Below are 57,671 nucleotides of genomic sequence, written 5' to 3'. Positions count from 1 at the left end.
CAGCGGGGTCTCGGGCGCCGTCGTGCGGCCCCGTTCGGTCTTGTGCTTGGCGTTCGAGGCGGTCCCCATCGGGGCGCGCCGGGCCTGCCTGGAGCCACGTGCTGCCATCGGCCAACTCCGTCGTGAATCGGGTGTCGAAGGACCAGTAATCTGCCCACGCGTACAGGGTCAGACCACCCCGCCCGGCGAAACCCTGACAGTCCCAACGGCTCGCCAGTGGAGCCCGTATCTTGGGGCGATAGCCACCTTCCTCCTCCCACCTCCCTCCTCCATCCTGAAAATGCGCTCCCTGAGGCTCCTGGTCGCTGCCGGCTTCGTCGCCGGCACCGCGACCCTCCACGCCCAGACGATCGACCAGTCGATGATCGACGGTCTTCGCTGGCGCAACATCGGCCCCGCCAACATGTCGGGTCGCATCTCTGACGTCGAAGGCATCCCCGGCAGCGCGACGTTCTTCGTCGCGGCGGCGGGCGGCGGTCTCTGGAAGACCACCAACGGCGGCGTCACCTTCCGTCCGGTCTTCGACGAGTACGGCGTGCCCTCGATGGGCGACCTCGCCATCGCGCCGAGCGACACGAACGTCATCTACCTCGGCACCGGCGAGCCGAACTCGCGCAACTCCATCTCCCCGGGCGGCGGCGTCTACAAGTCCACCGACGGCGGCCTCACCTGGAAGTTCTCGGGCCTCAAGGAGACGGAGCACGTCGGACGCATCGTCGTGCACCCGACCAACCCGAACGTCGCCTGGGTGGCGGCGCTGGGCGCGGCCTGGCGCACGAACCGCGAGCGCGGTCTCTACAAGACCACCGACGGCGGTGCGACCTGGCAGAACAAGAAGTACATCAACGACACCACTGGCTTTGTGGACGTCGCGATCAATCCGCGGAACCCGAACATCCTGTTTGCCGCGAGTTACCACCGGCTGCGCCAGCCGTACTACCTGCAGTCGGGCGGCCGTGGCTCGGCGCTGTGGACGTCCACGGACGGCGGCGAGACCTGGACCGAGGTCAAGGGCGGCGGATTCCCCGAGACGATGAAGGGCCGCATCTCAATCGCCATCTCGGCGTCCAACCCGGACGTGATGTACACGATGGTCGAGGCCGAGCCGGCTGCCGGCTCGACCGAGCGTCTGAGCGGCCTGTATCGTTCAGCGGACGGCGGCAAGACCTGGGAGCGCACGTCCACGGACAACGTCCGGCCGTTCTACTACTCGCAGGTGCGCGTGCACCCGACCAACCCCGACCGCGTGTGGTTCTCGTCCACGCCGGTGAAGGTGTCGGATGAGGGCGGCAAGAATGCCCGCAACGCCACGATCGGCATCCACGTGGATCACCACGCGATGTGGATCGACCCGAAGGACCCGAACCGCCACATCATGGGCAACGACGGCGGCATCGGCATCTCCTTCGACAACGGTGGCAACTACTGGTTCCCGAACACCTTCGCCATCGGCCAGCCGTACAACGTGTCGGTGGACATGGCCGTGCCGTACAACGTCTGCGGTGGCCTGCAGGACAACGGCTCGTGGTGCGGCCCGTCGCGCCGCCGCCAGGGCGACATCACCAACGCGATGTGGTTCACCTACAACGGTGGTGACGGCTTCGGCACGGCGCAGGACCTGACGAACCCGGACATCATCTACGGCACTTCGCAGGGCGGCAACATCGCGCGCTTCATCGTGTCGGCGGGGCAGTCCAACCGACTGCAGAAGCCCGACTACCGTGAGCAGTACATGAAGTGGGAAGACAGCATCATGGTCATCCGCGGCGACACCACGCGGCCCATGAACGCGGCGATGCGCCGGCAGGTCGACGCGCTGCGCGCGCAGCAGAAGAAGGACTCGGTGGACCTCTCGCTGCGCTGGAACTGGAACACGCCGTTCTTCCTCTCCCCGCACAACCAGTCGGTGATGTACCTGGCGGCCAACCGCGTGCTCAAGTCCGTGAAGCGCGGTGACGAGATGTTCCCGATCTCGCCCGACCTCACCTACGCCGACACGATGAAGGTTCGCGTGTCGACGCAGACCACCGGTGGCATCACGACGGACGCCACGGGCGCCGAGACTTTCGGCACCATCGTCTCGCTCAATGAGTCGCCGATCAAGCCGGGCCAGCTCTACGCCGGCACGGACGACGGCCGCGTGTGGATGACGGCCAACGACGGTGGCTCCTGGACGGAGCTCACCAGCCGCATCACGGGCGTGCCGGCTGGCAGCTACGTGTCGCGCATCGAGCCCTCGCACTTCGACGTCGATCGCTTCTACGTCACCTATGACAACCACCGCCGCGGCGACTTCACGCCGTATGTGTTCGTGTCCAATGACGGTGGCCGCAGCTTCAGCAGCATCGCCGGCGGCCTGCCGCGCGGCGCCGCGGACTTCGTGCACGTCGTGCGCGAGGACCTGAAGAACGAGGACCTGCTCTTCGTTGGCACGGACGTCGGGGCCTACGCCTCGGGCGACCGCGGCAAGACCTGGCAGAAGTTCATGACGGGCCTGCCGAACGTGCCGGTGCACGATCTCGTCATCCATCCGCGCGAGGCCGAGCTGGTGGCGGCGACGCACGGGCGCTCCTTCTGGATCGTCGACATCTCGCCGTTGCAGCAGATGAAGGACATCAGCACGACGGTGGCCGCGCACGTCTTCAAGCCGCGCACGGGCTACCAGTTCGGCGACCGCCGCGTCGAGGGCCAGTCCACCGGCAACTCGCTGTTCGCCGGCACGAGCCCGGGCTACGGCGCGGACATCTACTATCGCGTGACGAAGAGCGTGGGCCCGGTGCGCCTGCACATCCTCGACGCGATGGGCGACACGGTGCAGACGCTCACGGGCCAGGGTGGCGTGGGCCTGCACAAGGTGACCTGGAACTTCAACGGTCGCCCCGCCCCGCGTCCGGCGCTCAAGGGTGCCGCGCTGCGCGACTCGATCCTCGGCGCCCGCCGCACGGTGGCCGCGCTCGACTCGATCGAGAAGGAAGGCAAGGTGCCGAAGCCGGCGCTCGATATGATCCGTCGCAACATCGAGGGCGGCGCGCAGGGCATGCAGGCGATGGCCCGCGCGTTCGGCTTCGCTGGAGGCGGCGGTGGTGGTGGTGGCGGCGGCTTCGGCGGTGGCAATCAGGCCCCGCGCTGGGTGGAGCGCCCGGCCGAGCAGGCCGTGCAGCCGCAGCGTCCGGCTGGTGGACGTGGTCCTGGTGGCGCGGGTGGCCCCCCGGGCGGCGCCGGTGCCGGCATGGGAATCGACCAGGGCGAGCTGTTCAGCATCATGCGCGCCATCGGCGTCACGGGTGGCGGCGGCCGCTTCTTCGGCGGCGGCATCCCCACAGCCGAAGCCGGTGATTACCAGGTCGTCACGACGATCGATGGCCAGACCCACCGCCAGACCCTGCGCGTCGAGCGCATGACCGGCGGCGAGGGCTCGGGCTTCCCCTTCGAAGTCGAACTGATGATGAAGGAGTACGAGCGCTGGTTGCGTAGGCAGTAACTACAACTGCTTTGCCACAGAGGCACAGAGACACAGAGGATTTCGTGGCGTAGTACCTGCTGCTCTGTGTCTTCTTGAACGACACTTCTAAGGGGGCTCGGCGGACAGATCTGTCCGCCGAGCCCCCCTAGTGTTTGCCGTTGGTCTAGTCACAGAGGTTTATGTGCGTCCCGACACCTCTGTGTCTCTGTGCCTCTGTGGCAAAGCAGTTAGCAGTTCGAAGATTATCGAACCCGCAACACAATCATCGGCCCTTCAACCGACGCCCGGTCCACGGCACGGATCGCGACACGGTCAGCGCCAGCCGGCACGGAGAGCTCACGCACGCGGCCAGACATCAACGAGCTGTGCCAGGAGCCGTCGGGACGCCGCGTCTGCACCAGCCAGAACTGCGGCGACTCCGTCCCGGCGGGCGAGACCTTGAGCGTCACGCGCGTACCGCTGCGACGCAGCTCAAGTTGTGGCTCTCCCTGCGGCGCGACATCAAGCCACGGCGAGGGCGGCACCAAGGCCGGTGCGCTGTACACGTGGCGACCGAGTCGCGTGGCCAGCGAGTCACGATCCTCGAGGAAGGCCTTCGCCGAGAAGTGCACATTCCCGCTCGCACCGGCCTCGGCGCGCGTGAGCCGGATCTGCGCCTCGATCTCGCTCGTGCGCCAGGCCGTGCGCGACTGCTCGCCCACCTTGCTCGTGTAGTTGCCTGGCCAGAGATGCCGGCCGAAGGCGTTCTGCTCCGCCCACCAGCGCAGCAGCACCGGATATTCCTGCCCACGCTGCGCCACAGGCCAGTAAAGCTGCGGCGAGAAGTAGTCGAGCCAACCCTCGTGCAGCCACTTCCGCGCGTCGGCATAGAGCTCGTTGTAGGCGTCGAAGCCCACCACTGTCTCCGGGAAGCCCGGTCGCCAGATCCCAAACGGACTCACGCCGAACTTCACCCACGGCTTCTCCGCGTGGATGCTGCGGTACAGCTCGCTCACCAACGCATTCACGTTCTCGCGGCGCCAGTCGTCGCGCGCGAGCGTGCCACCACCCATCGAGTAGCGCCGGAACGTGGAGGCATCTGGGAAGTCGACGAGGCGACCGCTGCGATCGCGCTCCTTGTACGGATAGAAGTAATCGTCGATGTGGACGCCATCGATGTCATAGCGCTTCACGACGTCGACAATCACGCGCACCGTATGCGCACGCACCGCCACCTCACCCGGATCCATCCACTGCTGGCGGCCGTAGTTGCGCACCAACGACGGGCGCGCGACGGCCAGGTGCTTCGGCGACAGCGCGCCCTTGGCCGAGGTGTGGCGGGCGCGATAGGGGTTGAACCAGGCGTGCAACTCGAGCCCACGCGCGTGTGCCTCGTCCACTGCGAACTTGAGCGGGTCCCAGTACGGGCGCGGGGCCACGCCCTGCTGCCCGGTGAGGTACTCGCTCCAAGGCTCCAACTCCGAGGCGTACAGCGCGTCACCCGACGGACGCACCTGCAGGATCACTGCGTTCAGTCCGGTCGCCTTGGCCTTGTCGAGCAGTTGCCGCAGCTCCAGCTGCGCGGAGTCCGTGGGAAGCCCGGGCCGCGAGGGCCAATCGATGTTCCCAACAGAGGCGATCCAGAGGCCGCGAAACTCGCGCGCCAGTGGTGGCGGCGAACACGAGACGTCATCCAGCGCGCAGGGCTCCGGTGAAGCGCCGGAGGCAAGCGGTCGCACGACCGTGCCGGCGGCAGGCGGCGTTGATGCGGCGGCGCCACCGGACGTCGGCTGCGCCAATAGCGGCGATCCCGCAGCAAGTGCCGCGAGCGCCAGGATTGTCGAACGGAAGAACGAACGGATCATTGCACCACGTAAACGAGATTGCCGCTGGGGTGTGCGGAACAGGTACCCCCGTAGGTGCCAGGATACGCAATCGTGAAGTCCCGCGTCTCACCGGCCGCCGCCCCGAACAGCGCGAGTTGGTGCCGCAGGGAATCACGGTTCACCACACGCACCACGGTACTGCGACCACGGGCCTGCACATACAACGTTTCCGGCAGGGCGCGCCCAGCCACCGTCGCCACGCCCCCAGGTGCGATCTCGATCACCACCGACGGCCTGGGCCACATCCAGTAGGCGAGCGCCCCCGTGACAAGGACGACCAGTCCCACCGCGAGGCTACGGCCGCCGGACACCGGCCCGCACCTGGACCGTCTGGCCCGAGACGAACGTGAGCGTCGTCACCACCGTGTCGCCGGCCACCAGCGGTCGGCGCAGCCGCGTCAGCATCACGTGCGCGCCTAACGGCTTGAACTGCACGCTGTCGTCCGCCGGCACCGGCAAGGCGGTGACCTCCGACATGTGCATCGTCCGGTTGTGCTGCATCGAGATGTGCATCTGCGTCAGCTCGGCGGCCTCGCTGGCCACTCCCTTCAGAGTATCGGCCACCGAGCCGGCATTCCCCAGCGTGAAGTAGACGGCGGCGTTCGCGCCGCTGTCGGCCGCCCGCGCCCAGGCCTCCCACACACTCAGCTCCGATGTCGGCACCGCCGCGCGCTCCGCGCCGCAGGCCATCAGCACCGCGCTAGAGCAGGCGGCGCAGATCCTCTGCCAGTTCCTCACCACGAACCCCCGGTTCATAGAGCACCCGTAGCCGGCCCTGGCGGTCCACCACGTAGGTGTGTGCCGGGTGTGCCACGGTGTAGTCCCGTTCCCGCGTGTCCCCCTCGGGATACGCAGCGATACTCCACGAGCGCTTGAGCGCCTCGAGCCCTTCGGTGTCCGGCGCCCAACCGACGAACGTCGAGTCAAACTGGCGAGCGTACTTGAGCGCCAACTCCGGCGTGTCGCGATCCGGGTCGACGCTCACGAACACAAATCGCACGTTTGCCGCCCGTTCGCCCAAGGCACGCTTGGCCCGCGCCCAGTCGCTCATCGTCGTCGGACAGACGTCCGGACAGTGCGTGTACCCGAAGTAGAGCAGCACGACCTTGCCGCGTTCGGCGGAGAGATCGAACGCCGTGCCATCGAACGCCGTGAACTGCAACGGCGCCGCCGGCTCGGGATCCTGGATGCGCACGCCGCGCTGCGGCTCGCCGCAGGACGCCAAGCCCACAGTCAGCGCCAGTGCGCCGCCCAACAGGCGCGAAGCCGTTCGCATCAACACTCGCATCTATGGAAGATACCGAGGGGGCCAAGGCACAAAGGCGCTGACTTCCCGCTGATAGCGGCGGTACGCCTCGCCCCGTGAGCGCAGCGCGTGGGCCTCGGTGGCCGCGATGCCCGTCACGCGCGTGAGGAAGTACAGCATCAGCGCGGGCGACAGCAGGCCGATCCAACCCAAGGGTGAGGCCAGGCCGAGCAGCGCGAAGCCGCACCAGACCAGCCAGTCGAAGAAGTAGTTCGGATGGCGCGACCATCCCCAGAGTCCCACCCGGCAGACGGTGCCGCGATTCGCCGCATTGGACTTGAACCAACGCAACTGCGCGTCGGCAAGCGACTCGCCGGCCATGCCCAGCACGGCGAGTACCGCTCCCGCCCACGTCAGCCAATGGATGCTCGGCGTGCGATCGACGCTCACCGCCAGGAATGGCCAGGCCAGGATGACATCCAACACGCCCTGACCGACGAACAAGAGGAAGAACTTGAGGCCGAGGCGCCCGCCCCAGCGCTCCCGCATCTCCGCGTAGCGCGGATCCTCGCCACCATCGCGCAGCAAGCGCAGCGCGAGATGCGTCGACAGCCGAAGGGACCAGAGCCCGACCACGCTGCCGATCAGCAGTCGGCGCGGCGCATATCCCTCAGCCCGCACGGCATACAACGCCGCCAGCAGCCCGAGCGTGAGCGCCCAGCCCACGTCCACCCACGACGCGTTTCGCGTCCGTCGGTGCACGGCCCAGAGCGCCAGCATGACCACGGAGGCGAGCACAGCGCCCTGCCCCAGCAGTCGAAGTGTCTCCTGCGATGCAAATCCCGTTGACATCAGACCTGGGAATATATTACCATTCAGGCATATATGACAGCCCTCGCCGCCGTCCTCGCCCTGCTCATCGGGCTCACCCTGGGGCTCCTGGGCGGTGGCGGGTCCATCCTGACGGTGCCGGTCATCGCCTATTCAATGAATGTGGATCCCAAGCTGGCCGTCGTGATGAGCCTGCCCATCGTGGGCGGAGCGTCGCTGGTCGGCGTGGTCCGCAACCTGCGGATGGGCAACATCGACCTACGTCTGGCGATTCCCTTTGGCCTCGCCGCCATGGTCGGTGCCTTCGGCGGTGCGCGCGCCGCGCGCTTCCTCAGCGGCGAGATGCAGCTCCTGCTCCTCGCCGTCGTGATGCTCGGCGCCTCCGTCTCCATGTTCCGCAACGCCAAGCTGCCGGAGCCGGCGGCCGGCGAGCGGCCGCATCTGGGCGCCGGCGTCCTGGTCATCGGTGCGCTCACCGGCGTCCTGACTGGGCTTGTCGGCGTCGGCGGTGGATTCCTGCTCGTGCCCGCATTCGTACTGCTCGCCGGACTGCCGATGCGCTCGGCCGTCGGCACCTCGCTGTTCGTGATCGTGCTCAACACCACCGCGGGGTACGCCGGCTACCACGGCGTCGTCTCGGTGCCCTGGAATCTCGTGCTCTGGTTTGCCGGTTTCACCGCCGCCGGGCTACTCGGCGGCACCTATCTCGTCCAACACATCAGCCAGTCGCTGCTCAAGCGCGCCTTTGCGGTGCTGCTCGTCGTCGTGGCCGGCTACATCATCTACAAGAACGGCGGTTCGCTGTGATCGGGAGATCCTGATGTTCCTCAAGCGCTTCTATGATGACGGCCTTGCGCAGGCCTCGTACCTGATCGGTTGCGCCGCCACCGGCGAAGCCATCGTGATCGACGCCAATCGCGACATCCAGCAGTATCTCGATGCCGCGGCCGCCGAGAAGCTCGGCATCACGCACGTGACGGAGACGCACATCCACGCGGACTACGTGTCCGGCTCGCGCGAGCTCGCGCAGCGCACCGGTGCCCAGCTGCTCCTCTCGGCCGAGGGCGGGAAGGACTGGCAGTACGCCTTTGCCAAGCAGGATGGCGCCACGCTGCTGCACGACGGTGACGTGATCAAGGTCGGCAACATCAAGATCGACGTGCTGCACACGCCGGGACATACCCCGGAGCACCTGTCCTTCCTCGTCACCGACACTGCCGCCGCGCACGAGCCGATGGGCATCGCCACCGGCGACTTCGTGTTCGTCGGCGATGTTGGGCGCCCGGACCTGCTCGAGCGCGCGGCCAAGGTGGCGAATACGATGGAAGCCGGCGCCCGCACGCTGTTCAAGTCACTCGACCGCTTCCGCGGCCTGCCCGACTACCTGCAGGTCTGGCCCGGTCACGGCGCCGGTTCTGCCTGCGGCAAGTCACTGGGCGCCGTCCCGACCTCGACGGTCGGCTACGAGAAGCGCTTCAACTGGGGCGTGGGCACGACGGACGAATCCACCTTCGTGGACGCCGTGCTCGCCGGCCAGCCGGAGCCACCGCTCTACTTCGCGGAGATGAAGCGCATCAACCGCGACGGCCCGCCGATCCTCGGCGGCTTCAAGGCACCGGCCCGCGGATCGCTCGCCGAGCTTCGCACCGCACTCACCGATGGCGCGGCCGTCCTCGACCTGCGCCCTGCCGCGGAGTTCGCCCGCGGGCACATCCCCGGCACGCTCAACATCCCGCTCAACAAGAGCTTCTCCACCTGGGCCGGCTGGCTGGTGAAGTACGACCAAGCCATCCACCTCATCGCCAACGAGCGCGACGCGCTCAAGGCCGTGCGCGAGCTCGCGATGATCGGTCTGGATGCCGTCGCCGCGAGCTACGAGCCGCGGATCATCACCGAGTTCAAGGACCAGGGCGGCGCGCTCGGCACCGTGGCCAAGACGGAGAGCAAGGCGCTGGCGCCGCGCGTGGCCCGCGAGGAAGTCACGGTGCTCGATGTGCGGAACCGTAGCGAGTTCGATGCCGGCCATCTGCCGGGCGCCCTGCACATCCCCGTCGGCTACCTGCCCGCGCGACTCGGCGAGATCCCGCGCGACAAGCCCATCATCGTACAGTGCCAGACGGGTAGCCGCTCGGCCATCGCCGCTTCGTTGCTGCAGCGCCTTGGCATCGAGCAGGTCTCCGATCTGACGGATGGATACGTCGGGTGGCAGGCCGCCGGCTTCGACATCGTCACCGAAGACGCCCCCGCCGGGGCTGGAGTCTGACCATGGCACGCCAGAACATGACACCCGCATTGGTGGATTCGCTCGCCGAGCGCTTCAAGGCCCTTGGCGAGCCGGCGCGCCTGCAGCTCCTGCTCGCCTTGCGCGGTGGCGAGCGCGCGGTCGGCGACCTCGTCGAGCGCACCGGACTCGGACAGGCCAACGTCTCCAAGCACCTGCAGCAGCTGCATCAGTGCGGATTCATCACGCGGCGCAAGGAAGGGACGTTCGCGTACTACACGATCGCCAACCCCGACGTGTTCATGCTCTGCGACGTGATGTGCGGACACATCGAGGATGAGGCCAAGGAACGCCGCGCGGCGCTTCGTATCGCGCGTTAGGCAACGATCTGCACAAGCCGGAAAAGAGAACGGTGGTAGGGGTTAGCCCCTACCACCGTTTCACCTTCATCCTTCCACCTTCATCCTGTTCCAGAGGCGCCGGTCGGAATCGAACCGACGAATAGCAGATTTGCAGTCTGCCGCCTTACCACTTGGCCACGGCGCCGTAGGGAGGAAGCTAGCCGCGGCACGCGCCCTTCTCAATAGAAAGGAGCGGGCCGCCCCCGAGCCCGGACTCGCGTCCGGGAGTGGTGGCGCTCCGGCGCCCCCGAGCCCGCAGCCCGGGCCCTAAACGTTCCAGGCGGCAGCCGCGTCCAATACTGCGGTTCCCACCCTGTCCATCCCAACAATGCGTCCCGCCCTCCGGTCCGTGGCCCTGCTTGCCGCGGCCCTGTTCGCCCTCCCCGTCCAGTCGGTCGACTCCCAGACCGGCAACGGCACCGAAATCATCGTTGGGCGTGTGCTCGACACCGAAGGAAAGCCCGTTGAGGGGGCACGCGTCGAAGCGACTTCTATAGAAACGCAGACGACGCGCGGTCGCACGACGAACGACAAGGGTCAGTTCACGATCCTCTTTCCCGATGGTTCGGGGCAGTATCGGGTCGTCGCGAGGGCGATTGGCTACGCCCCGGCGACCCAAGTCGTCATCCGGCAATCCGATGAGGATCGCCTCGAGGTCACGCTTCGCCTCCAACGCTCGGCGCAGACACTGCAGCAGTACGTGGTCACCGCCAACCGCGGGCCGCTGCAAAGCAATGCCGACCGACCGACGCCCGGCACGCAGGAGCGCGTGCTCACCGGCGAGCAACTGTATCGGCTGCCAGTGGACGCCACCGATCCCACGGCGCTCGCGGGACTGTCCGCCGGCGTCGTCACGCTCAGTGGCACCGATTCCAGCGCCTCCGCATTCTCCGTGGCCGGCCAGCGCGTCGACCAGAACCAGATTACGCTCGACGGGCTCTCGTTCGGCACGGGCTCGGTCCCCCAGGAAGCCGTGCGCGCGAGTCGCGTGGTGACTTCCACGTATGACGTCGCGCGTGGCCAGTTCACCGGCGGCCAGGTCGCCAGCACCACGCGCAGCGGCACTAACGAGATCCAGGGCTCACTCGGCTACGATCTCCGCACGCCGGAGATGCAGTTCTATGACGAGGAGGCCATCCAGTTCGGGCAGCCGTACACGCAGAACCAGTACTCGTTCGGACTTGGCGGCCCCCTCAAGAAGAACAAGATCTTCTGGTTCGGCTCGGCGCAGTTCCGCGCGCGATCGGACGGCTTGCAGAGCCTGCTTTCCGCCAACGAGGTGATGTTCCAGCGTTTTGGCGTCGCGCCGGACTCGGCGCAGCGATTCCTTGACCTCGTCACGGGCTACGGCCTGCCGCCGCGCGTGGACGGCGTGCCGTCGCGGCGCCTCTCGGAGAACCTCTCCACGCTGGGCCGCCTCGACTGGGTGTTGAGCGACAAGCACACCCTGACGATGCGCGCCGACTGGCGCTTTGGCGTGCAGGACGGCCAACGCATCTCCGCGCTCAGCGTGCCGCACTCGGGCGGTGACCTCAACTCGCTCGGTGGCGGCGTGCTCACGTCGTTGATCTCGCAGTTCGACAACGGTGTGATCAACGAGTTCCGCATCTACGGCGCCCTCGACACGCGGGACACGCGACCCTACCTGCTGACGCCTGCGGGGCGTGTGCAGGTGGTGAGCGACTTCGACGACGGATCGCGCAGCGTCTCGGCACTGAGCTTCGGCGGCAACGGTGCGCTTCCACAGGACATCGAGAACGACCAGCTCGAGGCCACCAACGAGCTGTCGTACATCTCGCAGGACGGCCGGCATCGCGTGAAGCTCGGCACGATGCTCAACGTGAGCCGCTACAACCAGGACTTCGCGACGAACCGCAACGGCACCTTCCTCTACAACTCGTTGGAGGACCTGGAGAACAACACGCCGTCGCAGTTCTCGCGCACCTTGGCCCCGTCCGAGCGCAACGGCGGGATCTGGAACGGTGCCGTGTATCTGGGCGACACCTGGCGGAAGTCGCGCGCCTTCCAGCTGACCTACGGACTGCGGCTGGAACACACCTCGTATTCCGGCGAGCCACGCTACAACCCCGACGTCGAAGCACGATTCGGCCGACGCACGGATGTCTTCCCCAGTGAGACGCACGCGAGCCCGCGCGTTGGCTTCACGTGGACGCTGGGCATTCCGGAGCAAGCGGCAAACGGGCAGGGCGCGCGTCCGGGCGGCGCCGGCGGTTTTGGCGGAGGCGGTGGCGCTGGTGGTGGTGGCGCACGCGGCGGTGGCGGTGGCGGACCGATGGGCGGCATGGGAGGTGGCGGTGCTCGTGGCGGCGGCGCAGGCGGCCCCTTCGCCGGTCTCGCGACAACGATCATCCGCGGTGGCATCGGCGAGTTCCGCGGCCGCGCGCCCAGCGGGCTGCTCACCGGCGCCGTGGATGCCACGGGCCTGCCGGGCGCCGAGACGCAGTTGCTCTGTGTCGGCGATGCGGTGCCCACGCCCGATTGGGCGCTCTACGCCGCGAACCCCGCGGCCGTACCGACTGCCTGCGCCGACGGTGGCGGCGGCACCACACCGTTCACCAACCAGCGGCCGAACGTCACGACCTTCGACTCCGACTTCGGCGCGCCACGCTCCTGGCGCGCATCGCTCGGCGTGCAGCGTCGGCTCTTCGAGCGCCTGAACGTCTCGTTGGACCTCGGCTACGCCCTGGGCATGGACCTGTATGGGGTGCGTGATCTCAACCTTGTGGCCACACCGCAGTTCACGCTCGCCAACGAAGGCAACCGTCCGGTCTATGTGGTGCCGGGCGCAATCGTGCCGAGCACCGGCGTGGTGAACAGCCTGGGCTCGCGTCGTGAGGCGACCTATGGTTCCGTGTACGCCGTGGGCTCCGGGCTTCGGTCGGACACGCGTCAGGTCACGCTCGGGATCAACGGCTTCCTGCGCAACGGCGTGCTGCTCTCGGCGAACTACACGTACGCGCGCAGCCGCGACCAGTCGTCGTTCTCCTGCTGCTCGGCGCAGCAGGCCTTCGCATCCCCGACGACGTCCGGGAATCCGAACGACACACCCTGGGGCACCAGCGACCTTGAGCGCCGGCACGTGATCGTCACCACGGCGACGATGCCCCTGCATCCGTCGGTGGAGTTCACGATGATTGGTCGCGCGACCTCGGGCCAGCCGTTCACGCCACGTGTCGGCAACGACATCAACGGCGACGGCTCGCGCAATGACCGCGCCTATGTCTTCAATCCTGCGACCGCGTCGGATCCTGCGCTCGCAGCGGGAATGCAGTCCGTGCTCGACAACGCCAGCCCGCGAGTGCGCGAGTGCCTTGAGTCGCAGTTCGATCAGGTCGCCGGCCGCAACAGCTGCCGCGCGCCGTGGTTCCCGTCGCTCGACTTCCGGCTCAACTACCGGCCCGACCGCCTCGGACTCAAGCGCAACCTGATGATCTCGCTGCAGCTGGTGAATCCGCTGGCCGGACTCGACCGACTGCTCAATGGCAACGACCAGAAGGGCTGGGGCCAGCCGCGGCGCGTGGACCCGAACCTGTTGTATGTGACCGGCTTCGACTCCGTCGCGCTCACGTATCGCTACACGGTCAACGAACGCTTCGGTGACGCGACCGGATCGGGGAGCGGCGGGCGTGGCGTGGGCCAGCAGCTCAATCCCTTCCAGGTCGCGCTGCAGGCGCGCTACACCATCGGGCCGGACCGCATGCGCCAGGCGATGCTCGCCGCGCAGAACTCGGCGCGCGGCGGTGGCGCAGGCGGCGCCGCGGGCGGCAACCCGATGGCCAACGCTGGCGCGCTGATGCGTCGCATGGCCGCGAACCCGTTCCAGCAGGTGCTCGCCCTGCGTGACACGCTGGCGTTGGACAGCGCACAGGTGCAGCGGCTGACCGCCGAGCAGGAAGCCTACGAGGGTCGCGTCAACACCTTGGCGACCGCCGTGCAGGAGCGCGCGGCGCGGATCGGCAACAACGCCGATCCGCAGGCCGTGCTGCAACTGATGCGTCAGCCGCTGGAGGACATCCAGAAGCTGCGCGGCGAATCCCTCAAGACACTCGAGTCCCTGCTCTCCCCGGAGCAGTGGGCGCGCGTGCCGGCCCGCATCAAGGCGATGCAACCCGGAATGCCGGGCGCTCCCCGTAGGTAAGCCAACGCCAGAGATACTCGAGCGGACCGAAGCGGAAGTGACGGAGCCAGATCGGACTGGTGATCAGCTGGAACAGCCAGATGGAGCCGACCACGTAGTAGAGCTGGTGCCGGCTCAGCTCGCCGTAGAGCCCGAAGCCGAAGCCGTAGAACACGATCGCGCAGATGATTGAGTGCGAGATGTAGTTCGTGAACGCCATCCGCCCCACGGCCGCCAGGCTGCGCTGTAGCCAGGGCAGGATGCCGCTCTTGCAGAAGAGCATGATGCTGCCGAGGTGCCCGACAGTCATCAGCAGGCGGCCGAGGTCGTAGGTGACGCCCGCGCGCCGGAAGGCGATCAATCCGAACTCGCCGTCGAGGATGGTGCGCAGCTCCCAATAGTTCACGGCGAGACCGCCGACGTAGCCCACCAGCATCAGCAGCGCGTAGGTGGACGCAGGCTTGCCACCCGTAATGATGCCGAGCCGCAGCAGCGCGATGCCCAGCAGCATGATGGAGAAGATGTCGAAGAAGTAGCGGTACAGTCCCCACGACTGCCAGCGCGTGAGGCTTGGCGCCTGATGCTTCAGGATCCCCCAGTACCCGCCGTGGTAGACCTCCAGCTCCTTGGCGATCTTCGCCGAGTCGGGCGAGTGGTTCTTGAGCATCCCCTCCCACTTCTTGATTGCGTCGCTCTGTTGCGTGCTGAGCGTGTCCCCTTCGGCAAGCGTCTGCTTCACCGAGTCCGCGGCGACGTAGGCACGGTGCGCGTCGATCGGACCTTTGGCATCAATCAAGTTCCATCCGGCGTTGAACAGCAGCCCACCGAGCGCGATCCCAATCATCGTGCGCGGCGTGGCATTGCGGAGACCGTAGACGAAGACCGCCGTCGCACCGTAGAAGAACAGGATCTCACCCGTCCACAGCAGCAGAAAGCCGTGGACAATCCCGAACACCACGAGCCACAGCGTTCGGCGGAAGAACAGGTCCTGTGCGTGTGGGCGCGTGGACTTGTCGAGTGAGGCCGTCATGATGGCGATGCCCGCGCCGTAGAGCAGCGAGAAGAGGCCGCGTTGCGTGCCCTCGAAGCCCATCTCGGTGATGATCCAGGCCCAGAGATCGGCGCCGGTGGACCCGCCAAAGTTCGCCGGGTTTGAGTACGCGAAGGGCATCCCGAACATCGTGATGTTCATCAGGAGGATGCCGAACAGGGCGATGCCGCGCGCGACGTCGAGCGCGGTGATGCGCACCTCGACCTGCGTCGGACCAGCGGTGGTACCGGCTTCCATCGGACTCTCGGGGGTGGGGGGATGCCAGAACCTGCGACCGCCGGTCCCGTTGTCAACGGCGCGTCGGCTCGCGCAGTACGTTCCGGCACCCCCTCCCACTGCGCTCGACGTGCTGCCCACTCGATCCCGCCTTCCAATCCTGCGCGCCCTCGTGCTGCTGTTGCTTGTCGGCGCGCTCATCGTGCTGGTGAGTGCGGACACGCTGCACGACGCCGTCATTGGCGTGCTGGAGGCCTCGCGCGGCATTATCGCGGCGCATCCGGTGGCCGGCCCGGCGGTCTTCCTGGCCCTCGCGGCGCTCTCGGCGATGGCCGGATTCGTCTCGAGCGCGGTGCTGGTTCCCGCCGCCGTGTTTGCCTGGGGCGCCGTCCCGACCATGGCCATGCTCTGGGTCGGCTGGATGCTCGGCGGCGTCTTTGCGCATCAGCTCGCGACGCACTTCGGGCGACCCATCCTCCGCTGGCTGGTGCCGGATCGCAGTCTTGGACGCTACGAGCGATTGCTCGACCGGCAGCCGCGGTTCAGCAGCGTGCTGCTCTTCCAACTCGCGTTGCCCTCGGAGATTCCGGGTTACTTGCTGGGACTCGTGCGCTATCCCGTGCTTCGTTACCTCGGCGCGATGGCGATCGCCGAGCTGCCCTACGCCGTCGGCACCGTGTTGCTTGGCGTCGGCTTCGTGGAGCGTGACACGACCACGCTCGTCGCCGTGAGCGTGACGGGAATCGTGATGCTCATCGTGTTGGCGCGCGTGCTGCAGCGGCTTCGGCGCGCATAGCCGCCCGCTCAAGCGCAGACCTCGCCCGACACGTGCGCCACTCGCGCACCGCTCTCGCCACTCGCGCCACTCGCGCGCCGTGCCTAGGTCAAAGACGGGTGCTTGAGGTGATGCCCTGATGCCTGTTGGTACGCCTGTGCGACCCGGAGCATCGCCTCCTCGCCGAAGAGCTTTCCGAGGAAGGTGATCGACACCGGCGTCCCGTCCGTCTCACGGAAGCCGTGCGGCAGGATAACCGCCGGGTGTCCCGTCAGGTTCGTTGCCAGCAACTGAGACGAGCTCGTCGGTGCGACGATGACATCGATATCGCGCATCAAGCGATCCCAGTCCTGCATCGCCAGCGTGCGCACACGGTTGGCATTGATGTAGTCCGCCGCGGGAATGAGATGCGCGCGCCGGAACAACGTGGGCCAGGCGTTCGGCGTCTGCTGCGCCATCTCGTGCACCTTGCCACTGCGCGTAAACTCGTCGAAGGCCGCCGCCGCCTCGCAGTCGAGGATGATGCGCATCGCGTCGTACGCAGCCTCCGGAACCTCCACGGGCACGAGCTCCACGCCGAGACCGCGCAGTGCTTCAAGCGCGGCCGTATCGAACGCGCCAATGCCGCCGCGCGCAGCGCTCGCGTCGAATGCGCTCTTCACAAATGCGACGCGAAGGCCGCGGATGCCGGCGTTGCCGTCCCAATTGAACGGCGCCGCGTGTGTCGTGAGATCGCGACCGTCGGGGCCGTGGATCGCCGCGAGCACCAAGGCGCAGTCCTCTACGGAACGCGTGATGGGGCCCAGCTTGTCCATCGACCAACTCAACGCCATCGCGCCCGTGCGGGGCACGCGGCCAAAGGTCGGGCGCAGGCCGGTGGCGCCGCATCGCGTGCTCGGCGACGAGATCGAACCCAGCGTCTCCGAGCCGATCGCAAAGCCGACGCAGCCGGCAGCGGTGGCGGACGCCGAGCCGGCGGACGAGCCGCTGGATCCCTGATCGAGCTTCCAAGGGTTGCGCGTCATCCCACCGTACCAGCGATCGCCCATCGCCAACTCGCCGAGCGTCAGCTTTGCAATCAGCACAGCGCCCGCGGCATCCAGTCGCTGGACAACTGTTGCGTCCTCGGCGAATTGCTGCTCGCGAAATGGCGGCGTGCCCCAGGTCGTCGGCGCACCCCGCACCGCCAGCAGGTCCTTCGCACCCCAGGGGATGCCGTGCAGCGGGCCTCGGTAGTTGCCGCGCGCAATCTCCGCGTCGGCCGCACGCGCCTGCGCCATCGCGCGATCCTCGAGCAGCGTGGTGACGCAGAGCAACTGCGAGTCCAGTCGCTTGAGTCGCCCCAGGTACATCTGCGTGAGCTGAACGCTCGTCACTGCACGTCGCCGCAGCAGCTCGGCCAGCACCGTCACCGGCTCAAACGCCAAGTCCTCCAGGACTGCGGGTGCCCGACGCTCGGCTCGTCGCGAGACAACGATCGGTCGCTGCGGGCCACTCGGCAGCGCCTCAGGCCGCGGCAACGGGTTGAAGTGCAAGGCCGGCGCGGTGGAGTTCGCCAGCGGCACTTGATGCAGCGCCCGGATCTGCGCCGATTGCCGCCGCACGGCAGCGAGCATCTGCTCCCGTTCCTCGTCCGTGAAGGACAGGCCCGCCAGTTCCGCCGCGGCGGCGATGCCGGCTGCCGTGATCTCCTGCCCCTGCGACGCTTGCGCCCAGAGAATGCCGGGAAGGAGGGTCGACCCGACGCCGAGGGCCGAGAACTGACCCAGAAAGGCCCGGCGGGCCGCGGAAAGCGGTGAGGACATGGCTACCACACTGTGACGGAGTGAGAGCCGGGAATGTGTCGCGTTTCGATGCAAAGCGCGATATTCGTACAATGCGCTCCTTGCCGATTCTTCCGATCCGCATCGCGGCGGCAGTGATGCTCGCTGCCCTGCCCGTCAGCGTGGCAAGCCAGGCCGCAGCGCCGCAGGTCGTCACGCGACAGGACCTCGCCGACGCCTACCAGCTTGTCGACAGCTTGGTCTCCGTCCGACCGATACCTGCTGCCCGTCGCAGCGACTGGAACCAGCGCTTCGATCGCACGACGCTCGCGTTCCTCAGCGGCGACCTCGGACGGACGCTGCGTGAGATGCACGGATTGGTCGCCGAGATGATTGGCGACACGGCGGCTGCGGGCCCCACTCGCCAGGTGCTGCCACTACGCATCGAACCCGGCCAGCGCATCCTCGTGACGGGTCGTGACCGCGCGCTCGAGGTCTCGGCGACCGTCCGCTACCTAGTGCCGGGTACGGCCCGTGTGCCGCGCGAACTCACCGTGCGCGTGCGTGACTCCCAGGGCGCCGTCCTGATTCGAGGTACGCTTGTCGTCCCGGCCGCGTTCGGTCCGGGTGCCGCAGCTACGATTACGCTCGACGCCGCACCGATCATCAATGGTGCCGGCCGCTACCGCCTGGAAGCGTCGATGGAAGGCACCACGCTCGCCATCGGCACCGACATCCACGTGCTGGGCGAGTCCGCGGACGACATTCGGGCTCGGCTGCTGCGCCAGATCGCCGCGCTTCCTGCAAGCGTCGACCCGCAGGACCGCGCCACCGTGCGCGCGCGCGCTGAGCTCATCACCGAGTCACCGAACAGCGCGCAGTCCGCACAGTTCCTGGCGAGCCCGACGGCGCTCGCGGCGGAGGTCGGTCGCGAGGTCGCGGCATTGGCTGCGGGCCGGAAGGCCTACGAGTTGCGCACCGGCGACTACTGGCGCGTGATTGGCGGGCCGAGCGGACCGATCCCCGCCCGACTCTTTGCGCCGCGCGCGGTGACGCTTGGTTCGGCGGTGCCGGTGGTCATCGCGCTCCACGGCGCCGGGGCGGACGAGAACATCTTTTTTGAAGGCTACGGCAACGGTCGCCTGCGCGCGCTCGCGGACTCCGTGGGGTTCATCCTGCTCACGCCGCAGACCACACCCTTTGGCGCCGACGCCGCGGCGCTCGACTCAGCACTTACTGCGCTCGAGCGCCTCTACGTGATCGACCGCAACGCGGTGTTCGTGATTGGCCACTCGATGGGCGGCGCCGCGGCGGTGAAGCTCGCCTCGGAACGACGCGCAGCGGTACGCGCGGCCGTGGTCGTTGCTGGCGTGGGTGCCGTGCCGGCGAACGGGCAGATGTCACCGACGCTGTTCATCGGCGCCGGTACCGACCTCGTGATCCCGCCGGCCAGGGTGCGCGCGGCGTACCAGCAGGCGGTCACCGCGGGAGCGCTCGCCGAGTATCAGGAGGCGGAGGGTTGGGGCCATACACTCGTTGTTGGCGCACGAATTGACGACGTGGTGCGTTGGCTCTTCAGTCGCTGAGCGTCGCGGCAACGCGCGCTCCCTTCGCTCCCAAAGTCAGCCCTCTCGATATGAAGCGCTCGTTCTCCATGCTCTTGCTGGTCGCGTTTGTTGGAAGTGTTGGATGCCGTGGCGCCGTCGCCGAGGCGCCTGCGCCAGACGCACTCACCGACGCCAACATCGCGGCCATCGTCGTCACCGCGAACACGGCGGACATCCTCTACGCCGACATGGCGCTGGCCAAGTCGCAGACACCGGCCGTGCGGCAGTTCGCACAGATGGTGAAGACCGATCACCAGTCGGTGAACGAGGCCGCCGGTGCGCTCGTCGCCCGACTCGGCGTGACACCGGTCATGAACACACTGGCGTTCGACCTGCGCGACGATGCGGAGACCAAGCGCCTGACCCTGCGCGACTTCGAGGGCATCGCCTTCGACAGCGCGTACGCGGCCAACGAAATCAGCTACCATCAGACGGTGCTCGACGCGATTGACCAAGCGCTGATCCCGGGCGCGCAGAACGCTGAGCTCAAGGCGCTGCTGGTGCAGGTGCGGCCAGCTGTAGCGGCTCACCTGGAGCACGCGCGTCACCTGTCAGCCCAAGTCGGCAGGCGCTGATCGTGCTCGCGCGGATGTTGCTTGTGGTCGTGGCCGGCGCCGCCTTCGCCGGTGCCACGGCGGCGCGCGACCCCGAGACGCACGTGGTGCGCATGCGCGGCAACTCCTTTGCGCCACGCACGTTGACCGTGACGCTGGGCGACACCGTGGCCTGGCTCAACGTCGACATCGTCCGGCACAACGCCGTGCGCTCCGAACTGTTCGACTCCGGCGACCTGCGGCCGGGCGAGCGCTTTGTCTGGGTCCCCAGCGATACCGGCACAGTCCGCTATGAGTGCACGATTCACTCGCGGATGCGCGGAAGCGTCCGGGTGAGGCCAGCTCAGTAAAGCATTGCAAGTCAACGAGTTATCTGCAACAGGGGGCGCCGACCGGCGCCCCCTTGTTCTTGTATCGTAGCCAAAACGTGGCACTGATTTTGCGATTTCTGCAATCACCACGGCCGTTCTGGTGATTTTGACCGTTGTTTTCTGCAGAATGTACTGTAGATTTTGCGTTTGCTGCACAAACCCACCGCCACCGCCGCCGACATGCCAGCCTCCGAAACGCCACGCGTCGCCGCGCTCCGCGCCATCGCCACGCGCCCCGCCATCCTGCCCGACGTCCCCACCGCCACCGACTCGGGCACGCCCACGTCCGCCTACTTCGGCGTCAACACCTTCGGCGCGCGCCAGATGCGCGACAAGCTCCCGAAGGACGTCTATGCCCGACTCGTCGAGTCCATCAAGCTCGGCAAGAAGCTCGATCGCGACATCGCGCCCGTCGTCGCACAGGTCGTGAAGGAGTGGGCCGTCTCGCGAGGCGTGACGCACTTCTGCCACTGGTTCCAGCCGCAGACCGGTCTCACCGCCGAGAAGCACGACGCCTTTCTCTCGTTCGACGAACACAAGAACGTCGTCGAGTCCTTCTCGGCCGAGCAGCTGATCCAGTCGGAGCCCGATGCCTCGTCGTTCCCGTCGGGCGGCCTGCGCGCGACCTGGGAAGCCCGCGGCTACACCGCGTGGAACCCGGCCTCGCCGCTCTTCATCATGGATGTCGCCGGCACCAAGACGATGTGCATCCCGTCGGTGTTCATCGGCTACAACGGCGAGGCGCTCGACGAGGTCACGCCGCTGCTGCGCTCCTCCGACGTGCTCTCCGAGCAGGCGATGGCGCTGCTCGAGACCATCGGCGACAAGGGCGCGAGCCGCGTCTACACGACGCTAGGCGCCGAGCAGGAGTACTTCATCATTGACCGCACGCACTTCGCGATGCGGCCAGACCTGGTGATGGGTGGCCGCACGCTCGTCGGCGCCCCACCGCCGCGTGGCCAGCAGCTCGAGGACCACTACTTCGGTGGCATCCCCGAGCGCGTGCAGGCCTGCATCGCCGAGGTGGAGTTCGAGCTCTACAAGCTCGGCGTGCCGATCGTCACGCGGCACAACGAGGTCGCGCCTTGCCAGTTCGAGATGGCACCGGTGTTCGAGGAGACGGACATCGCCACGGACCACAACCAGATGGTGATGTCGGTGCTGAAGGACGTCGCGCTCCGCCACGGCCTGCAGGCGCTCTTGCACGAGAAGCCCTTCGCCGGCATCAACGGTTCGGGCAAGCACTGCAACTGGTCGATGGCCATCCACGCGGACAACGCACTGAACGGCATCAACCTGCTCAAGCCGGGCAAGACGCCGCACCAGAACATCCGCTTCCTGCTCTTCCTCGCCGCGGTGCTCAAGGGTGTCTACAAGCACCAGGGCGTGCTGCGCGCCAGCATCGGCACCTCGGGCAACGAGCATCGCCTCGGCGCCAACGAGGCGCCGCCGGCCATCATCTCGGTCTTCATGGGCGCGACGCTCACGAACATGATCGAGGACATCATCGCCGGCCGCGCCGGAAGCTCCGCCGCGCAGGCGATGCTGAAGCTCGGCGTGGCCAAGCTGCCCGAGATCGAGCAGGACAACACGGACCGCAACCGGACGTCGCCGTTCGCATTCACGGGCGCGAAGTTCGAGTTCCGTGCGGTGGGATCCTCGCAGTCGATCGCCTTCCCTGCCACGGTGCTGAACACGGTGGTCGCCGAGGCGATCGGCGAGATCACTGCGGACCTCAAGGCCGAGCTCAAGAAGACCAAGTCCGTGGACGACGCCGCATTGAAGGTCGTGCGCGCCGCCTTCAAGGAGACCTCGGCCATCCGCTTCGAGGGCAACGGTTACAGCGAGGAGTGGGTGAAGGAGGCCAAGAAGCGCGGCCTGCTCAACCTGCGCCGCGCACCCGAGGCGCTCGCGCAGCTCGACACGCCGGCGGCGAAGAAGTTGTTCACGTCCACCGGCATCCTGACCAAGGCTGAGGTGGAGAGCCGCTTCCACATCCGGATGGAGCGCTACATCAAGGACGTGCTCATCGAGATGTACACGATGGCCGAGCTGGTGGACACGATGATCCTCCCAGCCGCCTATGACTACCTCGGCGCACTGGCCAACGGTGCGGCGCGGGCGAAGGAAGCGGGCATCAAGGCGATCCCGCAGAAGGCGGCCGCCGAGAAGACCGGCGCGTTGGTGGCCAAGCTGCAGGGCCAGTCCGAGGCGCTCAAGAAGGCGATCGCCAAGGCCGAGGGCATGCACGAGGATCTTGTGAAGGCCGCGATGTTCCTCACGACGACGGGCACGGATGCGATGGCGGCCTGCCGCGAGTCGTCGGATGCGCTGGAGCTGAGCATCGGCGACCAGTACTGGCCGTTGCCACGGTATCGGGAGATGCTGTTCCCGGTCTAACGGCTGACGAAGGATGAAGGTGGAAGGATGAAGGAAGGGGTGGGCCGGCATCGGCTCACCCCTTTCGCTTCGTCGCGGGCTTCTTGCGTGCGGCCGACTGCTCTCGCTGCGGTGGCGGCTTTGCACCGGCCTTCGTCCTTCGTCCTCCGTCCTTGGTCTTCTTCAAAAGCACCAGCTCCCAGGACTCCGCCACCAGCTGTTCGATCTCCTTCCACGGCGCCCGCTTGTCGAGCCGCACGCCGATCCAGCCCGCCTTTCCCACGTAGGGCGGCACGAAGTAGCGGTCGGGATTGTCGCGGACCATGAGCTGCTGGTTTCCCGCGGCCGCCTTGAGCGACACACTCGGCCGACCGCCAGAATGGATCACGTCGTCGGGCATCCCATAGATCGCGAAGATCTTTCCCTTGCGCCGATACGTGAACGTATCCCAGGCCGGCACCTCCGCACTGTCCGGCAGCGCGAGGCAGATGGTACGCAGGCGTGCGAGGGGGTCCGAGGCCATGCCTTACGTTAGCCCGGCGCAAGCGATTCCGCCCCTTCCGGCGTAGCTTCTGCGGACGATTTCTCCCACCCCGCTGCCGGAGCCCGTATGTCCCCGTTCCGCCCGAAGACTGTGCGCGCGCTGCTCCTCGCCGTCGCGCTCGGCCTTCCGTCGCTCGCTGCCACTCAGCAGCAGCCCATCGACCGCGAGTACACGGCGAAGATCCGTGAATACCTCCAAGACTCGCGCATCAGCACCGAACTCGTCGACCACCTGCCGGCCTCGGCAACGGTGCCCACGCCGCTCAAGTTCTTCGGGCGCATCGTCGGGACGCCTGGTGAGCTCACCTATGCCAAGGACATCCACCGCTACTACGAGGCGCTGGACGCTGCCTCCGACCGCGTGCGCACCTGGAAGATCGGCCAGACGGAGGAGGGGCGCGACATGGTCGTGCTCGCCGTCGCCGACGAGGCCACGATCCGCGACCTCGACCGCTACAAGGGCTACCTGAACGAACTCACCGATCCGCGTCGCACCTCCGAAGCTCGTGCGCGCGAGATCATCGCCATGGGCAAGCCGATCTACTGGGTGACCAGCGGCCTTCACTCCGGCGAGACCGGTGGCCCCGAGATGCTGATGGAGATGGCGTATCGCCTCGCCGTGTCCGACCAGCCGCTCATCAAGAACATCCGCGAGAACGCCATCGTGTTCATCACGCCCGTGCTCGAGGTGGACGGGCGCGAGCGCCAGGTGGACACCTACTACTTCAACAAGAAGCGCCCCGAGGGCGAGGCCCGGCTGCCCCTGATGTACTGGGGCAAGTACGTCGCGCACGACAACAACCGCGACGGCATGGGCCAGTTCCTCGCGCTCACGCGCAACACCAACCGTTTCTTCCTCGAGTGGAAGCCGCAGGTGATGCACGACCTGCACGAGTCAGTGTCCTACCTCTACACCTCCACCGGCACCGGCCCGTACAACGAGTGGCTGGATCCCATCACCGTGACCGAGTGGTGGACGATGGCGCAGGTGGACGTGATGGAGATGACCAAGCGCGGCGTGCCCGGCGTGTGGACCTACGGCTTCTACGATGGCTGGACGCCGAACTACCTGTTCTTCGCCGCCCACGCGCACAACTCGGTCGGCCGCTTCTATGAAGTGCAGCGCTACGGCCCGGACAACGTCGAGAACCTGCGCGTGCCCTCGAATACCACGAGCCGCGAGTGGTTCCGCCCGAACCCGCCGCTGCCCGAGATCAAGTGGGGCCCGCGCAACTCGGTGAACATCGGCCAGTCGGCGCTGCTGTTCTCGCTCGACCACTTCGCCAAGAACCGCCAGCTCTACCTCGAGAACTACTGGCTCAAGAACAAGCGCTCGGTCGAGAAGGGCCGCAGCGGCCCGACCTACGCCTGGGTCGTGCCCGCCGGCCAGCGTCGGCGCGCGGACGCGGTGGACGCCGTCAACGAACTCCAGCGCCAAGGGCTTGAGATCCACGTGGCCGACCAGGCCTTCACGGCCGGTAGCCTCCGCGTTGAGCGCGGCGACTACATCGTGCGCGCCGACCAGCCGTACCGTACGCTGGCCGACATGTACTTCTCCATCCAGAACTTCTCGCCCGCCAACCCGCGTCCTTACGACGACACAGGCTGGACCTTCCAGCTGATGCGCAATGTCGTCGTGCAGCCGGTCGCCGACTCGGCCGTGCTCACGCGCCGAATGACGCGCCTCACGCAGCCGGCCAAGGCCACGGGTGGCATCAGCGGCAACGGGCGTCACATCGTGGTGGACCATACCACGGACAACGCGCTGGTCACGATGCGTTATCGCCTGCGTGACGTGGCGATGCAGGCCGCCGAGGAGGAGTTCGAGGTCGGCGGTCGCAAGTTCCGCGCGGGCGCCTTCATCATCCCCGACGCAGATGCCGCCAAGGTCGGCCCGGTCCTCGGCGAGCTCGGCCTCACCGGTGTGGCGATGGCGTCGCTGCCGACAGTGAAGTCACACAACCTCGACATCCCGCGCATTGGCTACGTGCACGCCTGGCAGCGCACGCAGGACGAAGGCTGGGTCCGCGCCGCGCTCGATACCTACGGCGTGCCCTACGAGTACTTCGCCGACACGAAGCTCCGCGAAGGCAACCTGCGTTCGAAGTACGACGTGATCATCTATCCGCACGTCGGCGGCTCCGCACAGGCGCAGGTGAACGGCATCGCAATGACCGGCACGATGCCGCTGCCCTACCGGAAGACGGATGAGACGCCGAACCTTGGCGCCAACGACGCCGCCGACGACATCCGCGGCGGCATGAGCTACGAAGGCCTGCTCGAGCTCTACAACTTCGTGAAGGCCGGCGGCACGCTGATCGTCGAAGGCGCGACGTCGACCATCTTCCCTGAGTACAACCTCGTGTCTGGCATCACGGTCGAAGAGCCGGGGAACCTGTTCGCCCGCGGCTCGGTGTTCCGCGGCATGGTCTCCGACAAGCGCAGCCCGATCGCCTATGGCTTCAATGCGCAGGTGCCCGTGTACTTCAGCCAGGCGCCGGTGCTCAACGTGGGTGGCGGCGGCGGTGGCTTTGGCGGCTTCGGCGGTGGCGGCAACTCGCAGCAGCAGAACACGACGCCGATGGCCTCGCGCGTGACGGTCTCGACCTGGGACTGGAACGCGATCGAAGGAATGAACGCGCCGGCCGCCGAAGGTGCAGCGGCCACGCCGCGCGGTGGTGCGGGTCGCGGTGCCGCAGGCGCGGGTCGCCCGGCAGCCCGTGGCGGCGATGACGACGAGGAGGGTCCGGGTGGGAACGCCCGCAGCGCGCAGCGCGACACGCGCCCGCGTGCGATCCTCAGCTTCCCGTCGAACCCCAACGAGATGTTGCTCTCGGGCACGCTCGCCAACGGCCAGGCCCTGGCCAACCGCGCGCAGGTCGTCGACGCTCCGCTCGGCGACGGCCACGTCGTGATGTTCGCCATCCGTCCGTTCTGGCGCTGGCAGACCCACGGCACGTTCTTCCTTGGATTCAACGCCATCCTGCACTGGAACGATCTCGACGCCGGTCGCTGATCGGCGTAGCCAGCAAGAACGAAGAAGGCGCCCGGGCTCCTGCCCGGGCGCCTTCTTCGTTTGTCCCGCGACATCGACGCTACTTGTAGAACACCCCAATGCCGAAGAAGCAGGGCTCCGACTTGCAGGACGCCATCGTGACCTTGATGGTATACCGCGTCTCACCCTTGGACGAGAAGTTCACGATCGGCACGTCGTCGTCGAGGACATCCTCGGCCACCTTGCGATCACCGTCCATCACCGCGATGTCGAGGTCATCGCAGTCGTTGTCGCAGACGCCGATGATCCGGTAGGTCGAGTTGCCCGGCAGCGAGAAGGTCCAGCTATCGCTCGCGCCGCTGTTCATCCGCCCGATGATGTAGTTGCGCGTGTTGTAGCCGTCACCGTTCACCTGTTGGTAGGCGCGGTTGAGCTGGTTCCAGACGGTCTCGGCGTAGCTCTGGGCGCCCGCCTGCTGCGGGATGAGCAGGACGGCGAGCGCGGCCAAGGCGGCAAGCGACGATACGATGCGGCGGTGCATGGGGGCTCCTGGCAGGGAGGGGGTGGGGGGAAACTTGCTACGAGGCGTGGCGGCGCGCGTGCTCCCGCGCCGTCACCGAGTTGGAAGCGGTCCCGACGATGCGCCCTCGACAGCGCGCGGAGCCGCAGGCGCAGTCGAATGGCTCCGCACTATCGTCGAGGAAGTCCGCGTAGTCCAGTGTCAGCTCCTCACCGACCGGGATCGCGCGGCGCGCGACGACATTTAGCCCGTCATACGCCGTGTTGGGCTCGCAGGAATGGTTCTGCGGGGCCCATTCCTCGGGTTCACGGTCCCAGATGATGGAGACCTCGTCGCTTAGCGGATACGCGTAGCGATCGAACAGTGCGCGGTCCGAGGCGTTCCAGCGCTCGTCCACGTGCCGCCGCGTCACGATGCGCTGCGCGCGCTCCTCGCCGCGAAACACGATGTCGCCGGGCGCCAGCGCACGCGTAGCGACGATCCCATAGCCCGCGATGGAGTCGCCCCGCAGCACGTACGCGCGCCGACGGCGCGCGTGCCGCGCCCGGCCCTCAGCGATGATGCGCATCAGGAAGCCGGCCTGGCCCAACCCATCGAGCGCGAGGATGTGGTCCGCCGAGCCTTCCCATCCGCGTGGATAGAAGACCGAGCAGGTGAAGTTGACCTCGAGGAAGTACAGCGTGCCGGCGGCGTCCATGCGAAAGTCCATTCTCGCATATCCCGTGCCGTCGAAGCCGCGAAACACCGCCTCCGCCGCGGCACGCAGCGCATCGCGGACGGCGGGCTCGGTCACGCGGACGTTGGCGTCGGGATGCAACTCGCTTGTCTTCAGCGCGTAGCTCTTGAACCCGATGTCCGCCGGGAAGCGATACTCGATCGGCGCGAGCGCCGTGCCCTTGCCGGACTCGGTGGGGTCTCCGACCACCAGCACCGTGAACTCGCGACCCGCGATGTACTCCTCGATCAGCAACTCCGGATGCTCGGGCCGGACCCGCTCGACCTGCAGCAGTAGACCCTGTTCGTCCGCCACGCAGGAGTGCTCGTCGATGCCCAGGCTGTCGCCGGCCTTCGCGGGCTTCACGAAGAGCGGATAGCGGAGACCGGCGCGCCGCGTGGCCTGCGCCGCGTCATCACCGGCACCCAGCACGACGTGTCGCGGCGTCGCGATGCCCGCCGAGTGCGCGACGTACTTCATCACCGGCTTCGGTGGGTCGTAGAGCCGAGCCGATGCGCCCGTGTACGGCAGGTCCAGGGCCTCGAGTGCGTGGATGACGTCGATGGACGGCACGTCCCACTCGAGGTAGCCCTCGCAGAGGTTCACGAAGACGTCGAACCCCTGCCCGGCCAGTGCGCGCAGCTGCGCGTAGGTGCTCAGCTTGTGCAGCGACTCGTGGTGCACCTCGTGGCCGGGTGCGAGCGGGCGCAGGTCACGTGGAGGGTCGTAGTGGCGATAGTCCACCGTCGAGGTGGAGTAGTCCGGCTGCAGGACGCAGATCTTCAAGCGGCCTCGATGCGCCGCCGCTGTCCGCGCCGGGCGCGTGGGCCCGCCGCCGAAAGGATGGCCTGGACGGCGTGGGCAAACGGCCGCCGCGCGAAGCGGAGGATCGCGCCAATCGATGTGTAGTTCTCGTCTTCCGAGAGTCCGCACTGCGCGTTGACCTCAAGCACGGCCAAGGCGCCGGTGGTTGCGTCGCGTCGCAGGTCCACGCGACCGTAGCCACGCCCGCCGACTGCCGCGTACGCCGCCCAGCTCACCTCACGTAGCTCGGCGGCCTCCCGCCGATCCACTGGCGCGTACCGCCACAGGTCCTCGTCCTTCTCGCCCCCGACCGGTTCCTCGACCTCGTACATGCCCCAGAGGCGATCGAACGAGAGGAAACGCTCCTGCGCGCTCAGACGCTCGTTGAAGCGACGTTCGACGGGCGCGTACACGAGCCGACGCGAAGGCGCGTCGTGGTGCCCGACGACGAACGTCGTGTACTCACGGCCGCTCACGAATCGCTCGGCCAGGACGCCGTCCGTGGTGAGGTCCCATCCGTGATAGCCGTGCTGCAGCCGCTTCATCTGCGCGCGCAGTTCGTCGGTCGAGTGCACTACCGACTTCGTGGTGACGCCCATCGACCCCGCCGACACAGCGGGTTTGACAATCAGAGGCGCCCCGATGCGCTCGAACAACGACGCCGCGTTGCGTCCCTCCGGCTCGACGACGCCCCAGACGGCCGTCGGCACCGACGCCGCATCGAAGGCGCGCTTCATGTCGATCTTCGAGGTCGTGCCATCGAAGTAGGGCGCATCCGCACCGGTATAGCGAAGGCCGGCGGCTTCCAGGGCGTGAATGACCGAGAGCCCCGGCACACCGTTGCGTTCGTCGCCATCACAGAGATTGAAGACCGTGACGGGACGACGACGCGCGAGGCGGGCAAGACGCGCAATCACGGCGTCGCGATCATCAAGCGTGATGCGCTGCCAACGCCACTCGAGACCAAGCGAGGCAAAGGCGCGGCGAAACTCCGCGCGACTCTGCGAGAAGTCGCAGTACCAGGCGAGGTTCGGGTCGTCGGTCTCGAGATGCGGCACCAACACGCACACAAGCGCTTGCGCGTGTGCGGTGGGCTCGTCGGACTGCGACCCGGATCGCAGGACGGTACTCATCGCCGGAATACGAGGAGCATTCGCCGTTAATGATAGCGCAGCCAGTTCCGCGCGCCTACTACTGCGTCGCGAGTTGGGAGCGTCTCAGAGTACAGGGGAGAAGCTGAGCCCGGCGGCGCAGGGCTGGCCGATGCGCGATCTGCCGACGCGCTATCCGGCGACGCCCTTCCCGATCTCGATGCCCTTCCAGGCCCCACGCCGGAACCGCAACACGCTCAGCGCACCGCGCGTGAGATGACCCAGCACGATCGCGCGCCAAATGTCCACCGGCTCCAACGGTCCCTGCATCTGCAACACGGACAACAGCCCGAGCGGCACGACAATCTGCGAGATGATCGAGATGTACAGCGGCCCCTTGGTGTCACCCGTGCCCTGCAGCCCACCCGTGTAGGTCAGCGCCGTCGAGACAAACAGCCCAGACACAGCCAGCCAACCCATCAGTTCGGTCGCGATGGCGACGCTGACAGCATCCGTCATGCCGAACACCGCCAGCAGCGCCTCGGGCACGAGCAGGAACAGCGTGCCAACCACCACGGCGATCCCCACACCGTAGGTGGAGGCGATGCGCACCGCCTGCGCCACACGTTCCGGCTTCTGGGCCCCGAGGTTCTGGCCCGCCACCGCGGCGGCGGCCCCCATCAGACCCACCGAGGTCCAGGTCACCAGCGAGAACAGCTCCGTATATGCCACGGCATACGCCGCCTGCGCCTCGGCACTCTGCCGCAGCGACCCGATGAAGCGCAGCAGGAACACACCCGCCACGTTCATCGCAATCCCCTGCAGACCCGCCGGCAGACCGAAGCGGAAGAGCTCGCGGATCGTCGGCCAGTCCACGCGTCGCGACATCTCGCGTGGCCAGTGAATCACCAAGCGCCCGCTGAGCATCAACCAGAATCCGACAGCTCCCACCACGATGCCGGCAATCAAGGTGCCCATCGCCGCGCCCATCGTACCGTAGGCGGGAATCGGTCCGAGCCCGCGGATGAGGATCACGTTGCAGACGATGTTGAGCGCCGTCATCGCGGCACCGAGTCGCAACGGCGTCTGCGCGTCACCTGCCGCGCGCAGCGCGCCGCTCAACAGGAAGAACGACATCATGCCGATGTTGCCGAGGAACATCAGGCGCAGGTAGGGCAGCGCCTCGAGTTGCACCTCCGGCGCTGCCCGCACCAGGGCGAGGAGCGACGGCGCCAATAGCCAGCCCACCGGTGCGAGGATCGCCACCGCCAGCACGACCGTGGCGACCACCGCTTGGTACACGACGTGGTTCACCTTCGCGGGGTCGTTGGCGCCGGCGAAGCGCGCCACGAGCACCCCCATACCGGTGTACAGCGACATCACGAAGACCACGACCACAAGAAAGATCTGCAGCGACACACCGATGGCCGCGTTGCCCGTGTAGCCCACGTAGTGGCCGACCATGGCGTGGTCCACCACGCCCTGCAGGCCGCCAATCACGTTCCCCAGCACGGTCGGCCACGCCAGCTTCCAGACGGCAGCCGCAATCGGGCCTTCGACGATCGAGCGATCGAAGCTCTTGGGGGATTTTCCGGCGGCCATGGGGTCCCGCACGATGCCTGTCCGGCGACGCGGCAACAAGGGGTGGCCGGCCCGGGCGCCGCGCCGCACTTTCCCCACTCCCCCTTCGCGAGTCGCCGGTGCGCCTTCTTCCGCTCGCCTTCGCCGTCCTCTTGGTCGCAGCGCCTGCCCACGCGCAGCAGCGCGCGCTGCGTTGGCCGTCCATCGACATCACCGCCCACCTGGACGCCGACGGGCGACTGCGCGTCGAGGAACGGCAGACCATCCGGCTCTCGGGCAATTGGAACGGTCCGGAGCGCCGCTTCAGCGTGCCGTTCGGGCAGAAGCTTACGCTCACCGGCTTCACGCGCACGGATCCCAGCACGGGCAGCAGCACGCCGATGCGGCTCGGCGAGCTCGACGCCGTCAATGAATACCGGTGGATGGAGGGCCCGGTGCTGCGCTGGCGCAGTCGATTGCCGTCGGACCCGCCGCACCGCGACGACACGCTCATCTACACCATCGAGTTGCTCTACGAGCGCGTGCTGCAGCTGGATGACGACGGGGGATATGTCCTTGCCCACGACTTTGCCTTCGCCGACCGCAATGAGCCGATCGAGCACTTCACCGTCGCGCTGACGGTCGATCCCGCCTTCAGTACGCCGGCGGACTTCACGGGTCGCTATGAGGCGGGACCGCTGTCGCCGGGCCGTGGCTACGTGGTCCGTGTGCCGCTGACGGTGCGCGCCGGTCACCAACCGCGCTCCGTCGTGCGCGGTGCTTCGCCCCTTGCGCGACAGGCACTCGGCGGCGCGGTCGTCGCGATCTTCGTGCTCTTGCTGCTGCGATTGGTCGCGCTTGAACGACGGAACGGGCGATTCGCCGCGAGTCCGACGCGAGGGGAGATCACCCGCGAATGGCTCGACCGCGAGGTCTTCGCGTATCCGCCTGAAGTCGTTGGCACGGCCTGGGACGACTCAACGTCGGCGCCCGAAGTAGCGGCGACTATCGCGCGGCTGATCGCCGACGGCAAGATGCGCAGCGAGGTCAAGCAGGAGACGATGTGGATCTTCAAGCGCGATGACCTGCAGTTGGAGCTGCTGGTGCCACGCAAGGAGCTCTCCGCGCACGACCGCGTGCTCATCGATGCGCTGTTCTCGTCGGGCAGCAGTGTGACGAGTACGGCCAAGGTTCGCGAGCGCTACAAGAGCACTGGCTTCGATCCCGCCGCATTGATCACGCCGGGCATCAAGCAGCGGCTTGATGCCACCGTCGGGCTGGGCGGCACGGTGCCTGCGCCGCGTAAGCTGCCCACCTTCCTGCTCTTCGTGGCCGGCCTGGCGGTGATCGTCGCGGGCGTCGTACTACAGGTGACGGACGTCCTCGCCTTGGCCGGCGTCGCTGCCTGTATCGGCGTGTATGTGCTCATCGCGATCCAGGCCGCGTTCTGGCAACGGCGTGTCGAGCGTCCCGCACTACACCTCGCACTGCGGGTCGCGGGCCCGTTGCTCGCTGCGGGCCTCGCGTTCTCGGCGTTCCTGGCCGGCGAGTTCGCGCCCGTGAGCGCCGTCGGACTTCTGGGGCTCTCCATCGTCGCCTGTGCACTCGCGCTGAGCGTCACGAACATCGCCCGCGCACGCCAGGATCCCCGGCGGCTTGCCGTGCGCAAGCGGCTCGCTGCGGCGCGGCGTGTGTTCGCCGACGAGCTGCGGAAGCCGCAGCCGGCCTTGCTCGACTCCTGGTTCCCCTGGGTCCTCGCCTTCGGGCTCGGGCGCCAGGCGGATGTCTGGTTCAAGGCCTTTGGCGCTGCAGGCTCAGGACACAACTTCGGGCACCACACACACTCGGATTCCTTCGGCAGCGGCGGCCGCTCGGGCGCGGGAGGATGGAGCGGCTTTGGCGGTGGCGGCGGCTTCGCGGGTGCCGGATCCAGCGCTTCGTTCGCGGCCGCTATCGGCGGAATGGCGGCATCGGTGCCGAGCCCAAGTTCCTCAGGCTCGAGCGGAGGTGGAGGCGGAGGCGGCGGCGGAAGCTCAGGCGGGGGTGGCGGCGGCGGCTGGTAGCGCGGCCCGCCGCAGGTCCATCACTCCACGCGTTCCAAACGCGCGATCATCACGAGAATCGCATTGGGCGGCACTGGCCCCCGACCGCGTGCGCCGTAGGCCAGGCGCGGTGGGATCACCAGCTGCCGCACCCCACCGACCTGCATTTCACGCACGGCGATATCCAGCGCGGGAATCATCGAGCCGTCCCCGACACGGAACCGCAGCGGGGACTCGGGTTCGGCGCGATCGACCTCGCGCCCGTCAGCCAAGCGCACCACGTACGAAACCTGCACCCAGCGGCCCGCCGTACCGCCGGCGCCTGACCCTGCGAGGATGTCGCGATACAAGAAGCCGCGCGGGTGCCTCGTCAGCTGGTCCGGCAGCACCTCGGCTTCAATCCCGTAGGTAGTCGTGAGCAGCGGATCCTCGCCGGGGGCCGGCGTGCTGCCGGCGGCGCTGCAGGCAGCAGCGAGCAGGGCGGTCACCAGCGCTGCGAGACTCAATCGAACACCGGGACGCATCATCGCCTCAATACTTGGCGAGGTAGCGCTCCAGCTCCCAGGCCGAGACCTGCGAGATGTAGTCGCGCCACTCTTCGCGCTTCGCGGCCAGGAAGTGCTGCGTCACGTGCGGACCCAGCGCCTCGCAAATCTCCGCGTCCTTCTCCAGCTCATCGCAGGCCTCGTTGAGGTCGCGTGGGAGGTCGTCGATGCGCAGCCGCCGCCGTTCGCGGTGGCTCATCTCCCAGATGTTCTCGTTCACCGGCTCGCGACTGGTGGCTTCGGTCGCAATGCCGTCGAGACCCGCCGCCAGCATCACCGCGAGCGCGAGGTACGGATTGGCCGCCGGGTCGGGCGACCGCAACTCCACACGCGTGCCCGTGCCGCGACGTGCCGGCACACGGATGAGCGGCGAGCGGTTGTGCATCGACCAGGCCACGTTCACCGGGGCTTCGTAGCCGGGCACGAGGCGCTTGTACGAATTCACCAGTGGGTTCGTGATGGCGCACATCCCGCGCGCGTGCTTGAGCAACCCACCGATGTAGTGGTGGGCCACGCTCGAGAGCTCGAACTCGCCCTTTGCATCGAAGAACGAGTTCTCGCCCTTCACGAACAGCGATTGGTGCGTGTGCATGCCGCTGCCGTTCTGCCCAAAGACGGGCTTCGGCATGAACGACGCGACCAGCCCGAACTGCTGCGCCACGTGCTTCACCACGAAGCGGAACGTCGCGATGTTGTCGGCCGTGGTCAGCGCGTCGGCGTACCGGAAGTCGATCTCGTGCTGGCCGTGCGCCACCTCGTGGTGTGCGGCCTCCACCTCAAAGCCGAGCTGCTCGAGCACGCCAACGATGGCGCGACGCGCATCCTCGCCACGATCCATCGGCGCCAAATCGAAATAACCGCCCACGTCGTGCGTCAGCGTCGCCGCCCCTCCATCGCTGGCTGGACGGAACAGGAAGAACTCGGCTTCCATCCCCGCGTTCATCACGTAGCCGAGCTTGGCGGCGCGGGCGACCTGCCGCTTGAGCACCTGGCGGGGATCACCGGCGAAGGCCTCGCCCTCCGGATTCGCCACGTCGCAGATCACACGCGCCACGCGCTGCGCCGGATCACCCCAGGGAAACACGCGGAAGGTCGAGAAGTCCGGCTTCAGCAACTGGTCGGATTCCTCGACGCGCACGAAACCCTCGATGGACGAGCCATCGAAGAGGATGTCGCCCGCCAGGGCCTTGGCGAACTGCGACGCCGGCACTTCGACGTTCTTGTTGATGCCGAGGATGTCGGTGAACTGCAGTCGGAGAAAGCGCACGCCTTGCGACTCGGCGAGGCCGAGGATGTCCTTCGCCGTGGCGCCGCTGAGGTCGCTGGGAACCGCTGGGGACTTCTGAGCCATACGGGGAATATCTCCGCTCCCGCAGGGTCTTCGCCATTGCCGCCGCAGGCGGCGATTAGCTTTCGCCCATGGCTCGTCATTGTGCGTCCTGTGGCGCCGCGCTCGGGGAGCGTGGCGCTTTCTGTCACCGCTGCGGCGCCGCCCGCGACGGCGCCGCAAGCGCCGCGCGAGGTACCCCAGCCAGCGCTCCGGCGGCCAACGCCCTGGCCACCATCCTCCCGTGGTCGGTGGCGGGTATCGCACTGCTGGCGCTGCTCGCCTTTGTGGTGGGACAGCAGTTTGGCGGGGCGCGGCGAGCGTCCACCGCGGCAACTCCCGTGGCAGCGACGGCCGGACGCGCGCCCGACATCTCGCAGATGGGTCCGCAGGAGCGTGCGGACCGCCTTTTCCAGCGCGTGATGACCTACGTATCCGAAGGAAAGAGCGACTCGGTCACGTTCTTCGCGCCGATGGCCATCCAGAGCTTCGAGGCGCTGGCTCCGCTCAATGCACATCAGCGCTACGACCTCGGCCTGCTCGGATTGGTGAGCGGCGACGGGGAGCTTGCACTCGCGCAGGCCGACTCCATCCTCGCCACGCAACCCTCGCATTTGCTGGGACTCATTCTCGGCATGCGGGCCAATGGGCTGCTGAGCAACATCGATGCGCGCGCGCGTTTTGCAGCGCGGCTCTCGGCGGCACTCGTCAGTGAGCGCGCCAAGGCTCTCCCGGAGTACGAGGATCACGCTCCTGACATCGATGCAGCTGTTCGAGAGGCTGATGGCAGGACACCATTAAGACAGTAATGGCGCATCATTTTAGCATGAGCCTGTTTGTGCGCGCGATTGTTCGTCCTTGATCGCATGCCAGCGGTCCTGAGATCCTTGGCTCCGATATTCCGCTGACGTTGCGCCAACGAGCGCGCTCGGCCGATACTCGGTAGGTCCCCACCGGCACCGCGCGGTCCCACGCTCGCGCTTCACACCCCGAGTTGTATCTTCTCCCGAATGGGAGGCTCCCCCGTATGACCGCTCCACGATCCTCGGCCCCCGGCCGGCTCACCACGGCGATGCGCGCCATGACAGAGCCGGTCACGCGCCGCTTGCTCGTCGTGGACGACGAGGAGTCGATTCGGAGCGCCTTGGCGCGATTCCTCCGCGCCCGTGGATACGACGTCACCACAGCCGACTCGGGAGCCGCAGCGCTGGACGCACTGAGCCAGGACAGCTTCGTTGCGGTGCTCTCCGACATCCGGATGCCCGAGATGACTGGGCTCGAGCTTGTGCCGCAGGCCCTGAAGGGCGACCCGGACCTCGCCATCGTGATGCTCACTGCCGTCAACGATGCACCCACCGCGACGGAGGCCCTCGGCCTTGGCGCGATGGACTACCTGATGAAGCCCGTCGAGCTCGGCGATCTCGCTGCCGCGCTCGAGCGCGCGCTGCACAAGCGCGCCCTCGCCATCGAGCAACGCAAGGTCGAACGGCTCATCCGCGAGGAGGTCGCCGCCCAGACGGAGGAGCTCCGCGTCGAGCGCGAGTTGCTCAACTCGATGGTGCTCGACACCGTCACGGCCCTCGTCCGCGCACAGGAAACGAAGGACGCCTTCCTGCGGGGGCACTCCGACCGCGTGGCCGACCTCGCCGCCTCGATGGCCTCAACCCTCGGCCTCTCCGATGACGAGGTTGAGGCCATTCGCCTCGCCGGCCGTGTGATGGACGTCGGCAAGATCGGCTTGCGTGAGTCGGTGATGAACAAGCCCGGGGCGCTCACCCCGGAAGAGTTCGACCACGTGAAGACGCACGTCGAGCTGAGCCTGGAGATTCTCTCGCCTATCAAGCCCCTGGCGCACGTTCTCCCGGCCGTCGCCCATCACCACGAGCACTTCGACGGCAACGGCTACCCCGAACAGCTCTCCGGCGAGGACATCTCCCTGGGCGGCCGCATCCTCGCTGCCGCCGACGCCTTTGACGCGCTGGTCTCGCCGCGCGCATGGCGCGCCGGCATGAAGCCCGCCGAGGCCGTCAAGTTCCTCGGGGAGCGCGCCGGAACGATGCTCGACCCCAAGGTCTTTGAGGCGCTCCGGGCGAATGTCCAGGGGCGGAAGACCCTGCAGTTCCTGGACTCCGCCACCGACTGACGGCCGGGGCCGTGGCGGCCCTGAACGCGCACGTGCCGCCGCACGTTTATCAGCGATGCCCCTTCGCCATCTTCTTCGCCTGCTGGCCTGTGCGCTGGCCCTGCCCGCGGCCGGCGCCGCCGCGCGTCCGCTGGCCGCCCAAGACAGCCTGCGCCTGGCCTTGCCGGATGTTGTGCGCCAAGTGCTGCGGAGCTCGGACGAGACCCGCATCGCCGATGCCTTGGTCGAGCTGGCCGATGCGCAGGTCACGGCCGCGCGCGCCGCGGGCCTTCCCCAGCTGCGGCTCAACTCCACGTACACGCAGGTGCTCAAGAACGCGCGCGCCGAGATCGTCGGCCAGCTGTTCGGGCAGAACTACGTCTACAACTCCAACCTGCAGCTGCAGCAGTCGCTGTTTCAGGGCGGCCGCATCCTGGCAGCCGCACAGGCGGCCTCGCGCGTGGAGCGCGCGGCCTTGGCCACGCGCGACGAGACGCGGGCCCAGCTCGCCGTGCTCGTCCAGCGCGTCTACCTGAATGCCCTCTTCTCGGCGCGGCTGGTCGACATCCAGCGCGGCAACCTGACCATCGCCGACGAGCGGGTCACCCAGGTCGAGCAGTTGGAACGTTCGGGCCGCGCGTCGCGCTATGACGTCCTGCGCGCGCGCGTCGAGCGGGCGAACCTCGAACCCTTGCTGCGCCAGGCTGAATCGGACCGAGCGGTGGCGGACCTCGAGTTGCGGCGCCTCCTCGACCTGCCTGCGGACCAACCCATCGCGTTGGCCACCGAGTTGGACGCGGAAACGGTTCGCAGCTTGGCCGCAGCCGCCGTCGCCAACGACCGCGTACCGGGCACGCGTCCCGCCGTGGCCGCCGCCGAGTACACAGTCTCGGCACGTCGCGCGAGCATTCGCGCCGCACGCGCCGACTTGCTGCCGACGTTCAACGCCTCGGTCTCCTTCGGCTACCTCGCGCTGCCATCGGCCAACGGGTTTCCCACGGTCTTCGGGGATCGCGCCTCGTCCTACTGCCCGGCCGGTTCGGACCCCACACGCATCTGCCAGAACAACGGCTGGTTCCCCGACCGTAACATCGGCTTCCAGTTCAGCTGGCCGCTGTTCGACGGCCTGCGCGCCAAGGGACAGATCGACCTCGCCCAGGCCCAGACCAAGACGGCGGAGGCCCAGCTCAAGCAGGCCCGTGAGAACGCCGCAATCGACGTGGCACGCGCACGCGCAGAACTGGAGCGCGCCCGCTCGGTTGCGGCCGCTCGCGAGACCACCGTGCGGGAGGCAGAGGAGGCCTTTGCCCTCGCCCGCCTGCGCGCCGAGCGCGGCGTCGGCACGCAACTCGAAGTCTCCGATGCCCAGCTCGCCCTGCTGACCGCGCGCTCCACCGACGCGCGCGCCTTGATCGACCTCTTCCTTGCCGTGGCCGACCTCGCGCGCGTTCGCGCCGAGCCGATTCCGTTGCCTGACGGCGCCAGTATCACGCTCCGGGAATCCCGCTGATGTCGCGTATCGCAGTCCTCTCGCTCTTCGTCCTTGCCGTCACCTCCTGTGGTGGTGACAGCGCCGCGGCGAGCGCCGGCGCGGCGCCAGGTGCCGGCGCGGCACCGAGCCCGGCCACGGGCGCCGCGCCATCCGCGGCGGGCGCCGCCCGCAGCGGCGGCTCCATCGTGCTCTCCAGCGCCGACCTGCACACCGTCGCCCGCGAACTCGTCGAGGAAGGCGTGGCCATCAGCGGCGGGCTGCGCCCCATCGAGACCATCAGCGTGCGGGCTCGACTCGAAGGCGACGTGCTCGAGGTCGCCGTGCGGGAGGGTGACCGGGTCCGGCGCGGCACGCTGCTCGCGCGGTTCGAGGACACCGAGCAGACCGCGGCGCGGGCCTCGGCCGAGGCTGACCGGCTGGCCGCCGAGCTCGACGCCAGCACGGCGCGCTGGAACTTCGAGCAGACGCAGGAGCTCTTCCGCGCCGGTGCGATTCCGGAGCGGGAGTTCCGCGTCGCCGAGCAGGCGGCAGCCGCCTCGGCCGCGCGCCTCGCTGCCGCCGAGGCGCGGCTCCGCACCGCGACGCTGGCGGAGCGCGACACGCGCATCGTCGCACCGGCCGATGGGATCATCGAGCGCCGGAGCATCGAGCGCGGCGTGCGCGCCCAGCGCGGCATGGAGCTGTTCACGCTGGTGCGCACCGAGACCCTCGAGCTCACCGCCGCCGTCCCCGCGCGGCGCGCCGGCAACATCGCGCCCGGACAGGCGGTGCGCTTCACGTCCGATGGACGCGCCTTCGAAGGCAGCGTGGCGCGCGTGAGTCCGACCATCGACCCGACCTCGCAGTCCATCACGGTCTACGTGCAGGTCCCCAATGCCGATGGCGAACTCAAGGGCAACGCCTTCGCCACCGGACAGATCATCGAGCGCGGCCTGCCGGACCAGCTCGCCATTCCGCAGCCTGCCGTGCGCCAGGCGCCCGGCGGCGGCGAGCCCTTTGTGTGGCGCCTTGCCGGCGGCTCGTTGGAGCGGGTCGGCGTGAAGCTCGGCATCGTCGATGAAGTCCGCGGCGTCGTACAGGTGCTCGACGGACTGGCCGTCGGCGACCGTGTGGTGGTCGGCAACGTCGGCATGATGGGCGTCGGCATGCAGGTGCAGCTCATCGGCGGCGAAGGCAACGCCGCGGCAGGGGCGCGCTGATGTTCCTCTCCGACATCTCCATCAAGCGGCCGGTGTTCGCGACCATGATGATGGTCGCGCTGGTCGTCATCGGCGCCGTGTCCTTCGTGCGGCTGTCGGTGGACGAGTATCCGGACATCACGTACCCGGTGATTGTCGCGCAGACGCTCTACCCGGGCGCGTCACCCGAGGTCGTCGAGCGCGAGGTGTCCAAGCCGCTCGAGGAGGCACTCAATACGACCGAGGGCCTGAAGGAGATCACCTCGACCTCCACCGAAGGCGCGTCGATGGTGCGCCTGCAGTTCAACCTCGGCGTAGACGTGCAGAAGATGCAGCCCGAGGTGCAGGGCAAGATCGGCCGCATCCGCCGCAGCCTGCCGCGCGACATCGAGGAGCCGGTCGTCATTCGCTTCGACCCCAACGACCGACCGATCATGAGCATCGCGATGCGCAGCGACGCGCGTCCGATGCGCGAGCTCACGGACTTGGGCCGCGAGGTCATCAAGCCGCGGCTCGAGGCGATTCCCGGCGTCGGCGGCGTGCAGTTGGTCGGTGGTGCCACACGCGAGATTCGCGTGGAGCTCGATCCCGTCGCCCTGCGCGCGTATGGCCTTTCGCCGGCACAGGTGGCGGCCGCACTCGACCGCGAGAACCAGGAGGTGCCAGCCGGCCGCATCCAGCGCGGCAACGGCGAGCGCCTCGTGCGCATCACGGGCCGCATCACGGACCCGGCGGCCTTCGGCGACGTGGCCATCGTGGTGCGCAACGGCGCGCCCGTCCGCGTGCGCGATGTCGCCACGGTTGTCGACGGCGTCGCCGAGAAGCGCAGCGGCTCCTTCATGGGCAGCGATCCCGCGTTGTCGCTCGACGTGCTCAAGATCTCCGGCTCCAACACCGTTGAGGTCGCCGACCAGGTCCGCGTTGTCGTGGATGACCTGATCCGCCAGCTGCCCAACGACATCAACCTGCAGATCATCCGCGACGACTCGTCCAAGATCCGCGAGGCGCTGTGGGACGTGGAGCTGGCGCTGGTGCTGGGCGCCATCCTCACGGTGATGATCATCTATCTGTTCCTCGCGAGCTGGCGCTCGACGGTGATCACGGGCCTCACGCTGCCCGTGGCGATCATCTCCAGCTTCTTCGCGATGTGGGCCTTCGGCTTCACGCTGAACACGATGACGCTGCTGGCGCTGTCGCTGTCCATCGGCCTGCTGATCGACGATGCCATCGTCGTGCGGGAGAACATCGTGCGCCACGTGGCCATGGGCAAAGACCACTTCACCGCCGCCCGCGAGGGGACCAGCGAGATCGGCCTCGCGGTGTTTGCCACGACGCTTGCGGTGATCGCCGTGTTCATCCCCGTCGCGTTCATGGGCGGGATGATTGGCCGCATCTTCTTCCAGTTTGGCGTGACCGTGGCCTTTGCGGTGAGCGTGTCGCTGTTCGTCAGCTTCACGCTGGACCCGATGCTCTCGAGCATCTGGCACGACCCGGAAGCGGAGGAGCACGCCGCCGGCAAGCACGGAAAGGTCGGCCCGATCCGCGGCATCGCGCTTTGGTTCGACCGCGCCTTCGAACGTGTGGCCGACCGCTACCCGCCGATGCTCGAACGCGCCATCCGGCATCGTTGGTCGGTGCTTGGTATCGGGCTCGTGTCCGTGGTGCTTGCCGTGGGCATTGCCGCGCGCCTGGGCTTCACCTGGATGCCCGATTACGACGCCGGCGAGTTCAACGTCAGCTATCGCGTGCCGCCGGGTGCGCGCGTCGAGTACACGCTGGGCAAGGGCCACGCGGTGGACTCCATCGTGAAGACGATTCCCGAGGTGGAGTTCACCTACCTGACGGTCGGCTCCGGCTTCCGCGGCACGGTCACCACCGGCCAGCTCTTCGTGAAGCTCAAGCCCAAGCACGACCGCGAGCGCTCGATGGCCGAGATCCAAAATGGACTGCGGCCGTTGCTACGCAACGTCTCCGGCACCCGCGCCAGCATCGATGGCACGCGCTCGATCTTCGGCGGCTATCGCCAGCCTATCGTCGTGAACGTGCAGGGTCCCGAGCCCCAGCGTCTCAAGCTCATCGCCGGCCAAGTCAATGAAGTGATGCGCGACGTGCCCGGCATGGCCGAGCCGCTTTCCAGCGACGAAGGCGACATCCCGCAGCTCGACGTGCAGGTCGATCGCCAGCAGGCCTGGGCCGCCGGCCTCGGCGTCGGCACGATCGCCGGCACGCTGCAGCCGCTGTTCACGGGCACCCGCGCCACCCGCTGGCAGGACCAACAGGGCTACTCGCACGACGTGCGCGTCGTGTACCCGGACTCGATGCGCACCAACGCCGAGGACGTGGCCAACATCCCCGTCGCGGTTGGCGCCGTCGATCCGCGCAGTGGCGTGCCGGTCACCATTCCCTTGGCGCAGGTCGCCGACGTGCGCGCCGGCGTGGGGCCGCAGCAGATCGAGCGGCGGCAGCTCGAGCGGCAGATTTCCATCTCGGCCGGCGTCCTCCCAGGCGCGGCCGTCGGTGACGTCGCCGCCACCACCGAGCAGGCGCTGGACTCGATCGTGCTGCCCGCTGGATACCGCACCGTGTTCACCGGCGACGTACAGAACCTCAACGAGACCAAGGGCTACGTGCTCGAGGCCCTCGTGCTCGCGGTCGTGTTCATCTACCTGATCCTGGCCTCGCTCTTCGGTTCCTTCCTGCAGCCGATGGCCATCATGTTCTCGCTGCCGCTCTCGCTGCTCGGCGTGTCGCTCGCGCTCTGGGTCACCGGCGGGACCATCAACGTGATGTCGATGATCGGCATCATCATGTTGATGGGCCTCGTGACCAAGAACGGCATCCTGCTCATCGACTTCGTGAACCACTCGCGCGCGCAGGGGCACGACCGCATGAGCGCCATCCTCGAGGCGGGCCGCATCCGCCTGCGCCCCATCGTGATGACGACGGCGGCGATGGTCTTCGGGATGCTGCCCTTGGCGCTCGCCTTGGGCGAGGGCGCCGAGCAACGCTCGCCAATGGCCCACGCCGTGATTGGCGGGCTCATCACCTCCACGCTGCTGACCCTGTTTGTGGTGCCGGCCGTCTATACGTTGCTCGACGACCTGGGCGTCTGGTTCCGACAGCGTCGCGGGCTCCCAGAGTCCGCCGCCGACCACCCCTCGGCCGACGCCCCGATCCTCGCCGCCGACAGGATCGAAAACACCGCTTGACGAACGGCAGGTTGCCGTAGTATTCAGCGGTCTAAGCGCAGGGCTTTTCACCGAGTAGAGGAGGCCACGATGCCTGGCAGGGAGCTTCTCGACCGCCTGTTCTCCGACGGCGACGATGACGATGAGTCCGGTTACGGGGGCGGCGGCGGAGGCAGGTCGTCGTACGACGATGAGGACGATGAGGACGGCGGCTGGGCCGCCAACAAGGACCATTCCGACTCGCTCTGGGACTCGACGGAGGATTCCGACGAGGACGAGGAGGAGGGCGGCGTAGCCCCGATGGCCGAGGAGGAGGACGAGGAGTCCGACATCTTCGGCGAATCGATGGCGCCCCGTCGCCGTGGCCGGAAGCCGGCGGAGAAGCCCATCGTGCGCAGCGTGTTCGAGACGACGGGAGAGATGCCCGTTCCAGCCGCGGCCCCGGCACAGGCGAAGCCGGCGCCGGCCGCCAAGCCTGCCCCGGACGCCAAGGCCGCTGCGAAGCCAGCGGCCAAGCCAGCCGCAGCGGTGAAGCACGCGCCCAAGAAGACGGCGAGCGCCAAGCCGGCGGCTAAGAAGGCCGCCAAGAAGCCCGCGAAGGCCAAGAAGGCGGTGAAGAAGGTCGCCAAGAAGGCGGCCAAGAAGCCCGTGAAGAAGGTGGCGAAGAAGCCCGCAAAGAAGGCGGTGAAGAAGGCCGCCAAGAAGCCTGCGAAGAAGCCAGCCAAGAAGAAGTAGGCCGCGCCTGTAAAAGGGCGACGGGCGAGCTATCCGCGCCGACCGTTCCGCGTTAGTCTTTGCGCACGATGTCGGACTCGCCCGTCGCCCTTTTGCGCGTTCACGCCAAACACGCGCCTTGGAATGCCCGTGGACTCGCCTCCCACGCCACGGCCTTGGTGGATGCCGCGGGGATGCGCCCCACCAACACCTCTGCCCGCGCGACGCCAAGTGCCCGGGCCATTCGGTTCTACGTCGCCAGTGGCCTGCTCGATCATCCGGAAGGCAAGGGTACGGCTGCGACTTACCACTACAAGCACCTGCTCCAGTTGCTTGCCATCAAGGTGAGGCAGCGCGAGGGCTACACGCTTGACTCCATCAAGAGCGAACTCGCGGGGCTGCAGGGTGACCAGCTCGAGAAGCGGGTGGCGGCATCGCTCGCTCCCGCGCTCGGCAACGGGCTCCCTCTGCCAAGCCGCAGTGACGACGACACGCCGGCCACCTGGCAGCGCGTGGCCGTTGCCGACGGCGTGGAAATCCACGTCCGCAGCGACTCGCCGGCCGCGCACGAATCAGGCTTCGTGGCCATGCGTGAGGCCCTGCGTGCCGCACTGGGTCGCGAAGAGCTGAGATAGCGAAGCTCTTGCCCGCATTCACGTGCGGGCCACACTATACAGTCGCATGACGCCCGCCGCGCGCCGAAAGCCCCAAGCGCGCACGGTGCTCCTCGACCGTGCCATTGAGGGCCTCCCGCTCTTTCGCCTCTCCGATTCTTCGGACGATTCCGTCGTCGCTTTCACAGCGGACAACGGAGGGCGCTGGCGAGTCCTCCCCGCACCCGGCGAACGCCTGCCAGGCACCTTCGACCAGGATGTCTACTTCGAGTTGATGCGGCGCTATGCGGAAGCCGAGGCGCCCGCCGACGGCACGCTCTCGTTCACGCTGCACGCCTTCCTCCGCTCGATGGGTCGACGCGTGGACGGCCGCACCTACGAACAGCTGCGCGGCGCGCTCGCACGCCTCGAGCGCACGGTGCTCGAGAGCGAGGCCGCGTGGTACGACGCCGCACGGCGTGAACACCCCGCGGCGCGCTTCACCATCCTTTCCGCGGTCGCCATCGACCGGCGACGCTTCACGGACCGGGACCAGCTCGCGCTCTTTCCTGCCCTCGCCTCCAACGAGCCCGGCGACGCGCGCGTGACGCTCGCACCGCAGATCCGCGGCAACCTCGCCGCCGGTCACGCGGTGGCCCTGTTGGCCCCGCGCTATGTGGCCCTGTCCTCCCCGGTGGCCCGCCGGCTCTACCGGCTGCTCGAGGCGCACCGTGCCGAGTCCGGCGCTGGGCAATGGCGCCTAACCCTCGAGCGCCTCGCCGAGCTGCTGCCCCTCACCCAGCGCTACCCGTCGCACCTCCAGCGGGTGATCCAACCCGCCCACGAAATGCTGGTTGCCGCGGGCAGCGTGAAGCGGGCCCGTTTCACCCAGGCAGGGCGGATCTGGAGTGTGGAGTACGACTGGAACTAGCGGTGGCCCCTCGCGTATTCGCTGAGTACGTTCCGTAGACTCATCGAAAAAGGTCGCCGCACATGTTCCGTCGCCGTACGCTTGCCATCGCCGCCCTCGTGCTCGCCCCGCTTGCCGTGGGCGCCTTCGTGGTGCAGGAACGCAGCGCCATCAACAGCGCGCGCCTGTTCGACCAAGTACTCCAGCTCGTGGGTGAGCGCTACGTCGATTCCATCGGCGTCCGCGAGCTGTACGAGCGTGCCGCCCGCGGCCTCGTGGACGAACTTCGCGACCCGTATTCCGAGCTCTACACGCCCAAGCAGCTCGAAGAGTTCAACACCACCACCGGCGGCTTCTACGGCGGCGTCGGCATGCTCATCGAGGATCAGGAAGGCACAATCATCGTGAGCCGTGTCTACCCGCACACGCCCGCCGAAGAGGCTGGCATCCGCGAGGGAGACCGCATCATCGGCGTGGACACCAACTCCACGCGCGGCTGGCGCATTGACCAGGTCTCCGGCGGACTCCGCGGCGCGCCGGGCAGCAAGGTGAAGGCGCGCTTTGCCCGTCCGGGCGTGACGCAATCGTTCGAGGTCGAATTCACGCGCCGCACCATCCGCATCCCGGCGATTCCCTTCGCCATCATGCTCGACCACAAGATCGGCTACATCCCGGTCCAGCAGTTCAATGAGACGACCACGCGCGAGTTCGCCGAGCAGTACCAGCGGCTACGCGCCGAAGGTGCCACCTCGATCGTGATGGACCTGCGTGGCAACTCCGGCGGCTATCTCGATCAGGCGCTGGAGATGACGAACTTCTTCATCGCGCGCGGCAAGGAACTCGCCAGCGTGCGCGGCCGCGCCGGCCAGATCGAGCGCTATGTCGCCGAGGCCACGCCGCTGGCCCCGGACATCCCGATGGCCATCCTCACCGACGGCTACTCGGCCTCCGCCTCCGAGATCGTCGCCGGCGCGCTGCAGGATCACGACCGCGCCCTGATCGTCGGCACCACCTCGTTCGGCAAGGGCCTCGTGCAGTCGGTGTACCGCCTCGACGGCGGCTACGCCATCAAGCTCACCACGGGCAAGTGGTATACGCCGAGCGGCCGCTCGATCCAGAAGGAGCGCGTGCTCGACAGCAACGGCCGGCTCGTGGAAGTGCAGCCCGACTCGCTGGAGACGGACGACGTACGCCTGAACCGCCCAGTGTTCCGTTCCGCCGGCGGGCGCCCGGTCTACGGTGGCGGCGCGGTCACGCCGGACGTGATCGTGCCATACGACACCATCACGACCGCCGAACAGAAGCTCGCGCGCGCACTGGTGCCGCGTTCGCAGGACGTGTACCTCGCGCTCGACGACTACGCCTTCAGCCTGAAGGACAAGGTCACGCCCGATTTCGCCGTGACGGCCGAGATGCGCGACGGCTTCCGCCAGCGCCTCGTGGCCAAGGGCGTCGTCGTCGAGAAGGCCGAGTGGGACGCCGGCCGCGCCTATGTGGACCGGCTGCTGCTCAATCGCATCGCCCGCCGGGCCTTCGGCGACTCCACGGCCAAGCGCCGCGAGATCCCCGAGGACACGCAGCTCAAGGTGGCGATGGACTACCTGCGCCGCGGCCAGACCACGGCCGACCTGCTGGCCCTCGCGGCACCCGCCGCCGCGCCGTCCGCCGCCGCGCGACGGCCCGATTGATTCCGACTTCCCAACCCTGATCCGATAGATGTCCGCACGTTTCGTTGTCGCCGTCGCGCTGCTGGGCGCGGCGGCCTGCGCCGAGCGCTCCCCCATCGTCATCCGCGAACCCCACCCGCAGGAAGCGCGGCTCTCCAACCTTCGGCAGATCACCTTCGGCGGCGAGAACGCCGAGGCCTACTGGGACGCCAGCGGCGAGTGGATCACCTTCCAGTCCACACGCGACGGCCGCACTTGCGACCAGCAGTACGTCATCAAGCCTGACGGCACCGGCCTGACACGCGTCTCCGACGGCCGCGGCAAGACGACTTGTGGCTGGTTCCTGCCCGGCTCCGACAAGCTCTTCTTCTCGTCGAGCACCGCGCACGACGCCTCCTGCCCCGCGCGCCCCGATCCCTCCAAGGGCTACGTCTGGCCGCTCGACAAGTACGACCTCTACACCGTCAACCGCGACGGCTCGGGGATGACGCGGCTCACCAACTACGACGTCTACACGGCCGAGGCCATCCTCTCGCCTGACGGACAGCGCATCGTGTTCACGTCCCTCAAGGACGGAGACCTCGACATCTACACGATGAACGTGGATGGCAGCGACGTGCGTCGCCTGACAAACACCGTGGGCTACGACGGCGGCCCCTGGTGGTCGCCCGACGGCACGAAGATCGTCTACCGCGCCCACCATCCGCAGGACTCGACCGAGCTGGCGCAGTATCACGAACTGCTCGGCCAGGGTCTCATCCGGCCCAGCAAGGTCGAGCTCTGGGTGATGGACACCGACGGCAGCAACCAGCGCCAGGTCACCGCGCTCGGCGGTGCGAACTTCGGCCCCTCGTGGAGCCCGGACGGCAGCAAGATCATCTTCTCGTCCAACCACGTCGCGCCACGCAGCGGCAACTTCGAGCTCTACCTCGTGGACGCCGCCGCTTCGATGGCTGGTCCCGACCAGCTCGAGCAGGTGACGTTCGATCCCTCGTTCGACGGCTTCCCGATCTTCCATCCCAACGGCCGGCAACTGCTGTGGGCGAGCAACCGCCACGGTTCCACGGAAGGCGAGACGAACCTCTTCATCGCCGACTTCCGCTGGTAGGCAACGATTCGCTGCGGTCGGCAGGGGGGTCCGGTGGACGCACACCGGACCCCCCTGCTAGTATCACGACATCCCCCGGAGGCCTCTAATGGAAGTCGTCATCGGTGTCGTAGTCCTCGGTATCGTCGGCGTGTTGGCGAAGTCCCTCCGCATCGTGGGCCAGGCCGAGGTGTTGGTCGTCGAACGCTTCGGTCGCTTCAACCGCCTCGCCCGCTCGGGCCTGAACGTCCTGATCCCATTCGTCGAGCGCCCGAAGGCCATCGACGTCCGCTTCTTCGAGAGCGACGTCACGGGCCTCAAGCGCATCACGGCCGCCACCACCTCGCGCATCGACCTCCGCGAGCAGGTGCTCAACTTCCCGTCGCAGCCGGTCATCACGAAGGACAACGTGACGATCGACATCGATGCCGTGCTCTACTACCGCATCGCCGACCCGCAGAAGGCGACCTACGCGGTGCAGAACCTGCCCTATGCGCTGGAGACGCTGACGCGCACCACGCTGCGCAACATCGTCGGCGAGATCGAACTCGACCAGACGCTGGCCTCGCGCGACATGATCAACAAGAAGATGCGCGAGGTGATCGAGGAGGCCTCGATCGGCTGGGGCGTGGACGTCACGCGCGTCGAGCTGCAAAGCATCGAGCCGCCCAGCGACATCCAGCAGTCGATGGAACTGCAGATGCGCGCGGAGCGCGAGCGTCGCGCCGCCGTCACCAACGCCGAGGCGTCCAAGCGTGCCGCGGTGCTCGAGGCCGAAGGCCAACGCGAGGCACAGGTGCGGAAGGCCGAGGGCGAGAAGGAGGCGGCGATCCTGCGCGCGCAGGGCCTGGCCGAAGCACGGCTCGCCATGGCGGACGCGGAGGCGGAAGCCGTACGGCGTATCGCGGCCGCGTTGCCCGAGGGCGACGCCGCGACCTATTTGCTCGGCCTCAAGTATCTCGAGGCACTGCCTTCCCTGGCGCAGGGCAAGGGTTCGACGATTTTCCTGCCCTCGGAAGCCAAGGGAATCCTTGGCGCGGTTGGCGGCATCCGTGAGTTGCTCAAGGCCACCGGCGGATCCGGTGGCAGTTCGACCCCCTAGTCTCGCGTGAACGTGACCGAACTCTCAAAGGACCGGGCGGAGCGGATTGCGAAGGGCCACGCCTGCTCGCACTGCAAGGAATACTCGTACCGCAAACTCTCGGTGAAGGCGGCTCCAGACGGCATTCGCGACGAACTGGGCGCCACGTGGATTGCCAAGAAGACCTGTGGCGTCTGCGAGTACGAGAGCGAGATTGGCATCGCCAATGACGGCGACATCGTGTTCGAGAGTTAGCGAGGGTGCCGGCACTCGACATTCCACGGCTTGGCGTCGGTGAGCGCGTGCAGCACGAGCTGCTCGTGCGCGAACGCGATGACCGCACCACCAAGGCCGGCGATCCATACATCGTCTTGAAGTTGGGGAACGCGACAGGCACGCTCGGCGCCAACGTGTGGAAGGAGATGGTGCCGCAGATCGAGGGTGTGCAGCCCGGGCAGGTCGTGCAGGTCATCGGGATCGTGGAGGAGTACCAGGGCCGCCGCCAGCTCAAGCTCTCGGCGCCGCCTCGCGTCGTGCCGTCCGGCGGCGCTGACCTTGACCAGTTCCTTCCACGCGCCACGCAACCCGCACTGGAGTCGTGGGCGCGCATCGACGCGTGGCGCGCTGAAATGCCCGAGCGCCTGCGACGCGCCGTGGACTGCTTCTTCGCTGATGACACGTTTCGCGAGGCCTTCGCGAGAACGCCCGGCGCGACGCGCGGGCACCACGCCGTCATCGGCGGCCTGCTACAACACACCTGCGAGGTGGCTGAGATCGCGCGGGCGTCCGTGCGCACGATGGGCGGCGATGTTCCGCTCGTCACCGCCGGCGCGATGCTGCACGACATCGGCAAGGTGCAGGCCTACGACGTGGCGCTCAGCGGCTTCGAGTTCACACGCGCCGGACAGCTGCTCGGGCACATCGTGCTCGGCTCCCTGATGCTCGACGAGCGACTCGCGGCGCTGCCCGCGCATCACCGCCTGAGTGAGGAGCAACGGCTCGAGCTCCACCATTTCATCCAGTCACACCACGGCATCCCCGAGTTCGGCGCCGCGGTGCGGCCGATGACGCTCGAGGCGGAAATCCTGCACTTCGCCGACAACACCTCGGCCAAGGGCAATGATTTCACCGAAGCGGTCGTGGATGGCGAGCTGTTCCCCAACGCCGAGCAGGAGTTCTCGGCCAAGCGCAGCTGGCGGCTTGAGCGTCGCGTGTGGCGGCGCGCGCACCGCTGGGACTAGCGCCTGGTCGCGTCGGACAGCGGTGGTCTTCCCACGCCGAGTACCACGGGTAGCCCCACGAAGAAGACGTGCCCCGCCAGCTGCACAGCCCAGCGAATGCTCAGGGCTGCGGCGCGGCCCGTCATGGTCGGGATCACCACGCGCGACATCACCACCCAGATCAGCGGGCCGTAGACGGCCGCAATGGCAAGCTGTCCGCGGCGGGTGGAGCTGAGAGTGTGCAGCCAACGGCTGTTGCGCTGCAGCAAGAGGTAGAGCGCCGCCCAAGTGAATGCGACGGCCACGTGCGCCAGCAGGCCGAGGGCGAGCGTCGGCTGCAGCTCGGGCATCCAGGTCGGGGCGGTAACCACCGCGGCGACGCCGCGAAAGGCCGACAGCGGCGCCGCACCGTACGCCCATCCAAGTACTTCTGCCCAGAGGAAGTCCACGACCGCGAGCGTCAGGCCGCCGCGAAGCAATGGCGACCAGAGGCGGAGCGTCCGGTCGCTGATCGTTGGAGCTGGCATGCGCGTTGGTGATTCGAGGGAGTGGCTTGCTGGACCCCCGTGCTACCCAGCGACCGCCCCGTGCATCACAGGTCCGCGGCGGCGGCGTTGGCGCCACGAGCGCCAGCGCCGCCAAGCCAGCGTATAGCCCGTCCACACAAGCAGCACACCAACCGCGCTCGCAATGGTCGCGAGCAGCTGGCCGAAAATGCCGAAGACCTCACCCGTGTGGCCGAAGCGCACCCAGGCGCGGATCTTCCGCGCTGTACTGAGATCGGTGTAGCCGCTGCTGCGCTGCAGTGTGGCCGACGCTTGATCCAACTCGAGCGTCCACCGCAGATCCGGCCGGTACGTGTTGCCTTCGGCAACCGCGACACGAACCGCGCCGTTCCCCTCGGGCAGGGTCAGGGTGAGCTGTGACCACGCCGGGTGCGCGTGGCGCGCCGTCTCGAGGTATCGCTCGAGCGGCGCTCGTGCCCCGACCGGCGCTGCCTGCGACGTGGTCGTGCCTGCGATTGAACCGCGCTCCTGCGACGCCTGCGCGACACTCGCCTCGGCCCCGCCTCGCGCCGCAACCGTCGTGCCGCGTAGCGCCGCAGCTGCCTCCGCGCGCTCGCGGGCAGAGCCCAACGCCAGATCCAACACCTGGCCCGGCCAGCGGAACGAGATGAACACGCCGCTGGCAATCACGAGCGCGAGCGGGATGGCGAACCAGAACCCGAGGCTGTTGTGCCAGTTGAAGTCCCTCACCTTGCCGGCGCGATGCCATTGTGGGAGCGCAGTCGCACGCAGTCGCGCGCGTGTCCAGCGCCGAGGCCACCAGAGGTAGAGGCCCGACAGCACCAAGGCGAGGAAGACTAGGTTCGCGCTGCCGTTCACGACCTTCATCTTCGCGCGAAGCCCCTGCGCTTCCGCACCCACCCATCGATGCCATCGACGCAGTGCGGCGAAGAAGGCGCGCCCGCGCTCATCGGCGTTGGCGTCAACACGACCGCCACGATGCGGATCGAGAAGTACGGCCGCCGCACCGCGTTCGCGCAGGCGAATGGTGTATGGCGCCGTCACGTTTGCGCGCACCACCACCGACGCGACGGATGCTCGCTCAAGACCAGCCGCAGCGAGGAGATCGTCGAGCGACATCGGCGCGGCCTCGGTGGGAACTACGGACGGCGTCCCGTCGATCCAGGCAATCATCTGGCGCTCGAATCCAAGAAGGACACCGGTGGCGCTCATCAGCGGGATGAGGATTCCAGCCGCCAATCCGATAGCTAAGTGCATCCAAAACAACGATTTACGAATCATTGACAGTCTCTGTCCATCAAAAATGAGAACGAGTCTCAACTAGTGTTCCGGCATTCTATCTCAATTCCGATTTGTTCGCTAGGGATTCGGGAGAGGGCTGCAGGGTGGTTGTAGATTCCGCATATGACGACCATCCGCCAAGACGACTTCATCACGTCGATTTCCGACGCGCTCCAGCACATCTCGTACTACCACCCACTGGATTACATCCGTGCGTTGGCCGACGCCTACGAGCTCGAGCAAGGGCCGGCGGCCAAGGACGCCATCGCGCAGATCCTCACGAACTCGCGGATGTGCGCCGAGGGCCATCGACCGATCTGCCAGGACACGGGCATTGTCGTCGTCTTCCTCAAGGTCGGTATGAACGTGCGATGGGATGCCACGATGTCCGTGCAGGAGATGGTCAACGAAGGCGTGCGGCGCGCATACCTGAACCCGGACAACACGCTGCGCGCCAGCATCGTTGCCGATCCCGCGTTCGGCCGGAAGAACACCCGTGACAACACGCCGGCCGTCGTGCATTACGAGCTTGTGCCGGGCGACCACGTCGAGGTGAAGCTCGCGGCGAAGGGCGGCGGCTCAGAGAACAAGAGCAAGTTCGCGATGCTCAATCCCAGCGACTCCATCGTGGACTGGGTGCTCAAGACCGTCCCGACGATGGGCGCCGGCTGGTGCCCGCCGGGCATGCTGGGCATCGGGATCGGCGGCTCGGCGGAGAAGGCCATGCTGATGGCCAAGGAATCGTTGATGGAGCCGATCGACATGGCGCAGCTCAAGGCGCGCGGCCCGCAGAACAAGCTCGAGGAAATGCGCATCGAGTTGCACGACAGGGTGAACGCCCTCGGCATCGGTGCGCAGGGACTCGGCGGGCTCTCCACCGTGCTGGACGTGAAGATCTTCGACTATCCGACGCACGCGGCGTCGAAACCCATCGCGATGATCCCCAACTGCGCGGCAACCCGCCACGCGCACTTCCATCTGGATGGTAGCGGATCCGCGAAGTTGTCCGTGCCGAGCCTCGCCGACTGGCCCAATGTCACGTGGATGCCGGACGTGAACGCCAAGCGCGTGGACCTGGATTCGCTTACGCCGGAGGTCGTGGCGTCCTGGAAGGCTGGCGATCGCCTGCTCCTGAATGGAAAGCTGCTCACGGGGCGCGACGCCGCGCACAAGCGGATCGCAGACTTGTTTGCCTCTGGCCAGTCCCTGCCACCAGGCGTGGACTTCACGAACCGTGTGATCTACTACGTCGGGCCGGTGGACCCCGTGCGCGACGAGGCCGTCGGGCCCGCAGGTCCGACGACGGCCACCCGGATGGACAAGTTCACGGAGATGATGTTGGCCCAGACGGGCCTGATCGCAATGGTCGGCAAGGCGGAGCGCGGCCCCGCGGGGCTCGAGGCGATTCGCAAACACAAGGCGGCGTACCTGATGGCCGTGGGTGGCGCGGCGTATCTCGTGTCGAAGGCCATCCGGTCCTCGCGCGTGGTCGCGTTTGAGGACCTGGGAATGGAAGCCATCTACGAGTTCGACGTGGAGGAGATGCCGGTGACGGTGGCCGTCGACGCCGCGGGCCATAACGTCCACGAGAGCGGGCCGAAGGAGTGGCAGGAACGAATTCGCGCGTTGCCCGTAGTGTCGGGCTGAATCCATCAACCGCCGGAGATCGAATGAAGCGTCGCACGAACCGTTGGGCCCGCATTGCCGCAGCCGCGCTCGTCGTCACACTTAACGCGGCCGTCGGTGGTTCGCCCCGCGCGTTGTCTGCGCAGTCGTCCGAGCACAGCGATGCGTACCGCGTCGTCACGACGCTCTTCGACGCCATGCGCGCCCGTGACACCGCGGCCATGCGCGCGGCGTTCGCGGACGGCGCGGCCCTTCAGTCCGTCGGCCCCAACGGCGTGCAACGCACGGCCATCGACAACTGGATCGGCGGCGTCGCGCGCGCGCAGCCTGGCCTGCTGCTCGATGAGCGCCTCGGCGATCCCGTGGTGCACGTGGATGGTGGCCTTGCCACCATTTGGGTGAAGTACTGGTTCTTCGTCGGCGATCGCTTTTCGCACTGCGGAGTCGACGCCTTCGTGCTCGCGCGCGAATCCGGCAGCTGGCGAATCCTTAGTGTCGCAGACACGAGGCAGCGGGAAGGCTGCCCGGAAGCGCCCGCGAAGGACTAGTCCGCCTGACTCAATCGTGGTCTTAGTTTCGCGACAATTGGCTTCGGCCAGTTGTCGCGAAACTGTTCTGTTGCAACGATTTAGACGGCTGAGTACTTGACGTCTTGCGGAATTTGACCGTCGCGTTACGTCCAACTCGTGTAATGCCTTTGATTTACGGCTCAGTGCATTAGTTTTAGTGCTAATGGAATGGGGTGGCGGAGTCCACCCCTCACACTGCACTCAGCCGGAGACCGAATGCGGAAGCCACGACCGAACTCGTACAACCCCGCGCAGGCCCTCCACCTTATCGCGAGCGATCGGAACGGCGATCCGCTCAGCTGCCCGTCCTGTTCGGGCTCCATTACGCGCGAGCCGCGGATGGCGCCACCTCCGCCAAGGTCGCACGTCACCCTAAAGTGCGCCTCCTGTGGTCGCTTTGCCCGGTACATCGCCGGCGCCGCCTGACGGCTCTCTCCCACCTGAAGGAGTTCGCACCACATGGCTCGCATCAGCGGTACCGTAAAGTGGTTCAACGACGCCAAAGGCTTCGGCTTTATCCAGCGTGAGGGTGGCCCGGACGTGTTTGTCCACTTCAGCGCCATCCAGGCGTCCGGATTCAAGTCCCTGGTGGAAGGCGACAAGGTCGAATTCGAGATTGTCGACGGCCAGAAGGGTCCACAGGCCGCGAACGTCACCAAGGTCTGAACAGAGGAAGGCCAAGCGAAAGCGCCCCCGCTCGAGTGTGAGCGGGGGCGCTTTCTTTTTCTCCGCAGACGCGGCTGGACCCGCCCGTCTCAGGCGGACAGCGGCAGCTCCATCTGCTGTGGCCGCGCGCCCCGACGAAGGCTGGGCGGTTCGGCGTGAACCGACGGCCGGGCGTCAGGCTGGTCGGCCAGTGGCTGGTCCGCCAGCGACTGGTCCCTGAGCAACTGGGACGTTTGGTGCCGCAGCCGCATCGTGCGCAGCGGTGCCGCCAAGGCGTCGGATGCGCCCAGCGCGAACGCCTGCGCCTCGGCGCGCACGTCCTCCGGGAGCAGCCGAGCCAGCGGATGGCCAAGCAGGCGATCGGCCTCCGTACTGTCCCGCAGCGTCAGCGCCGCAATCAGGGCATCGAGGTAGCCGAGCATGGAACCTCCTTTTGCCGTTAAGTACACTTTGCAACTAAACAGTTCCAGTGGCAAGGCCGCGACGTGTCACTGTTCTGTTGCAGGCGTTACCCGATCAGTGCAGGAGTTCGAAACGAACGGGTCGCTGGCCGGGGCGACGGCGCCGCGGATGATACCGGAACAGCTGGGCCGGACGCCCGCGGCCCTCGCTGCGCCATTCGTCCGTCGGCTCCACCAAATGTGCCGCGAGCAGCGCGCGGCGGAAACTCGCCTTGTGGATCCGGCGCTCAAGCAGCAGCTCATAGACGCGCTGCAGGTCACTGAGGGCGAAGGCCGCGGGGAGCAGGCGGAACGCGACGGGATCCTGGTCGAGTCGGTCGCGCAGCACGCCAAGCGCCAGCCGAAGTGCCGCTCCGGCCGCCGCCGGCACGCGCGCGGCGCGGATCCAGCGGTAGCCCTCCGCCGCCGGCGTCCCGCTCGGCACTACAGCCGCCACGACGAGGGTCACGGCGGGCGCCAGCAGCCCACCGGCCTGGGCCCGCCAGGCGGGGCGGCGTCCACAGCTGGACTTCGCCAGTACATCGGCGAGCGGCTCCACCGCCCCACTCGTTGCCAGCGCCGACTGTGGAAACGACAGCTGGGACCCCGCGTCACGCATCAACACGCACAGGCCGTCATCATCGACGGAACAGCAGACGAGGGCTAGGCGCGGCGCAGACATCCCATCAAATAAGTAGCATATCGCTACTATAGTCAATCGCCGGCGCGGGCCGGAACGGCCTCAGTGCGAGATCGTGCCCTGCTTGGACGTGTCCACGGCATCCGCCTCGCCGGTACGGAACAGGAAGGCCTCCATATTGCGCGTCAGGAACTGCCGCGCCTGGGGATCCATCACGTTGAGCCCGTAGTGGTTGATCAGCATCGTCTGCTGCTTCAGCCATTGCTGCCAGCAGTCCGGGCAGCTGCCCTCGACGATGCGCGCGCCGATGGCGCCCGGGAACGGGGCCCGCTCGAATCCAGGCTTGGTGGCGCCACAACGCTTGCAGGTGATCTCGGCCATTCTCCGTCCTGACGGCAAGTGATTCTGCCGAAGTCTAATCGAGCGCAGGGAACCGCGCCGTGAGCCACTGCGCCACGCGCTCGGCGAGCGCCTGCCACCCGTAGTCCACCGTGAGCACGTGGCCCGCCCCCGTTGTCCAGACGGCGGTCCGGTCCGCCGATCCCAGGCGCGCCAAGGCGTGTCGACTCTGGTCGGCCGGCAGGCGATTGTCCTCCTCGGACTGCAGGAACAACACGGGCGCGTGTACGAATCCCAGCCGCACCACCGTCCCTCGCGCAATCCGCTCGACGGCCTCCAGCGAACGACGGGTAGAGCAGCCGTAGGAGATCTGGGTGTCTCTGGCCTCCGGGTCGCGGATGGAGCGACCGCCACCGCCCGCGAGGTATTTCGTCACGAGGCTCCAGATCCGCGCGGTGCTCACCGCAAGCTGCATCGGACGCGGCACAAAGAGCATCGGCGCAAACAGCAGTACGGCATCCGGCTCCGCCTCGGCGGCCAACCACGTAGCCAGGGCTCCACCCATCGAGAGCCCGCCCACCACCACCACGCCGTGGCTCCGCCGAAGCGCCTCGTACTCTTCGCGCAACAAAGCGATGGCCTGGTCCGCCGTCCAATCGTCCCAGGCCTCGAGCGAGCGGCCGTGTCCGGGCAGGAGCGGCAGGCGCACCGTCCAGCCGACGGCATGCAGTGCCTGCGCGATCCGCTCGAGCGAGCGCGGCGAGTCGTTGTAGCCGTGGACAAGGAGAAGGGCGCCGCGTCCTGCCGCCTCGTAGGTCCGCGGCTCGGCGCCCAGGACGATGCCGTCGGGTCCGGCGGGGAATCGACGCCGAAAGCGCGCCTCCCGCCGACGGGCACGCCACGTCCGCTGCGCCCAAATGCCCACCACCACCGCCACGGTCCAGAGCAGCGCGGCGGACACGGCCTAGTACCGCGGCAGGGCCGGATCCACCTCAACACTCCAGCGATCGATGCCGCCGCTCACATTGAGCACCTGCCTGTGCCCGGCGGAGCGCAGGTAGTCGGCGACCATCGCGCTGCGGGTTCCGTGATGGCAGAGCACGGCGATGGGACGGTCGCGCGGCAGCAGCGCCTGCTGTGCGGGCACGAGCCCCATCGGCAGGTGTTGGGCGCCGACTATCGACACCACCTGAAGCTCCCACTCCTCGCGGACATCGAGCACCAATATCTCGCCGCTCAGCAGGCGAGGCGCCAAGTCTCGTGGCGCGATCGTGCGTGCGTCTGCCGGTAGCGGCGGCGTTTCCCCGC

Annotated in this window: 50 protein-coding genes and 1 tRNA gene (2 of these 51 cut by a window edge); 28 read left to right on the top strand and 23 right to left on the bottom strand. The window is 67.6% G+C overall.

The features are described 5' to 3' along the window. Positions 1-108, bottom strand: partial view of an HPF/RaiA family ribosome-associated protein gene (locus KF709_07555; protein ID MBX3174252.1) — the start only. It extends 312 nt beyond the left edge of the window; only the first 108 of its 420 coding nucleotides appear in the window; its start codon is at positions 106-108; the stop codon falls past the left edge of the window. A gap of 172 nt (positions 109-280) precedes the next feature. On the opposite strand from KF709_07555, the gene KF709_07550 reads away from it, so the two are divergent. Further along, the gene (locus KF709_07550; GenBank protein MBX3174251.1) at positions 281-3,481 is read left to right on the top strand and encodes a hypothetical protein; all 3,201 of its coding nucleotides are present in this window, start codon (positions 281-283) and stop codon (positions 3,479-3,481) included. 224 nt (positions 3,482-3,705) lie between these two features. Here KF709_07550 and KF709_07545 read toward each other — a convergent pair whose 3' ends face one another. From KF709_07545 to KF709_07525, 5 genes are read right to left on the bottom strand one after another with little or no spacing between them, the layout of a single operon-like run. Continuing rightward, complete coding sequence (locus tag KF709_07545; protein MBX3174250.1) at positions 3,706-5,307, bottom strand: family 10 glycosylhydrolase; 1,602 nt, start codon at positions 5,305-5,307, stop codon at positions 3,706-3,708. Beyond that, positions 5,304-5,615: a hypothetical protein gene (locus KF709_07540; GenBank protein MBX3174249.1), complete on the bottom strand. Its 312-nt coding sequence runs from the start codon at positions 5,613-5,615 to the stop codon at positions 5,304-5,306. Before KF709_07540 ends, KF709_07545 begins: the two co-directional genes overlap by 4 nt. A 7-nt stretch (positions 5,616-5,622) precedes the next feature. Beyond that, positions 5,623-6,018, bottom strand: coding sequence for a copper chaperone PCu(A)C (locus KF709_07535; protein ID MBX3174248.1), 396 nt, complete (start codon positions 6,016-6,018; stop codon positions 5,623-5,625). A gap of 10 nt (positions 6,019-6,028) precedes the next feature. Further along, a complete protein-coding gene (locus KF709_07530; GenBank protein MBX3174247.1) occupies positions 6,029-6,604 on the bottom strand; it encodes an SCO family protein in 576 nt (191 codons plus the stop codon). Between the two features lie 12 nt (positions 6,605-6,616). Then, positions 6,617-7,426, bottom strand: coding sequence for a DUF1295 domain-containing protein (locus tag KF709_07525; protein ID MBX3174246.1), 810 nt, complete (start codon positions 7,424-7,426; stop codon positions 6,617-6,619). Between the two features lie 33 nt (positions 7,427-7,459). Between KF709_07525 and KF709_07520 the strand changes: the two genes are divergently transcribed. From KF709_07520 to KF709_07510, 3 genes are read left to right on the top strand one after another with little or no spacing between them, the layout of a single operon-like run. Then, positions 7,460-8,212, top strand: coding sequence for a sulfite exporter TauE/SafE family protein (locus KF709_07520; GenBank protein ID MBX3174245.1), 753 nt, complete (start codon positions 7,460-7,462; stop codon positions 8,210-8,212). Positions 8,213-8,225: 13 nt separating this feature from the next. After that, positions 8,226-9,668 (top strand): MBL fold metallo-hydrolase, encoded by a 1,443-nt coding sequence (locus tag KF709_07515; protein MBX3174244.1) that lies wholly within the window; start codon positions 8,226-8,228, stop codon positions 9,666-9,668. Between the two features lie 2 nt (positions 9,669-9,670). Beyond that, positions 9,671-10,006 carry a helix-turn-helix transcriptional regulator gene (locus tag KF709_07510; protein MBX3174243.1) on the top strand — a complete coding sequence of 112 codons (336 nt, stop codon included), beginning with the start codon at positions 9,671-9,673 and terminating at the stop codon, positions 10,004-10,006. 94 nt (positions 10,007-10,100) lie between these two features. On the opposite strand, the gene KF709_07505 is transcribed toward KF709_07510, so the two are convergent. Then, positions 10,101-10,172, bottom strand: a tRNA-Cys gene (locus KF709_07505). A 183-nt stretch (positions 10,173-10,355) separates the two neighbouring features. Here KF709_07505 and KF709_07500 point away from each other — a divergent pair. After that, complete coding sequence (locus KF709_07500) at positions 10,356-14,186, top strand: TonB-dependent receptor (GenBank protein ID MBX3174242.1); 3,831 nt, start codon at positions 10,356-10,358, stop codon at positions 14,184-14,186. Here the strand turns inward: KF709_07500 and KF709_07495 are convergent. Next, positions 14,143-15,453 (bottom strand): DUF418 domain-containing protein, encoded by a 1,311-nt coding sequence (locus KF709_07495; protein ID MBX3174241.1) that lies wholly within the window; start codon positions 15,451-15,453, stop codon positions 14,143-14,145. The two genes, KF709_07500 and KF709_07495, sit on opposite strands and share 44 nt — an antisense overlap. A 109-nt stretch (positions 15,454-15,562) precedes the next feature. Here KF709_07495 and KF709_07490 point away from each other — a divergent pair, with 109 nt between their 5' ends. Continuing rightward, complete coding sequence (locus KF709_07490; GenBank protein MBX3174240.1) at positions 15,563-16,228, top strand: VTT domain-containing protein; 666 nt, start codon at positions 15,563-15,565, stop codon at positions 16,226-16,228. 83 nt (positions 16,229-16,311) lie between these two features. Here KF709_07490 and KF709_07485 read toward each other — a convergent pair whose 3' ends face one another. After that, entirely contained in the window at positions 16,312-18,012 is a 1,701-nt protein-coding gene (locus tag KF709_07485; protein ID MBX3174239.1) for an amidase, read from the bottom strand. A 71-nt stretch (positions 18,013-18,083) separates the two neighbouring features. Between KF709_07485 and KF709_07480 the strand changes: the two genes are divergently transcribed. From KF709_07480 to KF709_07465, 4 genes are all read left to right on the top strand, one after another. Beyond that, entirely contained in the window at positions 18,084-19,556 is a 1,473-nt protein-coding gene (locus KF709_07480; GenBank protein MBX3174238.1) for a hypothetical protein, read from the top strand. 50 nt (positions 19,557-19,606) lie between these two features. Beyond that, the gene (locus KF709_07475; protein MBX3174237.1) at positions 19,607-20,152 is read left to right on the top strand and encodes a DUF4142 domain-containing protein; all 546 of its coding nucleotides are present in this window, start codon (positions 19,607-19,609) and stop codon (positions 20,150-20,152) included. A gap of 2 nt (positions 20,153-20,154) precedes the next feature. Then, positions 20,155-20,481 carry a hypothetical protein gene (locus KF709_07470; GenBank protein ID MBX3174236.1) on the top strand — a complete coding sequence of 109 codons (327 nt, stop codon included), beginning with the start codon at positions 20,155-20,157 and terminating at the stop codon, positions 20,479-20,481. A 201-nt stretch (positions 20,482-20,682) separates the two neighbouring features. Further along, complete coding sequence (locus KF709_07465; GenBank protein MBX3174235.1) at positions 20,683-22,902, top strand: glutamine synthetase III; 2,220 nt, start codon at positions 20,683-20,685, stop codon at positions 22,900-22,902. Positions 22,903-22,957: 55 nt separating this feature from the next. Here the strand turns inward: KF709_07465 and KF709_07460 are convergent, their stop codons facing one another. Beyond that, positions 22,958-23,404 carry an MmcQ/YjbR family DNA-binding protein gene (locus KF709_07460; GenBank protein MBX3174234.1) on the bottom strand — a complete coding sequence of 149 codons (447 nt, stop codon included), beginning with the start codon at positions 23,402-23,404 and terminating at the stop codon, positions 22,958-22,960. Positions 23,405-23,491: 87 nt separating this feature from the next. On the opposite strand from KF709_07460, the gene KF709_07455 reads away from it, so the two are divergent. Further along, on the top strand, positions 23,492-26,440 hold the full coding sequence (locus KF709_07455; GenBank protein ID MBX3174233.1) for a hypothetical protein: 2,949 nt from the start codon (positions 23,492-23,494) through the stop codon (positions 26,438-26,440). A gap of 79 nt (positions 26,441-26,519) precedes the next feature. On the opposite strand, the gene KF709_07450 is transcribed toward KF709_07455, so the two are convergent. The 4 genes from KF709_07450 to KF709_07435 form a co-directional block, all read right to left on the bottom strand. After that, positions 26,520-26,960 (bottom strand): hypothetical protein, encoded by a 441-nt coding sequence (locus tag KF709_07450; protein ID MBX3174232.1) that lies wholly within the window; start codon positions 26,958-26,960, stop codon positions 26,520-26,522. 37 nt (positions 26,961-26,997) lie between these two features. Further along, entirely contained in the window at positions 26,998-28,440 is a 1,443-nt protein-coding gene (locus tag KF709_07445; protein ID MBX3174231.1) for an SET domain-containing protein-lysine N-methyltransferase, read from the bottom strand. After that, positions 28,437-29,591, bottom strand: coding sequence for a hypothetical protein (locus KF709_07440; protein ID MBX3174230.1), 1,155 nt, complete (start codon positions 29,589-29,591; stop codon positions 28,437-28,439). Before KF709_07440 ends, KF709_07445 begins: the two co-directional genes overlap by 4 nt. A gap of 150 nt (positions 29,592-29,741) precedes the next feature. After that, positions 29,742-31,163, bottom strand: a complete 1,422-nt coding sequence (locus KF709_07435) for an MATE family efflux transporter (GenBank protein MBX3174229.1) — start codon at positions 31,161-31,163, stop codon at positions 29,742-29,744. A gap of 86 nt (positions 31,164-31,249) precedes the next feature. Here KF709_07435 and KF709_07430 point away from each other — a divergent pair, with 86 nt between their 5' ends. Further along, complete coding sequence (locus KF709_07430; protein MBX3174228.1) at positions 31,250-33,172, top strand: DUF2207 domain-containing protein; 1,923 nt, start codon at positions 31,250-31,252, stop codon at positions 33,170-33,172. A gap of 20 nt (positions 33,173-33,192) precedes the next feature. Here KF709_07430 and KF709_07425 read toward each other — a convergent pair whose 3' ends face one another. Then, entirely contained in the window at positions 33,193-33,675 is a 483-nt protein-coding gene (locus KF709_07425; protein ID MBX3174227.1) for an FKBP-type peptidyl-prolyl cis-trans isomerase, read from the bottom strand. Positions 33,676-33,682: 7 nt separating this feature from the next. Beyond that, a complete protein-coding gene (locus KF709_07420; GenBank protein ID MBX3174226.1) occupies positions 33,683-35,047 on the bottom strand; it encodes a glutamine synthetase in 1,365 nt (454 codons plus the stop codon). Between the two features lie 68 nt (positions 35,048-35,115). Between KF709_07420 and KF709_07415 the strand changes: the two genes are divergently transcribed. The 13 genes from KF709_07415 to KF709_07355 all read left to right on the top strand — a co-directional run bounded on the left by KF709_07415 (position 35,116) and on the right by KF709_07355 (position 50,296). Next, positions 35,116-35,832: a hypothetical protein gene (locus KF709_07415; GenBank protein MBX3174225.1), complete on the top strand. Its 717-nt coding sequence runs from the start codon at positions 35,116-35,118 to the stop codon at positions 35,830-35,832. A gap of 218 nt (positions 35,833-36,050) precedes the next feature. Next, entirely contained in the window at positions 36,051-37,166 is a 1,116-nt protein-coding gene (locus KF709_07410; GenBank protein MBX3174224.1) for a response regulator, read from the top strand. Positions 37,167-37,221: 55 nt separating this feature from the next. Further along, positions 37,222-38,655: a TolC family protein gene (locus KF709_07405; GenBank protein MBX3174223.1), complete on the top strand. Its 1,434-nt coding sequence runs from the start codon at positions 37,222-37,224 to the stop codon at positions 38,653-38,655. After that, positions 38,655-39,836, top strand: a complete 1,182-nt coding sequence (locus KF709_07400) for an efflux RND transporter periplasmic adaptor subunit (protein MBX3174222.1) — start codon at positions 38,655-38,657, stop codon at positions 39,834-39,836. The genes KF709_07405 and KF709_07400 overlap by 1 nt, the downstream gene beginning before the upstream one ends. Then, positions 39,836-43,024 (top strand): efflux RND transporter permease subunit, encoded by a 3,189-nt coding sequence (locus KF709_07395; GenBank protein MBX3174221.1) that lies wholly within the window; start codon positions 39,836-39,838, stop codon positions 43,022-43,024. The genes KF709_07400 and KF709_07395 overlap by 1 nt, the downstream gene beginning before the upstream one ends. Before the next feature lie 69 nt (positions 43,025-43,093). Continuing rightward, complete coding sequence (locus KF709_07390; protein MBX3174220.1) at positions 43,094-43,738, top strand: hypothetical protein; 645 nt, start codon at positions 43,094-43,096, stop codon at positions 43,736-43,738. Positions 43,739-43,806: 68 nt separating this feature from the next. Next, entirely contained in the window at positions 43,807-44,352 is a 546-nt protein-coding gene (locus tag KF709_07385; GenBank protein ID MBX3174219.1) for a MerR family transcriptional regulator, read from the top strand. Positions 44,353-44,398: 46 nt separating this feature from the next. Beyond that, positions 44,399-45,241 carry a replication initiator protein A gene (locus tag KF709_07380; GenBank protein MBX3174218.1) on the top strand — a complete coding sequence of 281 codons (843 nt, stop codon included), beginning with the start codon at positions 44,399-44,401 and terminating at the stop codon, positions 45,239-45,241. Positions 45,242-45,303: 62 nt separating this feature from the next. Beyond that, a complete protein-coding gene (locus KF709_07375) occupies positions 45,304-46,908 on the top strand; it encodes a S41 family peptidase (GenBank protein MBX3174217.1) in 1,605 nt (534 codons plus the stop codon). Positions 46,909-46,936: 28 nt separating this feature from the next. After that, entirely contained in the window at positions 46,937-47,995 is a 1,059-nt protein-coding gene (locus KF709_07370; GenBank protein ID MBX3174216.1) for a PD40 domain-containing protein, read from the top strand. A gap of 88 nt (positions 47,996-48,083) precedes the next feature. Then, positions 48,084-49,076, top strand: a complete 993-nt coding sequence (locus tag KF709_07365) for an SPFH/Band 7/PHB domain protein (protein ID MBX3174215.1) — start codon at positions 48,084-48,086, stop codon at positions 49,074-49,076. Between the two features lie 12 nt (positions 49,077-49,088). After that, positions 49,089-49,310 carry a hypothetical protein gene (locus KF709_07360; protein ID MBX3174214.1) on the top strand — a complete coding sequence of 74 codons (222 nt, stop codon included), beginning with the start codon at positions 49,089-49,091 and terminating at the stop codon, positions 49,308-49,310. Positions 49,311-49,315: 5 nt separating this feature from the next. After that, complete coding sequence (locus KF709_07355; GenBank protein ID MBX3174213.1) at positions 49,316-50,296, top strand: HD domain-containing protein; 981 nt, start codon at positions 49,316-49,318, stop codon at positions 50,294-50,296. Here the strand turns inward: KF709_07355 and KF709_07350 are convergent. Continuing rightward, positions 50,293-50,802, bottom strand: a complete 510-nt coding sequence (locus KF709_07350; GenBank protein MBX3174212.1) for a hypothetical protein — start codon at positions 50,800-50,802, stop codon at positions 50,293-50,295. The two genes, KF709_07355 and KF709_07350, sit on opposite strands and share 4 nt — an antisense overlap. Before the next feature lie 42 nt (positions 50,803-50,844). Next, a complete protein-coding gene (locus tag KF709_07345) occupies positions 50,845-52,059 on the bottom strand; it encodes a PepSY domain-containing protein (GenBank protein MBX3174211.1) in 1,215 nt (404 codons plus the stop codon). A gap of 147 nt (positions 52,060-52,206) precedes the next feature. Between KF709_07345 and KF709_07340 the strand changes: the two genes are divergently transcribed. From KF709_07340 to KF709_07330, 3 genes are all read left to right on the top strand, one after another. Further along, on the top strand, positions 52,207-53,730 hold the full coding sequence (locus tag KF709_07340) for a fumarate hydratase (GenBank protein ID MBX3174210.1): 1,524 nt from the start codon (positions 52,207-52,209) through the stop codon (positions 53,728-53,730). 23 nt (positions 53,731-53,753) lie between these two features. Next, entirely contained in the window at positions 53,754-54,257 is a 504-nt protein-coding gene (locus KF709_07335; protein ID MBX3174209.1) for a nuclear transport factor 2 family protein, read from the top strand. Between the two features lie 480 nt (positions 54,258-54,737). Beyond that, positions 54,738-54,944, top strand: coding sequence for a cold-shock protein (locus tag KF709_07330; GenBank protein MBX3174208.1), 207 nt, complete (start codon positions 54,738-54,740; stop codon positions 54,942-54,944). Between the two features lie 89 nt (positions 54,945-55,033). Here KF709_07330 and KF709_07325 read toward each other — a convergent pair whose 3' ends face one another. The 5 genes from KF709_07325 to moeB form a co-directional block, all read right to left on the bottom strand. After that, complete coding sequence (locus tag KF709_07325) at positions 55,034-55,366, bottom strand: hypothetical protein (GenBank protein MBX3174207.1); 333 nt, start codon at positions 55,364-55,366, stop codon at positions 55,034-55,036. A gap of 94 nt (positions 55,367-55,460) precedes the next feature. Further along, on the bottom strand, positions 55,461-56,066 hold the full coding sequence (locus KF709_07320; protein ID MBX3174206.1) for a hypothetical protein: 606 nt from the start codon (positions 56,064-56,066) through the stop codon (positions 55,461-55,463). 60 nt (positions 56,067-56,126) lie between these two features. Further along, positions 56,127-56,405 (bottom strand): oxidative damage protection protein, encoded by a 279-nt coding sequence (locus KF709_07315; protein MBX3174205.1) that lies wholly within the window; start codon positions 56,403-56,405, stop codon positions 56,127-56,129. A gap of 34 nt (positions 56,406-56,439) precedes the next feature. After that, complete coding sequence (locus KF709_07310) at positions 56,440-57,324, bottom strand: alpha/beta fold hydrolase (protein MBX3174204.1); 885 nt, start codon at positions 57,322-57,324, stop codon at positions 56,440-56,442. Positions 57,325-57,327: 3 nt separating this feature from the next. Continuing rightward, positions 57,328-57,671: the 3' end of a molybdopterin-synthase adenylyltransferase MoeB gene (moeB, locus tag KF709_07305; GenBank protein ID MBX3174203.1), read on the bottom strand. It continues 784 nt past the right edge of the window; only the last 344 of its 1,128 coding nucleotides appear in the window; its start codon lies off the right edge, out of view; the stop codon is at positions 57,328-57,330.

Source organism: Gemmatimonadaceae bacterium (assembly GCA_019637445.1).
In the GTDB taxonomy this organism is placed as follows: Bacteria; Gemmatimonadota; Gemmatimonadetes; order Gemmatimonadales; family Gemmatimonadaceae; genus Pseudogemmatithrix.
The sequence above is the reverse complement of the archived record's forward strand: the minus strand, read 5'-3'. Positions and strand labels throughout refer to the sequence as shown.

Bases quoted from the DNA above. Each gene is read 5' to 3' on its own strand.
- KF709_07550 (MBX3174251.1), top strand. From the start codon at position 281: ATGCGCTCCCTGAGGCTCCTGGTCGCTGCCGGCTTCGTCGCCGGCACC.
- KF709_07545 (MBX3174250.1), bottom strand. From the start codon at position 5,307: ATGATCCGTTCGTTCTTCCGTTCGACAATCCTGGCGCTCGCGGCACTT.
- KF709_07535 (MBX3174248.1), bottom strand. From the start codon at position 6,018: ATGGCCTGCGGCGCGGAGCGCGCGGCGGTGCCGACATCGGAGCTGAGT.
- KF709_07530 (MBX3174247.1), bottom strand. From the start codon at position 6,604: ATGCGAACGGCTTCGCGCCTGTTGGGCGGCGCACTGGCGCTGACTGTG.
- KF709_07525 (MBX3174246.1), bottom strand. From the start codon at position 7,426: ATGTCAACGGGATTTGCATCGCAGGAGACACTTCGACTGCTGGGGCAG.
- KF709_07520 (MBX3174245.1), top strand. From the start codon at position 7,460: ATGACAGCCCTCGCCGCCGTCCTCGCCCTGCTCATCGGGCTCACCCTG.
- KF709_07515 (MBX3174244.1), top strand. From the start codon at position 8,226: ATGTTCCTCAAGCGCTTCTATGATGACGGCCTTGCGCAGGCCTCGTAC.
- KF709_07510 (MBX3174243.1), top strand. From the start codon at position 9,671: ATGGCACGCCAGAACATGACACCCGCATTGGTGGATTCGCTCGCCGAG.
- KF709_07500 (MBX3174242.1), top strand. From the start codon at position 10,356: ATGCGTCCCGCCCTCCGGTCCGTGGCCCTGCTTGCCGCGGCCCTGTTC.
- KF709_07495 (MBX3174241.1), bottom strand. From the start codon at position 15,453: ATGGAAGCCGGTACCACCGCTGGTCCGACGCAGGTCGAGGTGCGCATC.
- KF709_07485 (MBX3174239.1), bottom strand. From the start codon at position 18,012: ATGTCCTCACCGCTTTCCGCGGCCCGCCGGGCCTTTCTGGGTCAGTTC.
- KF709_07480 (MBX3174238.1), top strand. From the start codon at position 18,084: ATGCGCTCCTTGCCGATTCTTCCGATCCGCATCGCGGCGGCAGTGATG.
- KF709_07475 (MBX3174237.1), top strand. From the start codon at position 19,607: ATGAAGCGCTCGTTCTCCATGCTCTTGCTGGTCGCGTTTGTTGGAAGT.
- KF709_07465 (MBX3174235.1), top strand. From the start codon at position 20,683: ATGCCAGCCTCCGAAACGCCACGCGTCGCCGCGCTCCGCGCCATCGCC.
- KF709_07460 (MBX3174234.1), bottom strand. From the start codon at position 23,404: ATGGCCTCGGACCCCCTCGCACGCCTGCGTACCATCTGCCTCGCGCTG.
- KF709_07455 (MBX3174233.1), top strand. From the start codon at position 23,492: ATGTCCCCGTTCCGCCCGAAGACTGTGCGCGCGCTGCTCCTCGCCGTC.
- KF709_07450 (MBX3174232.1), bottom strand. From the start codon at position 26,960: ATGCACCGCCGCATCGTATCGTCGCTTGCCGCCTTGGCCGCGCTCGCC.
- KF709_07440 (MBX3174230.1), bottom strand. From the start codon at position 29,591: ATGAGTACCGTCCTGCGATCCGGGTCGCAGTCCGACGAGCCCACCGCA.
- KF709_07425 (MBX3174227.1), bottom strand. From the start codon at position 33,675: ATGCGTCCCGGTGTTCGATTGAGTCTCGCAGCGCTGGTGACCGCCCTG.
- KF709_07420 (MBX3174226.1), bottom strand. From the start codon at position 35,047: ATGGCTCAGAAGTCCCCAGCGGTTCCCAGCGACCTCAGCGGCGCCACG.
- KF709_07415 (MBX3174225.1), top strand. From the start codon at position 35,116: ATGGCTCGTCATTGTGCGTCCTGTGGCGCCGCGCTCGGGGAGCGTGGC.
- KF709_07410 (MBX3174224.1), top strand. From the start codon at position 36,051: ATGACCGCTCCACGATCCTCGGCCCCCGGCCGGCTCACCACGGCGATG.
- KF709_07405 (MBX3174223.1), top strand. From the start codon at position 37,222: ATGCCCCTTCGCCATCTTCTTCGCCTGCTGGCCTGTGCGCTGGCCCTG.
- KF709_07400 (MBX3174222.1), top strand. From the start codon at position 38,655: ATGTCGCGTATCGCAGTCCTCTCGCTCTTCGTCCTTGCCGTCACCTCC.
- KF709_07395 (MBX3174221.1), top strand. From the start codon at position 39,836: ATGTTCCTCTCCGACATCTCCATCAAGCGGCCGGTGTTCGCGACCATG.
- KF709_07390 (MBX3174220.1), top strand. From the start codon at position 43,094: ATGCCTGGCAGGGAGCTTCTCGACCGCCTGTTCTCCGACGGCGACGAT.
- KF709_07385 (MBX3174219.1), top strand. From the start codon at position 43,807: ATGTCGGACTCGCCCGTCGCCCTTTTGCGCGTTCACGCCAAACACGCG.
- KF709_07380 (MBX3174218.1), top strand. From the start codon at position 44,399: ATGACGCCCGCCGCGCGCCGAAAGCCCCAAGCGCGCACGGTGCTCCTC.
- KF709_07375 (MBX3174217.1), top strand. From the start codon at position 45,304: ATGTTCCGTCGCCGTACGCTTGCCATCGCCGCCCTCGTGCTCGCCCCG.
- KF709_07370 (MBX3174216.1), top strand. From the start codon at position 46,937: ATGTCCGCACGTTTCGTTGTCGCCGTCGCGCTGCTGGGCGCGGCGGCC.
- KF709_07365 (MBX3174215.1), top strand. From the start codon at position 48,084: ATGGAAGTCGTCATCGGTGTCGTAGTCCTCGGTATCGTCGGCGTGTTG.
- KF709_07350 (MBX3174212.1), bottom strand. From the start codon at position 50,802: ATGCCAGCTCCAACGATCAGCGACCGGACGCTCCGCCTCTGGTCGCCA.
- KF709_07345 (MBX3174211.1), bottom strand. From the start codon at position 52,059: ATGCACTTAGCTATCGGATTGGCGGCTGGAATCCTCATCCCGCTGATG.
- KF709_07340 (MBX3174210.1), top strand. From the start codon at position 52,207: ATGACGACCATCCGCCAAGACGACTTCATCACGTCGATTTCCGACGCG.
- KF709_07335 (MBX3174209.1), top strand. From the start codon at position 53,754: ATGAAGCGTCGCACGAACCGTTGGGCCCGCATTGCCGCAGCCGCGCTC.
- KF709_07330 (MBX3174208.1), top strand. From the start codon at position 54,738: ATGGCTCGCATCAGCGGTACCGTAAAGTGGTTCAACGACGCCAAAGGC.
- KF709_07325 (MBX3174207.1), bottom strand. From the start codon at position 55,366: ATGCTCGGCTACCTCGATGCCCTGATTGCGGCGCTGACGCTGCGGGAC.
- KF709_07320 (MBX3174206.1), bottom strand. From the start codon at position 56,066: ATGTCTGCGCCGCGCCTAGCCCTCGTCTGCTGTTCCGTCGATGATGAC.
- KF709_07315 (MBX3174205.1), bottom strand. From the start codon at position 56,405: ATGGCCGAGATCACCTGCAAGCGTTGTGGCGCCACCAAGCCTGGATTC.